Origin of the sequence: Lederbergia graminis (assembly GCF_042655485.1) — a bacterium.
Taxonomy (GTDB): domain Bacteria; phylum Bacillota; class Bacilli; order Bacillales; family Bacillaceae_C; genus Lederbergia; species Lederbergia graminis.
On the sequence record NZ_JBHSMC010000029.1, the window covers coordinates 173,015 to 215,817 of the forward strand.

Annotated in this window: 36 protein-coding genes and 1 riboswitch (1 of these 37 cut by a window edge); of the genes, 2 read left to right on the plus strand and 34 right to left on the minus strand. The window is 35.5% G+C overall.

Features of this window, described 5'->3' with window-relative positions; translation table 11 throughout:
• From ACFPM4_RS18890 to ACFPM4_RS18995, 22 genes are all read right to left on the minus strand, one after another.
• Positions 1–497 carry the 5' portion of a family 43 glycosylhydrolase gene (locus ACFPM4_RS18890; protein ID WP_382355241.1) on the minus strand. The gene continues 1,855 nt to the left of window position 1, outside the view, so only the first 497 of its 2,352 coding nucleotides appear in the window; it begins with the start codon at positions 495–497; its stop codon lies beyond the left edge, outside the window.
• 333 nt (positions 498–830) lie between these two features.
• Positions 831–1,667 carry a carbohydrate ABC transporter permease gene (locus tag ACFPM4_RS18895; protein WP_382355244.1) on the minus strand — a complete coding sequence of 279 codons (837 nt, stop codon included), beginning with the start codon at positions 1,665–1,667 and terminating at the stop codon, positions 831–833.
• Positions 1,668–1,679: 12 nt separating this feature from the next.
• Positions 1,680–2,585, minus strand: a complete 906-nt coding sequence (locus tag ACFPM4_RS18900; RefSeq protein WP_382355341.1) for a carbohydrate ABC transporter permease — start codon at positions 2,583–2,585, stop codon at positions 1,680–1,682.
• 125 nt (positions 2,586–2,710) lie between these two features.
• A complete protein-coding gene (locus tag ACFPM4_RS18905; protein ID WP_382355247.1) occupies positions 2,711–4,030 on the minus strand; it encodes an ABC transporter substrate-binding protein in 1,320 nt (439 codons plus the stop codon).
• Positions 4,031–4,503: 473 nt separating this feature from the next.
• Positions 4,504–5,862, minus strand: coding sequence for an ABC transporter substrate-binding protein (locus ACFPM4_RS18910; RefSeq protein ID WP_382355250.1), 1,359 nt, complete (start codon positions 5,860–5,862; stop codon positions 4,504–4,506).
• A gap of 197 nt (positions 5,863–6,059) precedes the next feature.
• Positions 6,060–7,124 (minus strand): GntR family transcriptional regulator, encoded by a 1,065-nt coding sequence (locus ACFPM4_RS18915; protein ID WP_382355253.1) that lies wholly within the window; start codon positions 7,122–7,124, stop codon positions 6,060–6,062.
• A gap of 222 nt (positions 7,125–7,346) precedes the next feature.
• Positions 7,347–8,708, minus strand: a complete 1,362-nt coding sequence (locus ACFPM4_RS18920; protein ID WP_382355256.1) for an ABC transporter substrate-binding protein — start codon at positions 8,706–8,708, stop codon at positions 7,347–7,349.
• A gap of 432 nt (positions 8,709–9,140) precedes the next feature.
• The gene (locus ACFPM4_RS18925) at positions 9,141–9,905 is read right to left on the minus strand and encodes a sugar phosphate isomerase/epimerase family protein (RefSeq protein ID WP_144928836.1); all 765 of its coding nucleotides are present in this window, start codon (positions 9,903–9,905) and stop codon (positions 9,141–9,143) included.
• A gap of 78 nt (positions 9,906–9,983) precedes the next feature.
• Positions 9,984–10,976 carry a sugar kinase gene (locus ACFPM4_RS18930; protein ID WP_382355260.1) on the minus strand — a complete coding sequence of 331 codons (993 nt, stop codon included), beginning with the start codon at positions 10,974–10,976 and terminating at the stop codon, positions 9,984–9,986.
• Positions 10,977–10,979: 3 nt separating this feature from the next.
• A complete protein-coding gene (locus ACFPM4_RS18935) occupies positions 10,980–11,612 on the minus strand; it encodes a bifunctional 4-hydroxy-2-oxoglutarate aldolase/2-dehydro-3-deoxy-phosphogluconate aldolase (RefSeq protein ID WP_144928832.1) in 633 nt (210 codons plus the stop codon).
• 106 nt (positions 11,613–11,718) lie between these two features.
• Positions 11,719–12,435 carry a LutC/YkgG family protein gene (locus ACFPM4_RS18940; protein ID WP_382355264.1) on the minus strand — a complete coding sequence of 239 codons (717 nt, stop codon included), beginning with the start codon at positions 12,433–12,435 and terminating at the stop codon, positions 11,719–11,721.
• Positions 12,425–13,861 carry a LutB/LldF family L-lactate oxidation iron-sulfur protein gene (locus ACFPM4_RS18945; RefSeq protein ID WP_382355267.1) on the minus strand — a complete coding sequence of 479 codons (1,437 nt, stop codon included), beginning with the start codon at positions 13,859–13,861 and terminating at the stop codon, positions 12,425–12,427. The genes ACFPM4_RS18940 and ACFPM4_RS18945 overlap by 11 nt, the downstream gene beginning before the upstream one ends.
• Positions 13,862–13,863: 2 nt before the next feature.
• Positions 13,864–14,592: a (Fe-S)-binding protein gene (locus tag ACFPM4_RS18950; RefSeq protein ID WP_144928827.1), complete on the minus strand. Its 729-nt coding sequence runs from the start codon at positions 14,590–14,592 to the stop codon at positions 13,864–13,866.
• A 20-nt stretch (positions 14,593–14,612) separates the two neighbouring features.
• Positions 14,613–15,380 carry a DeoR/GlpR family DNA-binding transcription regulator gene (locus ACFPM4_RS18955; RefSeq protein WP_382355271.1) on the minus strand — a complete coding sequence of 256 codons (768 nt, stop codon included), beginning with the start codon at positions 15,378–15,380 and terminating at the stop codon, positions 14,613–14,615.
• Between the two features lie 55 nt (positions 15,381–15,435).
• Entirely contained in the window at positions 15,436–16,716 is a 1,281-nt protein-coding gene (gene rhaA / locus ACFPM4_RS18960) for an L-rhamnose isomerase (RefSeq protein WP_382355274.1), read from the minus strand.
• Between the two features lies 1 nt (position 16,717).
• Positions 16,718–18,139, minus strand: coding sequence for a rhamnulokinase (gene rhaB / locus ACFPM4_RS18965; RefSeq protein WP_382355277.1), 1,422 nt, complete (start codon positions 18,137–18,139; stop codon positions 16,718–16,720).
• A 78-nt stretch (positions 18,140–18,217) separates the two neighbouring features.
• The gene (locus tag ACFPM4_RS18970; RefSeq protein ID WP_382355280.1) at positions 18,218–20,284 is read right to left on the minus strand and encodes a bifunctional aldolase/short-chain dehydrogenase; all 2,067 of its coding nucleotides are present in this window, start codon (positions 20,282–20,284) and stop codon (positions 18,218–18,220) included.
• A gap of 134 nt (positions 20,285–20,418) precedes the next feature.
• The gene (locus ACFPM4_RS18975) at positions 20,419–21,552 is read right to left on the minus strand and encodes a M20 family metallopeptidase (RefSeq protein ID WP_382355283.1); all 1,134 of its coding nucleotides are present in this window, start codon (positions 21,550–21,552) and stop codon (positions 20,419–20,421) included.
• Between the two features lie 100 nt (positions 21,553–21,652).
• On the minus strand, positions 21,653–21,877 hold the full coding sequence (locus ACFPM4_RS18980) for a helix-turn-helix domain-containing protein (protein WP_144928815.1): 225 nt from the start codon (positions 21,875–21,877) through the stop codon (positions 21,653–21,655).
• A 360-nt stretch (positions 21,878–22,237) separates the two neighbouring features.
• Positions 22,238–23,005, minus strand: a complete 768-nt coding sequence (gene sdhB / locus ACFPM4_RS18985) for a succinate dehydrogenase iron-sulfur subunit (protein ID WP_382355286.1) — start codon at positions 23,003–23,005, stop codon at positions 22,238–22,240.
• Between the two features lie 2 nt (positions 23,006–23,007).
• Positions 23,008–24,768, minus strand: a complete 1,761-nt coding sequence (gene sdhA / locus ACFPM4_RS18990; RefSeq protein ID WP_382355289.1) for a succinate dehydrogenase flavoprotein subunit — start codon at positions 24,766–24,768, stop codon at positions 23,008–23,010.
• Positions 24,769–24,819: 51 nt separating this feature from the next.
• Positions 24,820–25,446 carry a succinate dehydrogenase cytochrome b558 subunit gene (locus tag ACFPM4_RS18995; RefSeq protein WP_144927783.1) on the minus strand — a complete coding sequence of 209 codons (627 nt, stop codon included), beginning with the start codon at positions 25,444–25,446 and terminating at the stop codon, positions 24,820–24,822.
• Between the two features lie 260 nt (positions 25,447–25,706).
• On the opposite strand from ACFPM4_RS18995, the gene ACFPM4_RS19000 reads away from it, so the two are divergent.
• Positions 25,707–26,159: a YslB family protein gene (locus ACFPM4_RS19000; RefSeq protein WP_144927780.1), complete on the plus strand. Its 453-nt coding sequence runs from the start codon at positions 25,707–25,709 to the stop codon at positions 26,157–26,159.
• A 404-nt stretch (positions 26,160–26,563) separates the two neighbouring features.
• Here ACFPM4_RS19000 and ACFPM4_RS19005 read toward each other — a convergent pair whose 3' ends face one another.
• The 12 genes from ACFPM4_RS19005 to ACFPM4_RS19060 form a co-directional block, all read right to left on the minus strand.
• Complete coding sequence (locus tag ACFPM4_RS19005; RefSeq protein ID WP_382355294.1) at positions 26,564–27,793, minus strand: aspartate kinase; 1,230 nt, start codon at positions 27,791–27,793, stop codon at positions 26,564–26,566.
• A gap of 150 nt (positions 27,794–27,943) precedes the next feature.
• A riboswitch (Lysine riboswitch) is annotated at positions 27,944–28,127 on the minus strand.
• 46 nt (positions 28,128–28,173) lie between these two features.
• Entirely contained in the window at positions 28,174–29,946 is a 1,773-nt protein-coding gene (gene uvrC, locus ACFPM4_RS19010; RefSeq protein ID WP_382355297.1) for an excinuclease ABC subunit UvrC, read from the minus strand.
• A 62-nt stretch (positions 29,947–30,008) separates the two neighbouring features.
• On the minus strand, positions 30,009–30,323 hold the full coding sequence (gene trxA / locus ACFPM4_RS19015; RefSeq protein ID WP_144927771.1) for a thioredoxin: 315 nt from the start codon (positions 30,321–30,323) through the stop codon (positions 30,009–30,011).
• 111 nt (positions 30,324–30,434) lie between these two features.
• Positions 30,435–31,415 carry an electron transfer flavoprotein subunit alpha/FixB family protein gene (locus ACFPM4_RS19020; protein ID WP_382355301.1) on the minus strand — a complete coding sequence of 327 codons (981 nt, stop codon included), beginning with the start codon at positions 31,413–31,415 and terminating at the stop codon, positions 30,435–30,437.
• Between the two features lie 30 nt (positions 31,416–31,445).
• Complete coding sequence (locus tag ACFPM4_RS19025) at positions 31,446–32,210, minus strand: electron transfer flavoprotein subunit beta/FixA family protein (protein WP_382355304.1); 765 nt, start codon at positions 32,208–32,210, stop codon at positions 31,446–31,448.
• A gap of 22 nt (positions 32,211–32,232) precedes the next feature.
• The gene (locus tag ACFPM4_RS19030) at positions 32,233–33,006 is read right to left on the minus strand and encodes an enoyl-CoA hydratase (protein ID WP_144927762.1); all 774 of its coding nucleotides are present in this window, start codon (positions 33,004–33,006) and stop codon (positions 32,233–32,235) included.
• A gap of 45 nt (positions 33,007–33,051) precedes the next feature.
• Positions 33,052–33,633 carry a TetR/AcrR family transcriptional regulator gene (locus ACFPM4_RS19035; protein ID WP_144927759.1) on the minus strand — a complete coding sequence of 194 codons (582 nt, stop codon included), beginning with the start codon at positions 33,631–33,633 and terminating at the stop codon, positions 33,052–33,054.
• Between the two features lie 528 nt (positions 33,634–34,161).
• Positions 34,162–35,859: a long-chain-fatty-acid--CoA ligase gene (locus tag ACFPM4_RS19040; RefSeq protein WP_382355309.1), complete on the minus strand. Its 1,698-nt coding sequence runs from the start codon at positions 35,857–35,859 to the stop codon at positions 34,162–34,164.
• A gap of 291 nt (positions 35,860–36,150) precedes the next feature.
• Complete coding sequence (locus tag ACFPM4_RS19045; protein ID WP_382355312.1) at positions 36,151–36,558, minus strand: DUF350 domain-containing protein; 408 nt, start codon at positions 36,556–36,558, stop codon at positions 36,151–36,153.
• A gap of 38 nt (positions 36,559–36,596) precedes the next feature.
• Complete coding sequence (locus tag ACFPM4_RS19050) at positions 36,597–38,954, minus strand: endonuclease MutS2 (protein WP_382355344.1); 2,358 nt, start codon at positions 38,952–38,954, stop codon at positions 36,597–36,599.
• A gap of 30 nt (positions 38,955–38,984) precedes the next feature.
• The gene (gene polX / locus ACFPM4_RS19055; protein WP_382355315.1) at positions 38,985–40,703 is read right to left on the minus strand and encodes a DNA polymerase/3'-5' exonuclease PolX; all 1,719 of its coding nucleotides are present in this window, start codon (positions 40,701–40,703) and stop codon (positions 38,985–38,987) included.
• Between the two features lie 323 nt (positions 40,704–41,026).
• Entirely contained in the window at positions 41,027–41,581 is a 555-nt protein-coding gene (locus tag ACFPM4_RS19060; protein ID WP_318281122.1) for a CvpA family protein, read from the minus strand.
• Between the two features lie 111 nt (positions 41,582–41,692).
• Here ACFPM4_RS19060 and rnhC point away from each other — a divergent pair, with 111 nt between their 5' ends.
• The gene (gene rnhC / locus ACFPM4_RS19065; protein ID WP_382355319.1) at positions 41,693–42,628 is read left to right on the plus strand and encodes a ribonuclease HIII; all 936 of its coding nucleotides are present in this window, start codon (positions 41,693–41,695) and stop codon (positions 42,626–42,628) included.
• The last annotated feature ends 175 nt before the right edge of the window (positions 42,629–42,803 follow it).

Genomic DNA, 42,803 nt, shown 5'->3' on the forward strand with positions numbered 1-42,803 from the left:
AAAAAGAGGTTCGTATTTATAGGGAATTCAAATGTAAATGGATCCTTCATTTGATGACCAACAATCCCTTTGTCTCCCGCTCGCGTAAAATACCAAGAACCATCATCATCAATAAAAACAGACCCATCAATCGTCATCCCTAGGTTTTCTGTCTTAATTTCAAAAGGACCAGTAGGGCTATCACTACTTAACACATAATGCCCATTTCCTGCAGGAGACGTGTACATATAAAACATTCCATTCCAATATACAACCTCTGGAGCATATGCTGATGTTGTACGTTCATCCTCTGTTACCATACCTTCATACTTCCAATTAACTAAATCCTCAGAACTCCAGCCTTTAATTCCAGGCCGATTATCTTTCGTGCTGACGTATAAATAATACATTCCATTATGTCGCAATACATATGGATCACCAAGCCCATAGTCTGACCATTCATCTGGAAGTTGAAAAGGATTAGAATAAGTTGCATTAGTATCTATTTTAATGTCCACCTTTGCCTCCTCCACCTGTTGGCAGCTACTCAAAATAAGCAACATAGATAAAAATATTATTATTTGTGACCATTTATTTAAGCTCATTTTGAACAACCCCTATATGTTTTAATAGATCACGAAGTAAGTGCTTTCATATAAATCTTAGTAAAATGCCAATAAGTTTTATATACTATAATTAGTATAAAATATACTTTTCTTTACTATCTATTTAATAAAAAATAGCTCCCCCTTCGGAGAGCGATGTATCTATTATTTAAAATATTAATTTAGTATCCATATTTCTTCATGAAACCATTAAGTTTCAGAATATGAATGATGAAATATATGTTACTACCCTTTAATACCTGTGATCGCTAGAGATTGAACAAAATATTTTTGACAGAACAAGAAGATAATAATACAAGGAACCATAGATATTATCGATGCAGCAAGTATTAATGGGTAATTAGATGAACCCATATATAACGCCTGCATTTGTGCAATAACAACCTGAATTGTTTGCTTTTCAGGTGAATGCAGATAAATCAAGGGTCCTAAGAAGTCATTCCATATCCCCATAAAACTGAGTGCTGCTTGTGCAGCAATAGCTGGCTTTGCAGTTGGAATAACGATTTTAAAAAAGGTGTGGAAAAATCCACTTCCGTCAATTTTCGCTGCTTCAATTAATTCATCTGGCAGAGCACTTTGCAAAAATTGTCTGAGGAAAAATATGATGACAATATTCCCAAACAAACCAGGTACTATTAATGGTAGTAATGTATCCACCCAATCCAATTTAGAAAACATAATGAATTGTGGAATCATTACAACAGCGTACGGAATCATCATGGTACCTAAGAGCGCTAAAAATATCGGTTCCTTAAATGGGAAATTAATTTTAGCAAAAGCATATGCAGCCATTGTAGAGGTGAAGATACCGATAACCAATACTAGAACTACAATTATTGCCGAGTTGAGCATTCCACTTAATAATGGTACTTCATCCCAAACGTCCACATAATTTTTAAATGTAAATGGGTCAGGAATCCATTTGGGTGGTATTTGAAATACATTTCTTTGATCTTTTAACGATGTCGAAATAGACCAGATAAATGGCCCCAACATGATTGCAGTTCCTAGCAACAATAAAAGAAATGCCCATGCATTTAATATTTTTTCTCTACGCATAGTAATCCCCCCTTATCCTTCATAAACCCAGCGTTTTGATAGTTTAAATTGGATTAAAGTAACCACAAATACGATAACACCAAGAATCCATGCAGTCGCACTAGCATAACCCATATTGTAATAATCAAACCCATTCTGGAAGATATTGAATACTATCGTTGCAGCACTATATTCTGGACCACCATCACCAGCTAAAATGTAGATTTGGCTAAATGACTGAAAAGCTCCGATTACCCCCATAACAATGACAAAAAAGTGTATTGGTGTTAATAAAGGTAATGTAATGCGGAAAAATTTTTGGAATATATTTGCACCGTCAACATCGGCAGCCTCGTAATAAGATGTTGGGATTGATTGAAGACCAGCTAAGTAGAGAATCATCGTGCTTCCTACTCCACTCCAAACTCCAATAATAATTAAAGACGGTTTAACCCAAGAGGCATCACCTAACCAATTCGGACCTTCAATACCAAACCAATCCCATAACAGGTTATTTAAAAGTCCAAAATCATAGTTAAAGATCCATTGCCAAACCAATGAAACTGCAATTATTGGAGAAATAACCGGTATATAGTATATCGCCCTAAACGCTGAAGACCCCATAATTTTCCTATTCATCATCACAGCTAAAATTAAGGAAATAATCATTCCAATTGGAACTCCAAGCATTAAATATAAAGTATTAAATATAGACTTATATACTTTTTCATCCTGTAATAATTCTTTATAATTTTCTACCCCAATATATTTAGGAGGAGATAATAAATCCCACTCTGTAAAACTTAGTCCGATTGACCAAACAGTGGGAATAAAACCAAACAAAATAAATCCAATAATGGGGGAAGCAACAAAAAGATATGCTAGCAATATTTCCTTTTTTCTAAAGGTTGGTATGGAGGAAAAACTTGTCTTCTTCAAGATTTTTTCTGCCCTTTCAACTTCTAAACTCAAATCCACCCCTCCTAATTATTGCTTTAGGTTTTTATTGGCATAATCTAGTAGAATATTATCTACTAGATTATGCTTCTATTATTTTACTATCATCAATCCAAATTCCCTTTTTTATATAATTCTTCTAGCTTAGGTTTCATTTCCTTAACCCAGTCTTTAACAGTTACTTCTCCATTCCACACTTTAGAAGCCTCTTCATTAAATGTGTCTAACCATTTTGTATCTGGAGATCTCCAACCAAGGTTTGGATGCCCATAATCTTGAATGATATCTATAAATTCTTGTCTGTTTTCTGGAGATTTATCCATTTTTAAAAACTCATTCTCTGTTAAATCCTTTAAATTAGGAACTTGTTGTCCTAGTTCCATAAATTGTCTTTGTCCATTTTCATCTAATGATAAATAAGATGCTAGCGCAAAAGCCTCATCCGGATGTTTTGTTTTTTTTGAGACAACAAATCCCATTGATCCTAACCACGTTGCTGTATTTCCAGTATTTGGACTAGCAGGCCAAGTAGCCAGGTCCCACTCAAAAGGCAATTCCCAGAAAGCAGGTTGGTCCCAAGGCCCCATTGGAAACATTGCCACTCCACCGGAGACAAACCTAGTATAAGAATTTTGCGCTTGTTCTGCCTCTTGGGAAGGGGATACACCATGCTTATGATTTAAATCAACAACAAACTGCATTGCCTCTATAAATTCCGGACTATCAATTTTTATTTCACCAGTTTCATAATCTACATAATCAGCACCATTTGCCCAGACAGCATTTTCCAAAGGAAAGCCTGCAATACCGTATTGGTCCGTTCTTCCATCGCCATTTGTATCTTTCGTCAATTTTTTTGCAGTCTCAATTAATTCATTCCAAGTCCAGTTTGTAAGATCTGCAGGTGGGTAATCTACGTCTGCTTCATCAAATAAATTCTTATTATAAGCTAAAGCCCACGGTCCTACGTCTTTAGGTAATCCATACAAATCTCCTTCACCTACAGTGTTTCCATTAAATCGATAACGATTTAGTGCCTGCTCCCAAACATTATCAGGATCAAAAATGTCTGTTGAATCCAAATATGGCTGTAAATTCAACAATTGGTCAGCAGCAACAAATCTCGCAAACTCTGGTCCAGCTGCATAGTATACGTCTGGGTGTTTACCGGAAGCTATTAATGTTGAAAGTCTTTGTGCATATTCACCTGGTGGAACACTAGTATAATTCACCTTTACATTGTCATATGTTTCTTCAAATGACTTGATAACAGATTCAAAGATTTTCTTTTCATCCGGATTCCCATGCCCCATAAAAGATAAAACTATTTTCCCGTCATCGTCTCCTGAAGAATCTTTGCTACAGCCTGTAATAAATGCAAAAACAACTAAAAATAATGCTAACATCCATTTTGACATTTTTTTCATTTCAACTTCCTCCCCTTCTTCTTTGTAAGTGCTTTCAATTTAGATTTTACAAAAAAGGGTCATGCTGTTGTATACTATAATTAGTATAAAATATACTTTTATTACTTTGGTTAGAATTAATACTCAAAAGTTATACTATTTATTATTCTTTGTAAAGAAATACAAAGATTTCAATAATAACATATTTCTAAGTGGTTACAATTGCAATATTATCAAGTGTTTATGTCAAGCCATGTTATCTAATCATAGTAGAATCCGATCGTTTACACGAAACATTTTAGTTTAAATTTACTCTTTTTTTATATCGTTATTCATTTAATAGAGACTGATTTCTTCCTTTTTCTACTATTAAATCATATTATCTTAATCTAAGTTATTATTAATTATATTAAGTTCATACTAATTTAAAAATTTAAAATAAAAAAGGTTTGCTCTCTGGTATACACAATACCAAAGGAGCAAACCTTGTAATTTTATTCTAATGCTGCATTCATTTCTTCTTTCAATTTTTCAATTTCAGACGCAAGCTCTTTCATCGCATTTTCTTCAATCTGATTTAGGATTGTTTTCGAATCGATATTCTTATCAACCGCTTCATTTAGCCCAGTAATATAATGTTCCCAACCAATTCCATCAAGCGGAGTTAAACGTCTTACAGGAATTTGTTTCTCAATTTCACTATAAAGCTTATAATCTTGTTGACCACCTAAATATTCACTCTCGTACTCTTGGTACCATGGCAATGATGTAATATGTGAATGAGAAGGTTGAACAGAGTGCTTAATAAATACTTTCCAAGCTTCTTCTGATAGAGTCATCCATTGTAAGAATGCCCAAGCGACATCTTTGTTTTCTCCTTGTGATGGAATAACGAAAGATGATCCTCCAAGCCCTACATTTACACCTAGTGGCATTTTAGTTGCACGCCATTTACCAGCTTGTTCTGGTAATACTGCTTCTAAATCACGAGCTCCGTAACTTCCAAGCGCAAGTGAAGCGATCTTCCCTTGTTTCATTAATTGCTTTCCTTCATCCGAACCTAGACCACTTAATTGAGGTGCCCAACCAATTTGAATACCTTGTTTTACGACATCAACTAGCTCTGCCATTTTTTCTGTATTACGAGTCCAGTTGTATTCAGAATCAAAGTAACCTAAAGCGTCCCCATATTGAACTGCAGGTAAATCGCGCCAATCATACATGTAAATATCATTTGCAGCTAGTGTCTGTGCTGCATCTAATAAGTTTTGCTTATCTTGTAAAAATTCTCCTAAATCTTCAGGATCACTTGGTAATCCCATTTCTTCATATATATCTGCTCGATAATAGAATACTCCTGAAGTTACATCCCAAGGCATCCCTAGTAACCTTTTTCCATCTACAGACATCCAACGTTCCCAGTTATAATCTGAAAGATATTGTTTGAATTTCTCTGCATTATATGGAGGTTGTAATAAATCCTCTACTAAATCACCTGTTGAATAGCGAGGAAATTGCCCTTGTTCTACTTGTGCTATGTCTGGAGCACCAGAGCCTGCAGCAAGGGTAGTCTGCAATTGGTCATGTAATTTACCAAAGTCAAGGCCGATTACATTCACTTTAATATTCGGATATTCTTTATTAAATTCCGCTACAACTTCTTCATGTATATCTGGTGACCATGTCCAAAAACTTACTTCCCCTTCTAAATCCTTATCAATCTCAAATATAGCTTCTTTTTCTTTTTCCTTTTCATTCTCATTGCCAGTTTCTTTATTCGTTCCCTTACTAGAACAACCAGCAATAATAAGTACAAAAACTAAAAACATTAATGTAAATAATTTTTTATTCATTGATTTTCCCCCTATAAAAGATAAAAAATAAAAGCTTTAATCTAGCAATCTTATAAAAATTCCCCCTAAACTATGAATTTCTATGCAAGCAAAAATATTTTATGCAAAACCTAGGTGTAAGTGTTTTCATTTTATATTATTCACTATACTATGATGTGAAATATATACTAATTTTAGTATAAAACGTACCATGTTTTTTATTTATTTTCTACTTTTAGTCTAACTGGAACAAATATTCTTTTTGGATTATAGCCCCCATCGATTTGTTCTACTAATAAATTAATTGTTTGTTTGCTACATTCATCTATATCTTGTTCAATATAGGAGGATCCAATTATTCCAGGTGAATCAAAAGATATTAGCTCGATATGTCGATTACTTTCTTTATTAATTGCCTGAATAGCTTCATATGTGTAAATTGCTAATTCAGCATTCATAACAAAAAGGGAAGTTATATTAGGGTTTTCCATTAAAAATTCCTTTATAATATCTGGAGTTTTATCAAAACAAATATTGTTAAAATTAAGAAATAACCAAAGCTTTTTGTTCACCATTATATCATTTTTTATAAAAGCGTCTTCAAAACCTTTCGTTCTTTCTTCTGTAACGGTATTCGTTATGATTGGTGATATTAATCCTATGTGTGTATGCCCTTTATCTAGTAAGTGTGAAATTGCTGTAAACGTTCCTTTTCTGTTATCTGAAGAAACACTATATGTACGTATATTTTCAAGATACCTATCGACTAATACGAGTGGAAATTTATCTAATGTTAGGCGTAGAATTGCTTCATTATATGTTTCCTTCTCGGTCGGAAATATAATCATTCCTTTTACACCAATTCCTTGAAACATTTCAATTGCATCTGCTTCTTCAAACTGTGATTCTCGAGTTATCTTAATTAATAGTTGGTATCCTTTCTGCGAAGTATACTTTTCTATGTAATTCACTAACTCTTGCTCTACTTTCGTTTTCATTGTAGGCAATATTAATCCAATAAGTCCGTTAGATTCCTGTCTATAATGTTGTTGTGATTTTAATAAATCACTCTCTGCAACAAATGTACCTTTCCCTTTAATACGAACCACAATTCCTTCTTCTGCTAGTCCAGTAAGTGCATTTTTCGTTGTAATTTGACTTACATGAAACTCTTCCATTAACTCTTTTTCAGAGGGAACTCGATCTCCTAATCGCAATTTACCTGATTGAATCTGTTCTTTTATAATATTTTGTATTTGTTGATATAATGGCTCCTTCTTCATTCTAAACACTCCATACCTAATATATTTAATACTAAGTATATACTATTTATAATATAAAAGAAAAATAAAACCATTTTAGTAAGATTATTAATTTCCGGGACGCACTAAAAAATATAATAAAAAAGTGGAGAAAACAGTCGTTTTCTCCACTTGGTTCATTTTGGGACTTATCGAACAGTCCCTGTTATTTAGTCTCCTTTCCAAGGAGGTTCAATTATTGTATTACTCTAATGCTGCATTCATTTCTTCTTTTAGTTTTTCTATTTCTGATGCTAGTTCCTTCATTGCGTTTTCTTCGATTTGATTTAAGATAGTTTTTGAGTCAATATTTTTATCTATCGCTTCATTTAACCCAGTAATGTAATGATGCCATCCAGTTCCATCTAGTGGAGTTAGGCGTCTAACTGGGATATTTGGATCAAGGGAGCTATAAAACTTATAATCTTGTTGTCCACCTAAGTAATCATTTGTAAGCTCTTGATACCATGGCAAGGAAACGATGTGTGAATAAGAAGGCTGTACGGAATGTTCAACAAATGCTTTCCATGCATCTTCAGAAAGTACCATCCACTCCATAAATGCCCAAGCTAACTCCTTATTCTCGCCTTGAGATGGCATAACAAAGGATGATCCACCCAAACCAACATTTACGTCTAAAGGCATTCTTGTTGCTCTCCATTTTCCAGCTTGCTCAGGTAATACAGCTTCAATATCACGAGCTCCCCAACTTCCCATTGTTAATGAGGCAATTTTCCCTTGCTTCATTAATTGTTTACCTTCATCAGAACCTAAACCACTTAATTGCGGTGCCCAGCCTATTTGAATACCTTGTTTTACAATATCAACTAGTTCTGCCATTTTATCATTATTTCTAGTCCAATTATAATTGGAATCAAAATAACCAATGGCGTCACCATATTGAACGGCTGGAAGGTCGCGCCAATCGTACATATAAATATCGTTTGCCGCTAATGTTTGAGCAGCATCTAATAAATTTTCGCTACTTTGTAAGAAATCGCCTAATTCTTCTGGATCACTAGGTAAACCCATCGCTTCATATATATCTTCACGGTAATAGAACACACCTGGTGTTACATCCCAAGGAAGACCTACTAATCTTTTACCATCGACTGATTTCCAGCGTTCCCAGTTATATTCTGAAACATATTCACGATACTCCTGTGCATTATAAGGAGGCTGTAATAAATCTTCTAACAAGTCACTTGTTGAATATCTTGGGAATTGCCCTTGTTCAACTTGTGCTACATCAGGTGCTCCTGTACCTGCAGCAAGTGTTGTTTGTAACTGATCATGTAATGGACCAAATTCTAATCCGATTACATTTACTTTAATATTTGGATAATCTTTATTAAACCCTTCTACCACTTTTTCATAAATATCAGGGGTCCATGTCCAGAAGCTAATCTCCCCTTCTAAACTAGAATCAATCTCAAATAATGGCTCTTCTTCTTTTTCATTATTTTTTCCATTATTAGAATTTCCACCTGCATCCTTCTTGGAACACGCAGCAAAAATAAGCACAAAAATTAACAACATCATAAATGCTAATGTTTTTTTATTCAATTCATTTCCCCCCTGTACATAAAATAGTAATCCTAAAATAGTTCGTTTTTTACCTTTTACAAACTAGTAGTTATCTTCACCCCCAAGAAAAAATTTCATTTTTTTCAGTTCTCTGGAAGATACTATTACTATTTATGCCAACTGAAATGTAAGTGCTTACAATTACATTATTACCTCGAGTCCTCCTAATTTCATATACTAAATATAGTATAAAAGTTCTGTAACTTAATATTAAATTTATTATATGACCTACTACTTACAACTTATATGTATGTAAATAATCCTGCTGTCATCACCAAAATATTCCTAACACCATTTTAAATAAAAAAACATGATAATGAATATGTAGCCGACGCATTTTGGGGAAAAACAAAGAGCTATCCAATTAGTCAAATGAATGACTTATTGGATAGCTCGGTTTATTCCATTTTGTTATTTCAAATATGGAAGTTTTTCCTTTAAGTAATTAAAGCTAATCTCAATACTTTCTAAAGGAGTTTTACGGCTTACATCTTGTTCTACAACCCACCACTCTACATTAGCTTCTTCACCAATGTTTAAGATTGCTTCAATATCCACTCCACCAGTACCAAGTTCTGCAAAGAATTTCTCGTCATCTGTTGTCATATCTTTTAAATGTACTAGAGGTGTTCTACCGTCATAGCGCTTAATCCATTCAACTGGATTTTGACCAGCTTTTGTAAGCCAATATACATCAAATTCAGTATGTACATAATCGGCATTAACATCATCAAAAATTGCTTCCAATGCAGATCTTCCATCAGAAAGTGGTTCTAGTTCAAAATCATGATTATGATAGCAAAGAGTGATACCTTCTTTACGGCACGCTTCTCCAGCTTCATTTAAAAATGAGATGAGTGATTGATAGAACTCTTCTGACCTTTGTTCCTCCGTTAAATAAGGACATACGATATACTTACTGCCTAATATCTTTTGATCTTCAATTACTTTAGGAAGATTGTTTTTCAACTCATCAAGTCCTACATGACTAGATGCTGCTTTCAAACCAAGTTCGTCTAGTAAAGCCCTTACTTTTTCAACAGGTAATCCACCGTATCCTGCAAATTCAACACCATTATAACCAATTTCTGCAACTTTTCTTAATGTACCTTCAAAATCTTTATCTGCTTCTTCTCTTAAAGTAAACATTTGTACTGCTACAGGAATATTTGACATTATTTCTCCTCCTTGATGTAGAACATTTTTATAATGTAAATATATTTTACATCTTCAGTATGCACTATTTTCTTGTGTTTATCTAGTAATAACTGACTCTCCATGCTCGATTGCAGTTAGTTCATTTAAAGTCGGTAGCCCTTCCCAATCACCTTTAAATTGAATCGCTAAGGCACCTAATCTATTACCTCTTTCTAAGGCATTAGCAATCACAGATTTAATCTTTGTAGTATTATTTAGTTCCATATCGATATTTTGTAAATCTAATATAATAGATAAACTTCCAGTGGCAAATGCATCACCAGCACCAACTGTGTCGACTATATTTTCCACAAAAACTCCCTTTTTATGAATCATATACTCTGATGTATATGCCATTGCACCATCTGCACCGCATTTAAGTAAAATTAATCTCGGCCCCATATTAAGCAGTAATTCGCCATATTCATCAGTAGATTTTTTTCCGAATAGAAATTCACATTCTTCTAACCCCGGCATAAAAATATCACATAAAGGAATCATTTTCTGAATGGTGCTTTTTGCCTCTTCTTCAGTCCAGAGTTTTCTACGAATATTAGGATCAAACGAAATGGTCATATGGTTTCTCTTAGCTACTTTCATAGCTTCAATGATCATTTCAGCACTATCATTACTTAAAGCAGGCGTAATACCTGTTACATGTAAATGGCGAGTATTATGAAACCACTCTGGCTGTATATCATTTTTATTTAATTTACTTGCTGCAGATCCCTTTCGATAATAGTAAACGATTGGATCCTGCGAAGCTTTAAAGTCCTTAAAATAAATTGCTGTCGGTTCATTATCTGCAATGATACAATTTGAAACATCCACTTGCTCTCCTGCTAATGTTGCTAACAAATATTTACCAAAGGCATCGTCCCCTACTTTGCTTATCCATCTAACCTTTTTACCAAGTCTGGTAAGTCCGATAGCTACATTGGACTCTGCACCCGCAACTGATTTAGTAAATAACGGTGAATATTGAATAGAACTATCATTTAGTGACTGAAATAAAATCATGCTTTCGCCAATTGTAACAACATCTACCATTCCCTATACACCCTTTGCAGCAGTGACGTACTTTCTTGCTAATTCAGTTAGTGCTTTAAAGTTTTTATTTTCTAGCATATCCTTCTTCACTAAACTACCACCTAATCCAACACCAACAATGTCTTGCTCTAAAAATTCATTTATATTATCGAGGTTTACTCCTCCTGTTGCTAGTATTGGAACATGAGATAGTGGTCCTTTTATCTCTTTAATATATTTAACTCCAAGTGTTCCGGCTGGGAACAACTTAACTACTTTTGCACCAGCTTTCACGGCTTTTACAATTTCGGTTGGGGTCATCACTCCTGGAATGATATCTATTTCTTGTTCTATTGCTAATTTTACAACGTCCTCATCTAAATTCGGTGTAACGAGAAATTGTGCACCCGCATCAATTGCAGCTTGGGCCATTTCCGTATCTAAAACGGTACCAGCACCAATGTATACATTTTCATTTTCAAATCGTTTTCGCCATTGTTGGATTATCTCCAAAACTCCTTCTGTATTCATCGTTACCTCAATTAGGCGAATTCCACCTTCTACTAGAGCTTCTACTGTCGCTAAACTATCTTCCTGCTTAATTCCTCTTACGATTGCTACAATCTTTTCTTCTTTCACTAATTCTATTAGATTCAACTAGTATACACCTCCAAATAAAAATAATCGTACTGCATAAAAGCAACAAAAACAACCGCTTACACTATAGTATATCAATATCGTCACTTACAATAAAATATTCGATTTATGCATCGTCTATTATTATATAGATTGCTTTTAATGGTCCATGTACTCCTACAACTAAATTCATTTCAATGTCAGCACTATTGCTTGGACCAGAAATAATATTAATACATGATGGCTTCCTTCCTTGCTCTTCCAACCGTTTAATGTGTTGCATCGCTTGTGTCATTCTAGGTACAATACTGCTCTTTGGAATGATAGCTACATGGATTTTAGGAAGTAAACTAACTGATCTAGCTTTTCCTTTGTCACTTAAGAGTACTACGGAAGCAGATTCAGCTAAAGTAATGTCTGAGAACGTTATTCCAATATCTGCTTTCTCTGCAAATTCGATATTTTTTTGTCCAATAGCAGGGTCCCATATATGAACATCTAAACCTTTAAATATAGCTCCTTCAAAAAATAATGGAAGTCCAAATTCTTCTAATCGTTTATCATCCCAACTAACAATTGATTTACTTTGTAAATGTTCTAAAATGCGATCCAAAACAGATGGTAGTGTTTCGATTGACGCAAAAACTACTTCAGTATGAATTTTTTCAGCCTGTTCCTTTAATAATTCTATTAATTGGTTTTCTGTTACATCTTTTAAGAGGTCTAGTTGTGGTTGATTTTTCCAAACTGGCTGTTCAATTTGTGTTCTTCTAGGACGTCCTAACTGTTTCGCAATATTATCTAAAAAACTATCTTTATGGTGAATATTGGTGCTAGCTCTCATGAAAGTCACTACCTTTCTCTCGTTGCTTAAACCAATCTCTGAATGTTTCTTTACTAGGTTCAGGGAAATCTCGAATATCTGTCCATGGTTTGATCGGTCCTGGTCCTTTCTTAATTTTTCCTTCTTTCACTAGTGGTCCCATGACAGTTGGTGCAACTTTTGAGCCCAATTGATAAAATAGTGGATTGCTAGCCGCTAAGGAAAACCCCTTCATTGCTAACTTTTCGCCAAAACTACTTCTTTCTTCTTCTTCCACCATGTTTCTTCGATGTTTTATGAGTAAATCGTGTAAAGGTATCTTTACCGGACAAGCTTCTGTACATGCCCCACATAGACTTGATGCAAATGGTAGTTCCTTATAGTCATCATAGCCTCCTAAAAGAGGTGAAAGGACGGCTCCTATTGGACCTGGATAAATAGAACCGTATGAGTGACCACCTATATGGCGATAAATTGGACAAACATTGATACATGCCGCACAACGTATACATTGGAGAGCCGATTGAAATTCCGTACCAAGTAATTTGGAACGTCCATTATCCACGATTACTAAATGAAACTCTTCCGGCCCATCAACCTCATCATTATCTCTTGGACCAGTTAAGCATGTAATATAACTTGTTAATTTTTGGCCAACAGCACTTCGGCAGAGCATGCTTACTAAAATATCAAGTTCTTCCCATGTAGGTACAATCCTCTCCATACCCATTACTGTAATTTGCGTTTTTGGTAGAGTAGTAACAAGTCTTGCATTTCCCTCATTCGTTACTAATGTTATTGCTCCTGATTCTGCCACTGCAAAATTACATCCAGTAATACCAATATCTGCTTCAAAAAATTCATTCCGTAATTGTTCTCTTGCAAATAGAGCTAACTCTTCTGGTTTGGATGACTTCGTATATCCTTTTTTATCTTTGAATGTATCTCTAATTTGCTCCTTATTTTTATGTAATGCTGGAGCCACTATGTGAGATGGTGGGTCATGGTTATCCAATTGCAAAATATATTCCCCTAAATCTGACTCGATTACTTTACATCCAACAACCTCAAGCGCTTGGTTTAAGCTTATCTCCTCTGTTACCATAGATTTAGATTTTATTATTTTTTTAGCCTGTTTTTCTTTTACAATATTAGTAATGTAATTATTTGCATCCTCACCAGTAGAAGCAAAGTAGACATGCCCACCTTCAGAAACAACATTATTTGCAAGCTGTTCTAAATAATAATCGATGTTTTCCAATGTATGTTTTCGGATTTCCTCTGCTAAATCTCGCCATTCTTCCCAATTTCCTATCTCGATTTCGGCATCGTGTTTTCTATTTTTCAATCGCTCTTGTGCAGAAACCATTGCAGATCTTAAAAACCCATCATGAATACCTTTATCTACACGCTGAAAGAAGTCTTTATCACTAATTTTCATTGGCATTTTTATTCACCACTTTTTGTACTATTAAGAATTTGAGCAATATGCATCACTTTAAACTGTTTCCCAATCCGATCCTTTCTGCCAGCGATATTCATCAAACAGCCACAATCAGAACCAACTAATACATCCGCACCAGTTTCTTCAATATGACTTATTTTTTCATCTACCATTTGTTCTGAAATCGGAACCATTTTTACAGAGAAGGTACCCCCGAATCCACAACAAATCTCTTTATTTGGGAGTTCGACAAATTCTAATCCTTGCACTTGCTCCAGCAATTTAATAGGAGCTTCCTTAACACCTAGCAATCTCGTCATATGGCAGGAACAATGATATGTTACTTTCTCTGGAAAATTCGCACCCACATCTTGAATTTGGAGTACATCATGAAGAAATTGTGTAAATTCATATGTTTTATCCGCGAGCTTCTGCGCTTTTATACGCCAATCTTCTTCATCTTGAAATAAATGGACATATTCATGAACCATTAATACACAAGATCCCGACGGCGAAACAACATAATCAGCTTCCAAAAATGTGTTAATCATGTGCTTTGCTACTGCTTTAGTATTTTGATGGTAACCACTATTATAAGCAGGTTGACCACAACATGTTTGCGCAGTTGGAAAATCAACTTCACATCCATATCGCTCTAAAATCTCCACTACATCTTTACCCACTTGGGGATAAAAAACATCTGCCAAACAAGTGATAAAAAGAGAAACCTTCACACCATCCCCGCTTTCATCATTTAATCATCACAACAAGTTATATCAATTCCTAATTCACGATACGTGTTTATATTCATACTATCTGTCTTAGAATCAGTAATAATATAATCAATCGAATTAATAGATGCTATTTGTGAGAAGGATTGCACTCCAAACTTACTGTAATCAGCTAGTAAATAAACTTCATCTGCTATTTCAATCATTTTCTTTTTAACAATCGACTGCATTTCATTCGCATCACTTAAACCACGTACTTGTTCTATACCTGTACAGGAAATAAACGCTTTATGAACCCGATACCGTTCCAACGTACTCAATGCAATTGGTCCAACAAATGATAATGACTCCGATAATAAGATCCCACCACAAGAAAGCAGCGTAATTTTTTCTCTAGTAGAAAGCTCCATTGCTACTTTCATCGAATTCGTTAATACTGTCAGTGGAATATCAGGGATTCTCTTCGCCATATACCAAGCAGTAGAACTTGCGTCCAAAATAATACGGTCATTTACTGCTATCCTTTTTACCGCCTCTTCTGCAACTGCTTTCTTTTCCTCCATATTTCTAATTTCACGTTCGAAATAAGGAACTTCAAATGAAGTTTTCTGCTTAATACTTACTGCTCCGCCGTGACTGCGCTGTAACTTCCCTTCTGACTCTAACTTTTCTAGATCACGACGGATTGTTTCTTCTGTTACTTGAAAAATCCTACTTAATTCCGAAACTCGAATACTCTCTTTTTCATTTACTAATTGTTCAATTTTCATATGCCTTTCTGCTACAAGCATGGTGCACCTCATATTATCCATAAATTAAGATCATGTTTCTTCTTTATAATGTATATTAGTGAACATCAGAGTGTATTTTAGCTTCTCTATTCGAAAGAACAGTAGCCTCATACTCTTCCACTTTCTCAAGCCATTGTTCCTTAATAGGAACATTATTTCTTTTGCAATACTCATCCCAAATTGCACCGAATGGATATGTTTTAAACTCCTCTAATAATGCTAGTCTTCTTGTAAAATCTCCATTTTCTTGATATTGTTTCAACTGCACATGAGGCATTAACAATGCATACAGCAATGCTTTTAACATATTCCTTGTCCCAATCGTCCACGCTGCAACACGATTAATACTTGCATCAAAAAAGTCAAGTCCAATCATAACCTTTTCGGTAGCATCGTTTCGAACTATTTCTAATGCTATTTCCCTTAATTCATCATCAAATGTAACGACATGATCACTATCCCAGCGCACTGGTCGTGAAACGTGTAACGCTAACTTATCATTAAATAATAGCATCGCGGATATCTTATTGGATACCATCTCTGTTGGATGGAAATGGCCAGTATCGAGTAAGCAAAGTTTTCGATTTTTTAAAGCATAACTTAAATAAAATTCATGTGAACCAACAACAAATGCTTCAGAACCGATTCCAAATAACTTACTTTCTACTGCATCAATATTATAATTTTCATCGATTGGAGCTTCAAAAATGGTATCAAGTGATTCTTTTAAACGTCTTCTAGGCGTTAAACGGTCACTAGGAGTGTCTTTATAGCCATCAGGAATCCATATATTCGTTAAACACGGAGTTCCTAACTCCCTACCAAAATACTCACCTATCTCCCTACTAGCAATACAATGATCAATCCAAAACTTGCGAATATCTGGATTGGGGTGAGCTAAAGTTAAACCGTCATTCGCTTTTTCATGTGAAAATAAAGTTGGATTAAAATCTAATCCGACACCTTGTTTTTTTGCCCATTGTACCCATCTCTCAAAATGTTTTGGTTTTATTTGGTTTCTATCAACCGCTTCACCATCAGTTTCTGCATAAATAGCATGTAAATTTATTCTATGTTTCCCAGGAATAAGAGATAAAGCTTTTTCTAAATCCATCCGTAATTCTTCTGGAGTTGTAGCTTTTCCAGGATAATTACCAGTTACTTCAATTCCACCAGAAAGATCACTTTTATTAACCTCAAAACCACCAATGTCATCCCCTTGCCAGCAATGAATTGAAATTGGTATTTTACTAAGCCTTTCAAATGCTTCCTCTACATCTATTCCCCATCTTTCATACTCTTTTTTCGCTAAATTAAAATGTTTTTCCGTACTCACTTTACCTCTCCTCCTTGAATTCCTTTGCTGGAAAATACGTTTTTAATTCAAAGGAATTTTTTATGATATGTTTAGCTTTATTTACATCATCAATTTCACCAATAGCCAGCATTTGAACAAGTAAATTTCCAATCGCTGTAGCTTCTATCGGACCAGCATATACTTCTTTTCTCGTCTTATCTGCAAGTTTTTGATTTAATAAATGGTTTTGACTCCCACCGCCAATTACGTGGATCGTCTTAAATTCTCTTCCTAAAATTGTCTCTAGTTCATTGACTGTATTCTCATAGCAATCTACAAGACTATCATATATACATTTTGCTATTTCCCCTGGATGTATTGGAACTTGCTGATTTGTTTCTCTACAATAAGCTTGGATTTCCTCTACCATATTTTCTGGTTTTAGAAACCTTGGGTCATCAACATGAACAAGTGACTGAAAGTCAGGAAATTGGCTAGCCATTTTCATAAAATCCGTGTATGAATAAGCATGTCCAAAATTTCTCCTCACCTCTTCAATCATCCATAACCCCATAATATTTTTTAAGAAACGATATTGACCATTAATTCCTCCTTCATTCGTAAAATTCATTTCCATTGCTTCTGTACTACAAATAGGTAAATCATTCACAACTCCCATTAATGACCATGTACCAGAACTAATATAGATTGTATCCTCTGTACTAGGAACTGATATAACTGCTGAAGCAGTATCATGACTTGCTGGTAAAATCACTTCCATATCAAAGCCAAATTCTTTAACTAATTCCTTTTGTAAAGTTCCAAGAATTGTTTGTGGTTGTTTTATCTCACCGAATATGCGTTGATTAATTCCGAGTTTACTAATAATCTCATGATCCCAATTCTGTGATAATACATTCACCAATTGAGTAGAAGTGGCGTTTGTATACTCATTTACTTTCACACCGGTTAATAAATAGTGTAAATAATCTGGTAACATGAGAAAATGTTGTGCTCTTTTTAACCATTCAGGGTCCTGTTCTTTTACAGCATAGAGTTGATAAATGGTGTTAAACTTTTGAAATTGTATTCCCGTAATCCCATATAATTTTTCTTTACTTATGATGGATAATACTTTTTCCATCATTCCATCTGTTCGTGGATCTCGATATGCAATTGCATCGGTTATTAATTGATCATTTTCATCTAAGAGCACGAAGTCTACAGCCCATGTGTCTATTCCAATCGTACTCGGTGAGATACCAAGTTGTTGACACTTTTTTACCCCCGTCTTTATTTCTTGAAAAAGTGATTGAATATCCCAACAATAGTGTCCATTTTTATAAATCAACTGATTGTCAAAGCGATGAATTTCACGCAATAATAATCGGTCACTATTCAGTTGACCAAGCATCACTTTCCCACTCGAAGCACCAATATCTACTGCTAAACAATATTTCATCCTGCACCTCCTTATTAAGTAAGCGCTTTATTTTCTTCATAACTTCTATCAGTATATTTATCCCTGATAGAAGTTTTTTTATCTTGTAAATGCAGCAGGTACTCCACCATCCACAGTAATCATACAACCGGTTGTTTTTTCTGCTTTGGATGAGGCAAGAAATGCAACAGATTCTGCGATATCTTCTGGAAATATGTTCACTTGTAAGGTAGTTCTTTTGCGATAATGTTCTTCTAATTGATCTGGATGTATTCCGTATGCTTGTGCACGTTCTTCACGCCAATTCGAATCCCAAATTGCAGAGCCTTGCAATACAGCATCTGGTAGAACAGAATTAACTCTAATCCCATACTGTCCACCTTCAGTAGCAATACATCGAGCTAAATGTACTTCTAATGCTTTTGCTGCACTATATGCTGAGGCATTTTTTCCTGCATAAATTGAATTTTTTGATCCAATGAAGACCATATTGCCTCCATTATTTTGATTCTTCATTAGTTTAAAACCCTCACGAGCAACTAGGAAATAACCTTTACCCAATACATTCATATTTAATTCCCATTCTTTTAATGATGTATCTTCGAAGGGACTTGAAGTTGCTAAACCTGCATTATTTACTATTATGTCTATACCACCATAAGTGAGAACTGCTTGCTTGTAAGCCTCTTGGACTTGTTCCTCGCTTGAGACATCCATTTTAAGCGCTTTAGCTCGTCCTTCTCCATATTGTTGATTAATTTCAGCAGCAACTCTTTCTGCACCTTCCAAATTCAGATCTGTAACAATTACATGTGCACCTTCAGCTGCTAATCTCTTACAAGTTGCACTACCAATTCCACCTGCTCCGCCCGTAATAAAAGCTACCTTTCTAGAAAACTCTGCTTCTTTCGGAGCTAATGACAGCTTGTATAATTCTAATGGCCAATATTCTATATCAAACGATTCCTTCTCATTTAAGGAAACAAAATTGCCAAGAACTGAAGCACCTTGCATTACAGCAATTGCTCGGTGGTATAACTCCCCACTTACCTTCGCTAAAGAACTAGACTTTCCAGTATTAATCATACCGACTCCCGGAATTAATATTACTCTCGGGGCTGTTTCTGCAATAATGTCTCCTTCATTTTTATTTTGTTCAAAATATAGTTCATACTCTTTTTTGAATTGATTTATTCCTTCTTTTATCTTTTCAATTAGGTTACTAATATTCTTGGAAGCAGGGTCCCAATCTATAAATAATGGAACTCTTTTCGTATGCACTAAATGATCTGGACATGCTGCTCCGACATTAGCTAATATTGGTGCATCCACACTATTTACAAAGTCTAATATTTTGCTAGAGTCATCATAGTGGAGTAACATTTTTTTCTCATTACTAATTGCACCACGAATAATAGGCATTATTTTGGCTAGAAGATCCTTCCGTTCTTCTTCAGGTAAACTTTCGTACTTTTTGCCACCAAACAAGTTGTTATGTACCTTTGATTGAATAAAACTTTCAGCTTCATTGATGATGGAAATTGTCTTATGATAACAACTTTCAGAACTATCTCCCCAAACCACTAAACCATGCTTCTCCATTAAGACAAGTTCTGCATGTGGATTATTGCGAACACCCTCTGCTATCATTTTTGAAAGTTTGAATCCTGGACGTATATACGGGACCCATACAAATCTATTCCCAAAGATTTCCTCTGCAATTTGCTTTCCATTATCTGCGCAGCAAATACTAATAATAGCATCTGGATGTGTATGATCCACATGTTTAAATGGCAGAAAAGCATGTAGTAATGTTTCAATAGATGCTCTCGGATGTTTGCTATCTATCATACAATGAGACAAGTATTCTACCATTTCCTCATCAGACATATCTTCACGTTCAAGTAAAGGATGTATATCCTCTAACCTTAATCCAGTGAAATTACTTGCTCCCATCGTTGCTAAATCAGAGCCACTTCCTTTCACCCACATTACTTCAATCTCAGAGCCCTTGAAATCCCTTTCAATTGTTTTCATTGAAGTATTTCCACCACCCCAATTACAAACAGCCCGATCTGATCCTAACAAATTGGAACGGTATACAAGTTCATCTAATCCAGCCACGATTGTTTCCGCTTTCATTTTATCCCAAAGATTCTTAACCACAGCTACCTCCACTATAATTTAATTATTTTGATTTAATTGTAATCAATTCTTTGTTTTGTTGCAATTACTTTTGAATATTTTTGTTTTGTTATTTGATTTATGTTTAGTTTGTAATAAGGAAATACACCTATTTATTATTCTCTAGAAAGCCGATCGATAATTTTTGCTAAAAGTAATGTTCTTTCCATTAAAGAGGGGATATATAAATATTCATCCTCTGTGTGTGCTTTTCCACCTACAGGACCTAAGCCATCAACAGTTGCAATACCCATCGCTGCAGTTAGATTACCATCTGATTTCCCGCCTCTTTTTTCTGCTGAAAGGTCAAAGCCCAGCTCTTTTGCCACTTGCTGAACAAGGCTAAATAATGATTTTGATGCTGAATTTGGTATCATTGGTGGTCTTGTAATAGTTCCACTAAGTTCAAGATGAGTTCCAGGTACATCAGATTTACTGCAAATTCTTTTAATTTCATCTTCAATAAAAGTAGCTTGTTCCATTGTTTCAACTCGTACATCGATAGACGCTTCTGCGTAAGGAGCAATCGTGTTAATCGATGTCCCACCACTTACTAGTCCAACATTTACACTAATGCCTTTAGAATAATTAGTTAGTCGATGAAGCTTTAAAATCTTATGTCCCAGTTCTTCAATTGCACTTATCCCTTGATCCGGTTCGATACCAGCATGAGCAGATTTACCCTTAATCTTCAAATGATATTTTCCGCCACCTTTTCGAGCAGTTACAACTGCTCCAGAAAACGTTGGTTCCATGATCAATGCAAATTTTTTAGTCCTTGCCACTTTTTCTATTAATCTTCTAGAACATACTGAACCTATTTCCTCGTCAGTGTTCAAAATTAATTCGATATTCTTATATCCTTTACTATTGCATGCTATTAATGCTTTTAATGCAAAAAGTGTACAAACATGACTGGATTTCATATCGATTATTCCTGGACCATAAGCATAATTATTTTCCTGTCTAAAAGGACGCTTTATTGCTGTACCTTTACTAAATACCGTATCTAAATGTGCAATGATAAGAATTTCTGGTTCAACGGCATCCTTATGGCGGATTACTAAATTATCGCCATACATCTTCTCACTATATCGATCAATATGAAAATCCAATTTCATATATTCCTCGATTAAAACATTACCTACTTTGTCCACACCGTCTTTATCATAAGTCCCACTGTCAATATTGACTAACTCTTCAATTAAGTTCAACATAGCATTTGAGTGCTCTTCTATATAATTTTTCATTTGAACATCTCCATGTAATAAATGGTTTTTATGTACAAATTTAAATGATTTTTTCCTTTTTATGGACAAAACCGGCCAAAAATTGGACCGGTTTTGTGTATTATAGCTTTAGTTCTCCCATGCGTAAAAGTTCTACAACAGCTTGGGATCTTCCCTTTACTCCGAGCTTTTGCATGGCGTTGGATATATGGTTTCGAACTGTTTTCTCGCTAATAAAAAGATCATTTGCTATTTCTTTTGTTGTTTTGTCCTGCACTAACAGTTCAAAGACTTCTTTTTCTCTTTTTGTAAGCAGCGGTTTGTGTGTGAATTCATTCTCCTTCAACTATGATAACCCTCCTTGCCTTCGCCAGCTTTAAACCGCGGGGATGGGTATTTTTGATTGTCACCTTATCATATGTGAGGTAAATAATGTGAGTGACATCATGAAGGCAAGAAATAGCCAATTAGGCGGAAAAGACCGATTTTTTTCCACATCTACTATAAATTCAGCTTTCCACATATTTCTCCCGTCCACAGTGGACTTCACGTCTCATTACTCTAAACTATATCTCCCTCTGGCAAAGAACGAATAGTCCCATTTTCCCTTACTACAGTATAATGCAATACTAATAAAGAGGTTCCTATGCTTTCATAAAAAAAAAGGATATCCAAAAATGGATATCCTTTCTTAACTAACGAACTATTATTCAACCATTGTGTCGCTACCAAAGAAGTTCTTGAACATTTGAATATTTGTAGCACGATTCATTGCTGCGATGGAAGTGGTTAATGGAATTCCCTTCGGACAAACTTCTACACAGTTTTGTGAGTTACCACAGTTAGAAATTCCTCCGTCATCCATTAAAGCTTCCAAACGTTCATCCTTATTCATCGCTCCAGTTGGGTGTGCATTATAAAGACGAACTAACGACAAAAATGCCGGTCCAATAAAGTTTGATTTACTATTAACGTTAGGACATGCTTCTAAGCAAACGCCACATGTCATACATTTTGAAAGCTCATAAGCCCATTGACGTTTTCTTTCTGGCATTCTAGGTCCTGGCCCTAAATCGTAAGTACCGTCAATCGGAATCCATGCTTTAATTCGTTTCAATGAGTCAAACATTCTACTGCGATCCACGATTAAATCACGAACAACAGGGAATGTATTCATAGGTGCTAAACGAATTGGTTGTTCAAGTTGATCTATAAGAGCTGTACATGATTGTCTTGGAGTACCATTAATAACCATGGAACAAGCCCCACACACTTCTTCTAAACAGTTCATATCCCAATTAACAGGAGTTGTTTTCTTCCCTTCTGCGTTAACAGGATTACGACGAATCTCCATCAATGCAGAAATAACGTTCATATTTGGACGGTAGTCGAGAATGAATTTTTCCTCATAAGGTTGTGATTCAGGATTATCTTGACGAGTAATAATAAATGTAACTTTTTTATTTGTGCTCATTCTCACTTCACCTCTTTCTGTTTTGCATAGTTCCGCTCACGAGGCTTAATTAGTGAAACATCAACTTCTTCATAACTGAATTCTGGTGAGTCCGTATTAGGATTATAATTTGCCATTGTTGTTTTTAGCCATTCCTCATCATTACGATTAGGGAATTCTGGCTTATAGTGTGCTCCTCTACTTTCATTACGGTTTAATGCTCCAATTGTAATTACACGCGCTAACTGTAGCATATTCCATAATTGTCTAGTAAATAGTGCACCCTGATTACTCCAGTTGTTTGTATCATTAATATTAATGTTTTTCCAACGTTCCATTAATTCAAGAATCTTATTATCTGTTTCTTTTAGCTTGTCGTTGTAACGAACAACCGTCACATTATTTGTCATCCATTCACCTAATTCCTTATGAATGACATATGCATTTTCAGTTCCATCCATTGTCATAATATCTTCCCATTTATCTTGTTCGTGTTTCACTGCTTGTTCGAAAACGGAAGATGGTAAAGAATCTACACTCTTATCTAAGCCACTGATATATTTAACGGCCTCTGGACCAGCAACCATACCACCATACACAGCTGATAGTAAGGAATTTGCTCCAAGTCGATTCGCACCATGTTGAGAATAATCACATTCACCAGCAGCAAATAATCCAGGTATGTTTGTATGTTGATTATAATCAACCCATAAACCACCCATCGAATAGTGAACTGCAGGGAAGATTTTCATCGGAACTTTACGTGGATCGTCACCAGTAAATTTCTCATAAATCTCAATAATTCCACCAAGTTTAACATCCAGTTCATGTGGATCTTTATGAGAAAGGTCCAAATAAACCATGTTTTCTCCATTAATTCCAAGTTTTAAATCTACACATACGTGGAAGATTTCACGTGTAGCAATATCACGTGGTACTAAGTTTCCATATGCAGGATATTTTTCTTCTAGGAAATACCATGGTTTTCCGTCTTTATATGTCCAAATACGACCACCTTCACCACGAGCTGATTCACTCATTAGACGTAGTTTATCATCTCCTGGGATAGCTGTAGGGTGAATTTGAATAAACTCTCCGTTAGCATAAGTAGCTCCTTGTTGGTAAACGATGGAAGCTGCTGACCCAGTATTAATAACTGAGTTAGTCGATTTCCCAAAAATGATTCCAGGTCCACCAGTTGCCATAATGACTGCATCTGCAGGGAATGATTGAATTTCCATTGTTGTCATATTTTGAGCAACGACACCACGGCAAACGCCTTCATCATCTTTAATAATACCTAAGAAATCCCAGCCTTCATATTTATTTACTAAACCTGCTACTTCATGACGACGAACTTGCTCATCAAGAGCATATAGTAATTGTTGGCCGGTAGTCGCACCAGCAAATGCTGTACGGTGATGTTGAGTTCCTCCGAATCTACGGAAATCCAACAGACCTTCTGGTGTTCTATTAAACATTACACCCATACGATCAAATAAATTAATAATTTCTGGAGCTGCCTCACACATCGCTTTAACTGGTGGTTGATTTGCTAAGAAATCTCCACCATAAACCGTATCATCGAAATGTATATAAGGTGAATCGCCTTCACCCTTCGTATTTACTGCACCATTAATACCACCTTGTGCACATACTGAGTGTGATCTTTTTACAGGTACAAGTGAAAAGAGATCAACTTGTTTACCTTCTTCTGCAATTTTGATTGTTGCCATCAAGCCGGCCAATCCCCCGCCGACCACGATGATTTTATTATTACTCATCGTGCGACTCACTCCTTTTTTTCTCTGTTGTTCTCTCACTAGATCGAATGCTTATACGAATAGATTTGGATAAACAAATGCTAATGCTGCTCTTACCCCAATGATAGAAACTACAATAAATACACCTGTCATAATCCAGGAAGAAATGCGCTGAGATTTAGGTGATTGCGTAATTCCCCAGCGAACTAGGAAGGACCATAATCCATTGGATAAATGGAAAGTAGCTGCTAGAATACCAGCTAAATAGAGTATTAGCATTACTGGATTAGTTAAAATGTTCTCCATCATTTCAAAGTTTACTTCAGCACCTAAAGCTTTTTGAATTCTTGTTTGGTATACATGCCAGGCAATGAAGAATACTAATATGATTCCTGTAATTCTTTGAATCGTAAACAACCAGTTACGAAAAAAGCTTAATTTTACAGGATTGTTATTAGCCGTGAAGGCAATATAAATTCCCAAAATGGCATGAAACAATAACGGTATGTAAATAACAACCCACTCAAGAATATGAACGAATGGTAAATTACCCATAAAGTCAGATGCTTTGTTAAATGCTTCTTCGCCACGTGTAGCGAAATGATTAATAACTAAGTGCTGTACTAAAAATAATCCTACAGGAATTACTCCTAGTAACGAGTGCAGCCTACGCCAATAAAATTCATTTTTCCCTGCCATAAAGTTCCCCCCCTTAGTAGTTAAGCGTCTGCATTTTCAGACATGATTCTCTTATAAATTTCGACATGTCCAATTACACAAAATGTTCTATACAATTCTGTGTCATCTTTATTCTACTCCCCCCCACGAAAAGCGTCAAGGCAACGTTTTCATTTTCCGTTTCCTATTTTATTCTATATACTTTCAATCTTTTCTCATAAAAAATATAAAAAACTGTTCCATTTTAGTATATAATATGTATATAGAAAGAGGGGAATAGAGTGAAATCTACTTCATTTAATCAAGAACAACAACAGGATGGAAAAGAGTCCATACCCGTTTTTGGATATGAATTGTTACGAGATATTTTAATTCCCAGCCTTCTCGGTAAGGATACAGCAGAAATCTCTTATTGGGCAGGAAAAAACTTAGCACGTAATTTTCCACTGCTAACCATACAGGAAATCTCTTCCTTTTTCCAAGAAGCTGCATGGGGTCAACTAAATGTAATAGATGAAAACAAAAATGAAATGAAACTAGAACTAAGTGGTCCAATCGTAGAAAGACGATTACACATGAACCAAGATGCTACTTTCCAGCTCGAAGCAGGATTTATTGCTGAACAAATTGAAAAACAAAAACATGTCGTAACAGAAGCACATGCCGAAACCATATTAAAGAAAAACATTGTCCTAATAACAGTTCGCTGGGACAAACACGATGAGGTTTTATAATATTATTCATGACTATAACAAAAAATTGTAGATATTATTTAAAAGCCAAACTATAACTTGAGTTGTTTTCAAGCTAGTTGGCTTTTTTTCTATAGGTTTAAAATCGGCTAGTAGTCCTTCTAATGTTTTCTTCTACAAACAATTCTCACGGTAGTCGCATTAAGTAAACTTTTTAGAAGCGTAATCTACTAAGAATGCAAACTTACCAGCTGAGGAAATACACGTAGACTCCAGCGGAGCAAGGGCCTCGGTGAGACCAATCTTGTGCGATTAGCAAGCACATTTCGCTTTTCTAAGCCCGTGGAAAGCAAAGTGTATTTCACCAGCGGTATAGTTACACTAATATTTATTAGGAATTACAACTCATATAAATAATTCTATCCCATCTACTTCTTTCATTTCAATTATCGAACTTCTTGCCCTACAGATAGCTTGAATTCATCATGGAGAATATTAGCTGCTTCTTCCATTTTATCTTCTTCAATAACTGCTGAAACCTTAATTTCAGATGTACTAACCATCTTAATTTGGATATTTTTCTCTGCTAAAATATTAAACATTTGCGCAGCCACTCCAGGGTTAGATACCATTCCCGCTCCTACGATTGATACTTTCGCTAGTCCAGCTTCATATTCAATATGTTCAAATCCAATTGTCTCTTTTTGGCTTTCAAGAACATTCACAGCCTCTTTACGATCTTTATTTTTGATAGAGAACGATAGGTTTGTTGTATTTGTATCTGTTTGACTTTGGATAATAATATCTACATCAATATGATTTTCTGCTAAAACAGTAAACACTGATGATAGCCCAGTTAATTGATTGCTTAATCCAAAAATTGTAAGTCTTGTAATATCCTTTTCAAACGCTACTCCTCTAACTACTAAATTATTTTCCATTGAAACTTCCTCCTCAATAACTGTGCCATCTTCATTTTCTGTGCTTGATCTAACTTCTAGTGAAACATTATAGTTTTTAGCAAATTCCACTGCTCGTGGGTGTAATACTCCTGCGCCAAGGTTTGCCAATTCCAGCATTTCATCATAAGAGATAGCTGAAAGCTTTCTTGCTCCTTCCACATATCGTGGGTCTGAAGTGAATACTCCTGTTACATCCGTACAAATTAAACATTTCTCCGCATTTAGTGCAGCTGCTATTGCAACAGCAGTTGTATCTGAGCCACCTCTTCCAAGCGTAGTTATTTCTCCTGATTCAGTAATTCCTTGGAATCCTGCAGCTACTACTACTTTGCCTTCTTGTAATAATTCATCCAAACGATTTGTCTTTATATCGAGTATCCGAGCATTTGAATGGACACTTTCCGTTATAATCCCAGCTTGCCAACCTGTTAACGAAACTGCTGGTACACCTTTTTCAATAAGTGCCATAGACAGTAGTGAAATGGTTACTTGCTCTCCAGTTGTTAGAAGCATGTCCATCTCTCTTTTTGCAGGTGTTTCTGTAATTTCACCAGCTAGTTGTAATAGATGATCTGTTGTTTTTCCCATAGCAGACACAACAACTACAACATTTTTCCCAGAATTTTTTAAGTCGATAATTCGCTTAGCAACATGTTGAATTTTTTCCGTAGTTGCGACAGAAGTGCCGCCAAACTTGATTACAATCGTACCCATTACCTTGCCTTCTTTCCATGATAGTAGTTTTCACCTTAACATATCGAACGGCCAATTCAGACTTTTTTTGGACATTCTGCATTTAAAATAAAAAAGCAATGAGAGTATTCTCATTGCTTGTGAAACGCACATATAGATAAATATATCACAACATGAGATAGCTCTCCATAACGTAGAAATCGTTATGACAATCCTGCATTTCTTAAACCCAGGACCAGCGAAGAATATTATGGGTTTTCCTTCACTTCGGCAAATCGTCCCTTTCAGTATTTATCATGGAAGCCCATCCTTCTCCAAATACTTACTATTGATGATTTGCACCTCTATCTTTTCTATGAAATTGCACTTATTATATCATTGTGCAATTAATTACACAATACCTATTTATCTAAATTTTCTTTTAGAGTAGTTGCAATATCGCTTGGAATTCCTAATTCAACTATTTCCTCCACTGTCGCTTCCTTCATCTTCTTTAATGAACCAAAATGGCGTAGCAACTTTTTCTTCCGTACAGGTCCAATACCTTTAATTTCATCAAGTGTTGATTGAAAAGCCGATTTCCCTCGTAATTGTCGATGAAAAGTAATAGCAAAGCGGTGGACTTCATCTTGAATTCTTTGTAACAAATAAAATTCCTGGCTATTTCTTGCTAACGGAACAATCTCAAGTGGATTACCAAATAACAATTGAGAAGTGCGATGTTTTTCATCTTTTGCAAGGCCAGCAACTGGTACTGTTAGCCCTAATTCATCCTCAATAATTTCCTTAGCAGCATCAATTTGACCTTTACCACCATCTATTAAGATTAAGTCAGGTAATGGGAGCTTCTCCTTTAATACCCTAGTGTATCTTCTTCTAACAACTTCACGCATGGATTCATAATCATCTGGTCCTTGCACTGACTTTATTTTATATTTACGATACTCTCGTTTTTCAGGTTTACCATCAATAAAAACTACCATTGCGGAAACAGGGTCTGTACCTTGGATATTGGAGTTATCGAATGCTTCAATACGATGCGGAGTATAAATCCCCATGGCCTCTCCTAATTTATCCACTGCGTTAATAGTACGATCTTCATCACGTTCAATGAGAGAGAATTTTTCATCTAAGGCAATTTTGGCATTTTTCATAGCTAAATTAACTAAATCTTTTTTCTGACCTTTTTTCGGTTGTAATACTTTAAGATCCAATAATTGTTCAGCTAATTCTTTATCAGCATTTTCAGGAATTAATATTTCTTTTGGCTTCACATAATTTGATTGTGAATAGAACTGCCCCAAATAAGTAAGAAATTCCTCCTCTTCCTCTCGATAAACTGGAAATAATGAAACATCTCGTTCAATTAGTTTTCCTTGTCTAATGAAGAAAACCTGTACGCACATCCAACCTTTATCTAAGGCATAACCAAAAACATCACGGCTTGTATAATCAGCAGACATCATTGTTTGTTTTTCCATTGTTGTTTCGATGTTTGCTATTTGATCTCGATATTCTTTTGCACGTTCAAATTCTAACTTTTCTGCTGCTTCTAGCATTTTTTTCTGCAGGTTCTCTTTAATCTCTGTATGACCACAATTTAAAAATCTTGTAATCTCATCCGTCATTTGCTTATATGTTTCTTCCGATACTTCATTTACACTTGGTGCTAAACATTGACCTAAATGATAATATAAACAAACTCGGTCACACATGGTATTGCATTTTCTTAGTGGATATAAACGATCAAGTAGTTTTTTTGTTTCATTTGCGGCAAGAGCATTCGGATACGGTCCAAAATATTTACCTTTATCCTTTTTGACTTTTCTTGTAATTATTAGCCTTGGATGTCGTTCATTCGTTATCTTGATATATGGATAACTTTTATCGTCTTTCAGCATGACGTTATATTTAGGATTATGCTTCTTTATTAAGTTCATTTCTAAAATTAATGCTTCGATATTAGAGGAAGTTACAATATATTCAAAATCTTCAATTTCACTAACCAAGCGTTGCGTTTTCGTATCATGAGAACCAGTAAAATAGGATCTAACTCTATTTTTCAGTATTTTTGCTTTTCCAACATAAATAATTGTATTTTGACGGTCCTTCATTAAATAACAGCCAGGTTGATCTGGCAATATTGCTAGTTTATTTTTAATTATTTCATTCATGTTCTACCACTCCAAAAAACGTATGAAAAAAATCCGAGCAACCAAGCTCGGATTTATATGTCTTACATATGTTTATTAAGTAATTCAGCTAGAGCTTCTTTCGGTTGGAAACCAACTACTTTATCAACCGTTTCGCCATCTTTCATTACAATAAGAGTTGGAATACTCATGATTCCATATTTACTAGCAGTTTCTTGGTTTTCGTCGACGTCAACTTTGACGATTTTTGCTTTCCCGTCAAGATCTCCATCAAGTTCTTCTAAAACAGGTGCAATCATTTTACAAGGTCCGCACCAAGTTGCCCAAAAATCTACTAATACTAATCCTTCGCCCGTTTCCGCAGCAAAAGTTGCATCTGTTGCATGTGTAATAGCCATAATTATTACCTCCTCTTTATATACATTATAAAGCTAAGGACAGTATATCACCAGAATTGTCATCTTGCTAACAATTTGCTTCAATAATTACTCTTACCATTTAATTAATTTTCATGAGGTAGCTGCTTTTATTTTTTTAAACTCTTCTGTTAATAAAGGAACTACTTCAAATAAGTCACCAACAATTCCATAATCGGCTACATTAAAGATATTCGCATCAGGATCTTTATTGATAGCTACAATAACCTTTGAATTGCTCATCCCAGCTAAATGTTGAATAGCACCTGAAATTCCGCAAGCAATATACAAGTCTGGTGTAACAACTTTTCCTGTTTGGCCAATTTGCAAGGAATAATCACAGTAATCCGCATCACATGCACCTCGTGAAGCGCCAACTGCTCCACCTAGTACAGAGGCCAATTCCTTTAGTGGTTCGAACCCCTCTGCACTTTTAACTCCGCGTCCCCCTGCAACTACAACTTTAGCCTCTGACAAATCAACACCATCGCTTGCCTTGCGTACTACTTCCTGCACAATGGTTCGTAAATCTGTAATATTTGCAGAAATCTTTTCTATTTCACCACTTCGAGATCCATCTTTATCCAATGCTTCAATATTATTTGGCCTAATAGTAATAATGACAACATCATCTAACGTTTTCTTTTTTTCAAAAGCTTTACCTGAATAAATAGGCCTAGTGAAGATGACATCATCATCTTCCACCTCAATTGAAGTAACATCAGAAATTAGGCCTACATTTAACTTACTTGCAATTTTTGGTGCTAGATCTTTACCTAAAGCTGTATGTCCAATAATAATCCCTTCTGGGTTTTCCTGGTTCACAATTTCTAATAAGGCTTGTGAGTAACCATCAGAACTATAATTCTTTAACTTCTCATCTTCCACTACAAGTACACGATCTGCCCCATAATGAAGTAACTCAGTGCCGAGCGAAGCTATTTTTTCTCCTAATAAAGCTACAACCACTTGACCACTTTCCGCAAGTTGTCTACCCGCTGCAATTGCTTCAAACGAAACATTTCTAAGTGAATGATCACGCACTTCTGCAAGTACAAGTATTTTTTTCGCCATTTTCTAGCCCTCCCAAGAACATACTAATTCTTAAATCGTTTTACTTAACAAGTTAGCTAGCTCCTTCACTTGCTCTTCTATTTCACCTGTAATAATTCTTCCTGCTTGTTTCTTTGGTGGGAGAAATACTTCAATTGTTTTTGTTCTTGCAGATACATCTTCCTCCTCTAAATCTAGATCATCAAGTTCAATTTCTTCTAATGGTTTTTTCTTTGCTTTCATAATTCCAGGTAAAGATGGGTATCGTGGCTCATTTAACCCTTGTTGGGCCGTAATTAATAGTGGTAGTGTAGATTCGATTACCTCTGAATCTCCTTCCACATCGCGAACAACTTTAACTTCTTTCCCTGATATCTCTAGCTTCGTAATCGTAGTGATATAAGGTATTCCTAAAATGTCTGCTACACGAGGACCTACTTGACCAGAACCACCATCAATTGCTACATTTCCAGCAAGAATTAAATCCGCTTCCTTATCAGATAAATATTCACCTATAATTTTAGCAATTGTATACTGATCACACTCTTCTACATCCTCATCAATATTAATGAGTGTCGCCTTATCTGCCCCCATTGCAAGAGCAGTTCTTAATTGTTTCTCTGCATCTTCTGATCCAACTGTTACAACAGTTACTTCACCACCGTGTTCATCTCTAACCCTTATCGCTTCTTCTATGGCATATTCATCATAAGGATTAATAATGAATTCTGCCCCATCCTCATTGATTTCTCCATTATTAATACTGATACGTTCTTCCGTATCGAATGTTCTTTTTATTAAGACATAAATATTCATACGTTCCCCTCCTACATTTCGTCTATTTTCCTTTAAAATTAGGTTCACGCTTTTCTAAAAATGCTTGTATACCTTCCTTCCTATCTTCCGTATTAAATAATGTCCCAAATCGTTCTGCTTCACGTTTCACACCTTTATCAAATTGATTCGTTTTTGTGTATTGTAATTGTTCAATAACCGCACGTAACACGATAGGACTTTTCTTAGCGATTTTTTCTGCCATTACCATTCCCTGCTCAAACAGCTCATCCTCAGGAAATGATTTGTTAGCTAATCCCCATTTAACCGCTTCTTTTCCTGTAATAGGTTCACTTGTCAACATCATTTCCGCTGCTTTTGCAGGACCAACTAGTCTTGGTAAACGTTGTGTACCAGCAAATCCAGGTATAATTCCTAATTGTAATTCCGGTAGACCTAATGTAGCAGTATCACTAACAAGACGAAGATGACATGCCATCGCAAGCTCCAAACCACCACCGAGAGCAGCTCCATGGACTACGGCGATAATTGGCTTTGGAAACTTTTCAATCTTATCAAAAGTTTGCTGCCCCCTTTCAGCCAATATAGAGAATTCTTCACCACTTTTTACTTGGGTAAATTCTTTAATATCTGCTCCTGCTGAAAAGAATCGTCCCTCACCACGGATGATTACAGATCGAATTTGTTGATCATGCTCTATTTCATCTAAAATGCTAGAAATTTCACTTATTAAATTAGATGAAAGTGCATTTGCTGGTGGTCTATTAATAGAAATAATTGCAACGGAATTTTCCTTTTTAAGAGTTAAATTTTCCATACTACACTATATTCCTCCTCTATGTACAAACATGAAAGTTTTTTATTATTTTCCACAACCATTTAATAAAAGTCGTTGAACAGCTGGTGCTAATTCTACTAAATCATATTTTTGTTCATTAATAACCCAGTTTGTGATAATTTCATCAATTGTACCGAATATCATTTGTCTTGTTAGTCTAACATCCACTATTTGAGTAAACTCATTACGTTCTATGCCATATTTTATTACTTCATCCACTACAAATAAGTAGTCCTTTAAAACATCGTTGATTTTTTGTCTTAATTCTTTATTAGATTGTCTTAGTTCTAGTTGTGTAATGATTGCTAACTTCGGATTTTCACTTAAATTTTTAAAGTGATGTTCAATTAATACTAGTAATTTTTCAGAAGCCGTTTCTTTTTTTTCAATCTCTTCTGTTATCTTGTGTACAAACATACCCATTTTTTCACGAAATACAGAGATTAAAATATCTTCTTTATTATGGAAGTAAAGATAAATAGTTCCATCAGCTACACCTGCTTGTTTTGCTATTTTTGAAACTTGTGACTGATGGAATCCGTTTTCGGCAATGACAATGACAGCCGCATCGATAATTTGCATATATTTGGGCTTATTACGTTTCATGTTAACACCACTTTTCCATTGTTAACTGAATGAGTATTCATTCATCATTCTATGACGGAAATCCTATTTCATTCCTAAATGAAAAGCTCTGTTAATCTCTGTTGTTGATTTTCGCTCCTGTACACTCGCTTTCCGCGGGCACGTCCTCAGCTAACTTGGCAAAGAAAACCGCTTTGCCAAGTGGATCTTCGGCTCGTACTGTTCCCGCAGGAGTCTCGTGTACATCCGCTACAATCAACTAAATTGTTAACAACAATGAACTTTAACAGAGCCAAATGAAAAAAGAGCCAAGAACGGCTCTTTCAGATTGTCTCAACATGCTCGTGAGTGTAATATCCGGCGACTTTTTCAATTATGAAAGAATCACAAAAGAAAAATCGTTATAATTTCCGCATCAGGGGCATGGTTCCGGGGGCATTCGGCAAGCCTCCTCGTAGCCTCGGGCTCCTGCAGGTCTCGCCCTTAATGCTAAGACTGTAGACTAATTCGATTTTGTTGAGTACGTCTACAGTCTGAAAGAGAATTTTCCTATTCTAATATCTTTGTTTCTTCTTGTTTTTTCCTTTCTTCTTCTACAAGTACTCTTCGTAGTATTTTTCCAACAGCTGTTTTAGGAAGCTCTTTGCGAAATTCGTATATTTTCGGAACCTTATATGCAGCCAGATTCTTTCGTGCAAATTCATCTAATTCTTTTTCGGTTATATTAGACCCGTCTTTTAAAACGATAAATGCCTTCACAGTTTCACCACGATACGCATCAGGAACTCCAACTACTACTAGTTCCTGAATATCAGGATGTTCGTATAAAACATCCTCTACTTCACGAGGATAAATATTAAACCCTCCAGCAATTATCATATCTTTCTTTCGATCCACTACATAAAAATAACCTTCCTCGTCCATATACCCCATATCTCCTGTATAGAGCCAACCATCTTTTAAGGTTTCAGCGGTATCATCAGGACGATTCCAATATCCTTTCATTACTTGTGGTCCTTTTACAACAATTTCACCAATCTCATTTGGTGCTGCTTCCTCACCAGTTTCAGCAGATATAATCTTTGCATCTGTATCAGGCCAAGGAACACCTATGCTTCCTTTCACACGCTCTTTACCATAAATAAAATTCGCATGTGTTACCGGTGAAGATTCGGTTAAACCATAGCCTTCTACCAGTTTTCCACCTGTAACTTCTTCAAATTTTTGTTGCACTTCGATTGGTAGTGGAGCAGAACCACTAATACATGATTCAATTGATGTTAGGTCATATTTGCTTAAATCAGGATGATTTAACAAGCCGATATAAATCGTTGGTGCACCTGGAAAAATGGTTGGACGTTGCTTATGAATTGTTTTCAATGTTGTTTCTACTTCAAATTTAGGTAGAAGAATCATTTTATATCCTTGCATAACTGCCAAAATTAAGACTGTGGTCATCCCATATACGTGGAAAAAAGGAAGCAAACCTAATATTTTTTCTTCCCCTTTTTTGGCATTGTATAACCATGCATCACAGGCAGTTGCATTAGCAATTAGATTCTTATGAGTGAGCATTACTCCTTTTGGATGTCCGGTCGTTCCACCCGTGTATTGTAAAAGTGCTAAATCATTTTCAAAATCAAATTCTATCCTATGTGGTTCAGGTTGCGAGACGGACATTATTTTTTTAAAGAGATGGATATTACCTTCATGCTTTAATTGCACTACTATTCCTGTTTGCTTTTTTTGAATAAATGGGTAAAGAAGATTCTTTGGAAATGGTAGGTAATCTTTGATAGCGGTAATGATAACATGATCCAATTTCGTATGCTTCAATACTTTGGATATACGGGGGTACAAAATGTCTAATGAGATTATTGCTTTAGCTCTTGAGTCATTAATTTGATATTCTAATTCTCGTTCTGTATATAATGGATTTGTTTGGACTACTATTCCGCCAGCATATAAAATACCGTAATAACTTATTACTCCTTGAGGACTATTAGGCAGCATAATTGCTACACGATCACCTTTTTTAATACCGATACTAATTAAATAATTGGATAGTCTTAAGGCACTTTCATACACTTGACGATATGTCATCTCTTTGCCCATAAAATGGACAGCCACTTTATCCGGGTATTTTCGAGCTGCTTCGGTTAGATAAGTTTGGACTGGTTTCTCTTCATAATCCAGCGTTGTTGGTATTGATTCGGGATAAAGCTTTAACCAAGGCTTCGCTTCCATTCAATCCCCCCCTTATCTTAGAGAAAACCGTTAGACAGTAAATGTATTACAATCAACTTGAAGTGAATGTATTTGTTTAGGTATTTTCAACTATAATAATTTCCTCTATTACATGATAATCGAAACAGTCGATAATTATTCTTGTATTCCCTGTAATCTGTTGGAAAAAAACAATAAAAAAAAGCTGCCGAGGCAGCTTATTACACAGTTATTAAAAAAATGATCCCACATAATAAAAATAATCCACAAACAACAAATAATATTTTTGCTAAAGTTTCCAATTGATCCTCCCTAATGTATTCCTGCTCCAATCACATAGGACAATCCAATCGATATAATCATCGAGAGAAATCCTACAGCACGATTATTTTTCGCAATTTCATTATCAACATTGAATTTTGGCATTAAAAATTCGAAAATAAAATAGCCTGTTAATAATAAAAAGAAACCAAATACTCCCCAACCTACCATGACCAACAGGCTGTCATGATGGAGGATGGAATGTCTAAATACATTGGCAATACCGAAAATTTTTCCTCCTGTCGCCATCGCAACAGCAACGTTTCCGCTCTTGATTTCTTCCCAATTATTATACTTTGTGACAAGTTCAAAGATAAATAAAAATAAAATTATACATAGGACAGTAACACTATAATAACCTGCTGTTTGAACAAATGAGTTTTGCCAAAAAGAGTCCAATTGAAATCACTCCCCTATACTTAAGTAAAGACGTATCGTTATTTAAACTCAACTACTGTTACGCCACTACCGCCTTCTCCAGCTTCTCCTAGTCTTATACGTTTTACAGAGCGATGTTGTTTCAAATATTCTGTAACTCCCGTACGTAATGCTCCAGTTCCTTTCCCATGTATAATAGAAACTCGCGGATAATTAGCTAGCAATGCATCATCTATATATTTTTCAACTTGATGAATTGCATCCTCATACCGTTCACCACGCAAGTCTAATTCTAATCCAACATGGTAATCGCGACCCTTTATCGTCGCTAAAGGTTTTGTTTCCTTCTTTTGTTCCGATTTTATGAATTGTAAATCTTTTTCATGGACTTTCATTTTCATAATACCTATTTGAACTTGCCATTCTTCATCACTAGTCTTTTCTAATAGGATTCCCTTTTGACCAAATGAAAGAACTTTTACTTCATCACCAGGCTGGTAATCATGATTTTCTTGCTTTGTATTTTGCTGATTTTTTCCCTTATTTACTTTCGGTACAGCTTCTTCTAGCCTTCTTCTTGCCTCAATTAGCTCATGTTCCTTTATGCTCGCACCGCTTTGAAGACGCATTTCTCTTAAATCCTTCATCACATCTTCTGCTTCTGCTTTAGCACGATCAATTAACTTTGCTGCTTTTTCTTCTGCCTTTTCATATAACTCCTGCTTACGCTCATAAAATTCCATCATTTGTTTTTGCATATCACGATGTAATTTCTCGGCATTTTTTAATAAATCGTGTGCCTCTTCATATTCATGTTCAGCATCTCGGCGACTTTTCTCAAGTGAGGCGATCATATTCTCTACTTCATTCGTTTCTGTATCAATCATAGACTTTGCTGTATTAATGACACTTTCAGATAAACCGAGTTTTTTGGAAATTTCAAATGCATTACTTCTGCCAGGAACTCCTATTAATAAACGATATGTTGGTTGTAATGTTTCTACATCAAATTCGACACTTGCATTGATAACACCCTCACGATTATACCCATAAGCTTTTAGTTCAGGGTAATGAGTTGTTGCAATTACATGTGCACCTCTTTGATACACATCGTCTAGAATCGATATTGCAAGTGCAGCTCCTTCTTGTGGATCTGTTCCTGCTCCTAACTCATCAAAAAGTACCAAACTCTCGTGGTCAACATGCTTTAAAATATCTACAATATTGACCATATGAGAGGAAAAAGTACTCAAACTTTGTTCTATCGACTGTTCATCACCAATATCTGCAAAAACAGCTTTGAAAACTGCAACATCTGAGCCTTCTTGAGCAGGAATATGCAAGCCAGCTTGAGCCATCAATGTCAATAAACCAACTGTTTTAAGTGTGATTGTTTTACCACCTGTGTTTGGCCCTGTAATGACCATCGTTGAATAGTCTGTTCCTAACGTAATATCATTCGCAACTGCGCCATCTATTGGTAATAGAGGATGGCGTGCTTGATATAAACGTATTATACCTTCTTTGTTAATATTTGGTTTTGAAGAATGAGTCTTTTTCCCGAAACGTGCCTTCGCAAACATGAAGTCTAATTCAGCTAAAATATCAACCATCCGATTTAAGTCATCAGCAAATTCCGCAACTGAAATTGTTAATACGCCTAGGATACGATCGATTTCTTGCTTTTCTTTCATTTGTAATTCACGTAGGTCATTATTTAATTCTACGATTACTTGTGGTTCTATAAATAATGTTTGTCCTGATGAAGATTGATCGTGAACAATGCCACCGTAGTGTGCACGATATTCCTGTTTCACTGGAATAACGTAACGCTCATTACGAATGGTTACAATTGCATCAGAAAGCATTTTTTGTGCATTTCGATTTCGAATAAGACTATCTAACTTTTCTTTAATTTTAGATTCCGTTCTACGATGTTGTTGGCGTATACTTCTTAATGCATCACTTGCTGAATCTAATATTTCTCCACCTTCATCAATTGCTGCTTTAATCTCCTTCTCCAGATCTGCTAAAGGAGTGATCCCATTTACTTTTTCTTCTAATATAGGTATATCAACTTCATTTTCTAGTAAGTCCTCTACAAATCGTTTCATGGAACGTCCAGCAGAAATTGTGCTAGCAGTTTGAATTAGTTCCAATGAATTAAGGACACCACCAATTACAGCTCTTTTTACATGTGGTTTAATATTATGGATTCCACTAAGCGGTGCATGTCCTTTTAAGCGAAGTACATGGGCTGCTTCATCCGTTTCTGCTTGTAGTCGTACAACCTCTTCAAATGTTGTTGCTGGTTTTAATTGTTTAATTTTCTCCAATCCAAGTTCAGAAGAAGCGTATTCTTCCAGTTGTTGGATAATTTTCGTAAATTCAAGTGTTCGTAGTAATTTCTCATTCATGGAGTTAAATTCTCCCCTTTTTTGTTTCAATCAATCATTTCTTTTAAGGAATTTAATAACATCTTCTTTGTTCATCGTATTTAGAACGGATGATGATTGTATCCATCCTTTTCGTGCAGTTGACACTCCGAGCCCCATAAAATTCAAATTATTCATGTTATGAGCATCAGTATTAATCACAATTTTTACACCTTCTGCTTGGGCTTTCCTAACATACGCTGCTGTTAAATCTAATCTTTCTGGACTTGCATTTAATTCAAGCGCTGTATTTGTATTTTTAGCCATTTCAATTAGCAAGTCAATATCAACATCATATCCATCTCTTTTTCCTAATCTTCTTCCAGTTGGATGAGCAATGATATCAACATGTGGATTTTGCATTGCATTTTCTAATCTTTTCATTATTTTATCCCGAGATTGCGAAAAACTAGAATGAATAGAAGCAATGACAATATCCAGTTCCGCTAGCACATCATCCTCATAATTTAGGCTTCCATCAGGAAGAATATCCATTTCCACACCAGATAGAATGAGTATATCATTATATTTTTCATTTAATTTACGAATTTCTTCATTTTGTTTTTTTAAGCGGTCAACTGTAAGACCATTTGCAACTTTTAAAAATTCAGAGTGATCCGTAATAGCCATGTATTGATAGCCTTTTTTCCGACATGCCTCCACCATCTGCTCCAGAGAGTGGGCTCCATCTGACCAAGTTGTATGCATATGGAGATCACCTTTGATATCTTCTAATGTGATCAATCCATAATCTTCTGTAAATACATCAACTTCTTTTCCATCTTCTCTTAATTCTGGCGGAATGTATGGTAAATTAAAATGCTGGAAAAACTTTTGTTCGTTTTCAAACGTAAGAATTTCCCCCGTCTCTATAATTTCAACCCCATACTCATTAATCTTTTCACCACGATCTTTTGCAAGTTGGCGCATACGCACATTGTGTTCTTTGGACCCAGTAAAATGGTGTAATGCAGTGGCAAATTCCGCTGGTTCTACGAGACGGAAATCTACTGATACACGGTAATTCCCCTCTAAAATTACGGATATCTTTGTATTACCGGTGGAAGTTGCTTCTTTACAGCCTTCTAGTGCTAGTAATTGTTCTTTTACTACTGCTGGACTTTCGGTTGCAATGATAAAATCTAAATCTTTCATCGTCTCTCGAACGCGTCGCAAACTACCAGCTCTTGAAAAATAGGAAATCTCTTGTATTTGTTTTAACGACTTTTCTAATTGTTCAGCGATAGGAAGCATGTAAGAGATTGGCAATCGTTCTGGTTGTGTACCTACTTGATGGATAGCTTCTAATATCTTTTTTTCTGTTTTCTTACCAAATCCTTTTAGAGAAGCAACTTCACCTTTTTCGCAAGCATCTTTCAACATTTCTATATCTTCAATGCCTAGCTCTTTATAAAGCCTCGCAATCTTCTTTCCACCAAGACCAGGTAGTTGAAGTAATAATACTAACCCTTTTGGAACTTCAGCTTGTAACTGTTGTAATGTTGAGGAAGTCCCATTCTCTATAAATTCTTCGATAACTGTTGCTGTACCTTTTCCTATATTAGGGATAGTCGTAAAATCAGTAATCTCATCTAAACTTCGTTCATCTACTTCTAATGCATTTGCCGCTTTTCGAAATGCAGAAATTTTAAAAGAATTTTCTCCTTTTAGTTCCATATATATTGCAATTTGCTCTAGTAATCGGATTACATTCTTTTTGTCAATGGACATTTGTTACTCACCAGCCGTTCATGATAATTCTAGTTTTATTCTATCAAATCATACGGATAAAAGACACAACAGCAAACTAGTACGCGAAACGAAAAAAGAAACTCATGGATAGGAGGATAAATAAAACAAAAAAACGAACTATCATTTGATTACAACTCATGATAGTTCGATTCTTCATTTTGTCTTTGATGTGTTATTCAAACAGGGTTGGACTCCCCACTATACTTAATGAAAAATTTCAGCGAAGTGTATTTTTGAAGCGGTAAAGTTACACTAGAATTGTTCGGATTTCCATCCGATTTAATTGTTTTTGTCCCATCCTCTTATTTCTGAATATAATCAAGCCATATTTTTTTCAGTTCTGCAGAGAAATAAGGTGTTTTATTTAACATCCATTCTGCAATTGTTGATTTATCAATTAATGTTTGGATAGATTCAAGTGGTAATAGTGCTGTTATATATAGTAGGATAAAGACAAGTAAATACATCTCGATGAAGCCTAGAATTCCGCCTGCCCATAAGTTTAATGATTTTAATAAAGGTAGGCTAGCAACAATGTCTAATGCTGATCCAATGATAGCAAGTAATATACGAACAGCGATAAAAATGATCACAAATGCGATAGCACGATAAAAAGATTCATCAAAGTTGGCAGAATCAAGAACCATCTTAACGGCACCACTTGCCTCAATGTCAGGATATGGAATCCATAATTTTAATTTAGGTGCAAGCTCATCATAATACAAATAAGCGACAATAAATGAGATGATAAAACCAATCATATGTATAAGTTGGAGGATAAACCCTCTTCGAAAACCAATTAATAATCCAATTATTAATAATATTATTAAAGCTAAATCTAACATATTAATCCCCATTTCAATAGAATCCTATTGTATATCATAGCATGAATAAAAAAAGATGGGAATAATTTGTCGGAAAATCACACAATAACAGACATATATTAAGTATAGAGAGGAAGAATCGTAATGGGTAATATTATCCTTACATTATCTGCTACAGAGTTAAAGAAAATACAAGACTTTTATGAACCTTACAATACAGGGAAAATACCGCCCGGTGGAGTCTTTAGCGCAAAGAAAAACGGTTGTACAATAACAGCGTATAAATCAGGAAAAGTCATGTTTCAAGGACCAGGAAATGAAGAAGAGTCTAGCAGATGGGGAACACCGATTGTAAAGGGAACGTCAAAAGTTTCACAAGCAAAAACATCAGGAAATGCTCTCCCTAAAGATATTTCCTCCCTCTCTGTTATTGGAACAGATGAAGTTGGAAAAGGCGATTATTTTGGTCCTCTTACAGTTGTCGCGGCATATGTCGATAAAAAACAGATTCCCCTTTTACAAGAGTTGGGAGTAAAGGATTCAAAAGATTTAAAGGACCCAGAAATAGTGAGAATCGCCAAGGATTTGTTGACATTTCTACCTTATAGTTTATTAAAATTACCGAATCCAAAATATAACCGTTTGCAAGCATCAGGCATGACACAAGGAAAAATGACGGCTATTTTACATAACCAAGCGATCAATCATCTACTAGAAAAAATAGCTCCAGAAAGGCCGGATGCAATTCTAGTCGATCAATTTGCAGAAGCTCCTATTTATTTCCGCCATTTACAAGGTCAAAAACAAATTTGTAGGCAGAATGTTTATTTTAGTACTAAAGCAGAAAGTATTCATCTTGCTGTTGCAGCAGCTTCTATACTTGCTCGCTATGCTTTCATTAAAGCGTTTGATAAATTAAGTGATAAAGCTGGCTTTACATTAACGAAGGGGGCAGGTTCTAAAGTAGATCATGCTGCAGCTAGGATAATTAAGACACAAGGAATCGAAGCTTTGAATGAGTATACAAAACTCCACTTTGCGAATACAGAAAAGGCAAAACGAATCGCGGGGATTAAGTAAATGAAGGTTGAGACAAAACGGTTTTGACCTGGATATAAATCCGAACAATGTAAGTGTAGCTATATCGCTACGGAAATACACTTCGCTTTCCGCGGGCGGCTAATGAGCCTCCTGATATGAACGAAACTGTCAAGGCTCCCACTCAATATTTTGTAATATAGATTTTTGGGCAACT

Excerpts from the sequence above, each read along its gene's own strand:
- ACFPM4_RS18905 (WP_382355247.1), bottom strand. The coding sequence starts at position 4,030 with ATGAAAAAAATGTCAAAATGGATGTTAGCATTATTTTTAGTTGTTTTT.
- ACFPM4_RS19035 (WP_144927759.1), bottom strand. The coding sequence starts at position 33,633 with ATGAAACGTAATAAGCCCAAATATATGCAAATTATCGATGCGGCTGTC.
- ACFPM4_RS18925 (WP_144928836.1), bottom strand. The coding sequence starts at position 9,905 with ATGTCAAATATTCCTGTAGCAGTACAAATGTTTACTTTAAGAGAAGAA.
- ACFPM4_RS18955 (WP_382355271.1), bottom strand. The coding sequence starts at position 15,380 with ATGCTTGTAGCAGAAAGGCATATGAAAATTGAACAATTAGTAAATGAA.
- ACFPM4_RS18975 (WP_382355283.1), bottom strand. The coding sequence starts at position 21,552 with ATGAAAAATTATATAGAAGAGCACTCAAATGCTATGTTGAACTTAATT.
- rhaB (WP_382355277.1), bottom strand. The coding sequence starts at position 18,139 with ATGAAATATTGTTTAGCAGTAGATATTGGTGCTTCGAGTGGGAAAGTG.
- polX (WP_382355315.1), bottom strand. The coding sequence starts at position 40,703 with ATGTCCATTGACAAAAAGAATGTAATCCGATTACTAGAGCAAATTGCA.
- ACFPM4_RS18930 (WP_382355260.1), bottom strand. The coding sequence starts at position 10,976 with ATGGTAGATGTTGTTACAATTGGCGAAAGCATGATTTTATTTCAGTCA.
- ACFPM4_RS19025 (WP_382355304.1), bottom strand. The coding sequence starts at position 32,210 with ATGAATATTTATGTCTTAATAAAAAGAACATTCGATACGGAAGAACGT.
- ACFPM4_RS19020 (WP_382355301.1), bottom strand. The coding sequence starts at position 31,415 with ATGGCGAAAAAAATACTTGTACTTGCAGAAGTGCGTGATCATTCACTT.
- uvrC (WP_382355297.1), bottom strand. The coding sequence starts at position 29,946 with ATGAATGAAATAATTAAAAATAAACTAGCAATATTGCCAGATCAACCT.
- ACFPM4_RS19040 (WP_382355309.1), bottom strand. The coding sequence starts at position 35,859 with ATGGAAGCGAAGCCTTGGTTAAAGCTTTATCCCGAATCAATACCAACA.
- ACFPM4_RS18945 (WP_382355267.1), bottom strand. The coding sequence starts at position 13,861 with ATGCCAATGAAAATTAGTGATAAAGACTTCTTTCAGCGTGTAGATAAA.
- sdhB (WP_382355286.1), bottom strand. The coding sequence starts at position 23,005 with ATGAGCACAAATAAAAAAGTTACATTTATTATTACTCGTCAAGATAAT.
- rnhC (WP_382355319.1), top strand. The coding sequence starts at position 41,693 with ATGGGTAATATTATCCTTACATTATCTGCTACAGAGTTAAAGAAAATA.
- ACFPM4_RS19050 (WP_382355344.1), bottom strand. The coding sequence starts at position 38,954 with ATGAATGAGAAATTACTACGAACACTTGAATTTACGAAAATTATCCAA.
- ACFPM4_RS19060 (WP_318281122.1), bottom strand. The coding sequence starts at position 41,581 with ATGGGGATTAATATGTTAGATTTAGCTTTAATAATATTATTAATAATT.
- ACFPM4_RS18995 (WP_144927783.1), bottom strand. The coding sequence starts at position 25,446 with ATGGCAGGGAAAAATGAATTTTATTGGCGTAGGCTGCACTCGTTACTA.
- ACFPM4_RS18915 (WP_382355253.1), bottom strand. The coding sequence starts at position 7,124 with ATGAAGAAGGAGCCATTATATCAACAAATACAAAATATTATAAAAGAA.
- ACFPM4_RS18910 (WP_382355250.1), bottom strand. The coding sequence starts at position 5,862 with ATGAATAAAAAATTATTTACATTAATGTTTTTAGTTTTTGTACTTATT.
- trxA (WP_144927771.1), bottom strand. The coding sequence starts at position 30,323 with ATGGCTATTACACATGCAACAGATGCAACTTTTGCTGCGGAAACGGGC.
- sdhA (WP_382355289.1), bottom strand. The coding sequence starts at position 24,768 with ATGAGTAATAATAAAATCATCGTGGTCGGCGGGGGATTGGCCGGCTTG.
- ACFPM4_RS18940 (WP_382355264.1), bottom strand. The coding sequence starts at position 12,435 with ATGAGAGCTAGCACCAATATTCACCATAAAGATAGTTTTTTAGATAAT.
- ACFPM4_RS19030 (WP_144927762.1), bottom strand. The coding sequence starts at position 33,006 with ATGGAAAATTTAACTCTTAAAAAGGAAAATTCCGTTGCAATTATTTCT.
- ACFPM4_RS19005 (WP_382355294.1), bottom strand. The coding sequence starts at position 27,793 with ATGGGTACGATTGTAATCAAGTTTGGCGGCACTTCTGTCGCAACTACG.
- ACFPM4_RS18895 (WP_382355244.1), bottom strand. The coding sequence starts at position 1,667 with ATGCGTAGAGAAAAAATATTAAATGCATGGGCATTTCTTTTATTGTTG.